This window comes from Microbulbifer harenosus, assembly GCF_005771435.1.
GTDB classification, from domain to species: Bacteria; Pseudomonadota; Gammaproteobacteria; order Pseudomonadales; family Cellvibrionaceae; genus Microbulbifer; species Microbulbifer harenosus.
In genome coordinates this window covers 1-55,527 of record NZ_VANI01000009.1, presented here as the reverse complement: position 1 = coordinate 55,527, position 55,527 = coordinate 1, and the positions used below count along the sequence as shown (strand labels likewise).

At 57.7% G+C, this 55,527-nt stretch carries 56 protein-coding genes and 6 tRNA genes (1 of these 62 only partly in view); 26 read left to right on the top strand and 36 right to left on the bottom strand.

Features of this window, described 5'->3' with window-relative positions; genetic code table 11:
- The 4 genes in view from FDY93_RS08260 to FDY93_RS08245 are tightly spaced (at most 39 nt apart) and all read left to right on the top strand, a layout consistent with a single transcriptional unit that may run on beyond the window.
- On the top strand, positions 1-439 hold the 3' portion of the coding sequence (locus tag FDY93_RS08260; protein ID WP_171018937.1) for a LemA family protein. The gene continues 209 nt to the left of window position 1, outside the view; only the last 439 of its 648 coding nucleotides appear in the window; its start codon lies beyond the left edge, outside the window; it ends in the stop codon at positions 437-439.
- A 39-nt stretch (positions 440-478) separates the two neighbouring features.
- The gene (locus FDY93_RS19855; RefSeq protein WP_138235275.1) at positions 479-1,219 is read left to right on the top strand and encodes a TPM domain-containing protein; all 741 of its coding nucleotides are present in this window, start codon (positions 479-481) and stop codon (positions 1,217-1,219) included.
- A 34-nt stretch (positions 1,220-1,253) separates the two neighbouring features.
- Positions 1,254-1,862 (top strand): TPM domain-containing protein, encoded by a 609-nt coding sequence (locus FDY93_RS08250; RefSeq protein WP_171018936.1) that lies wholly within the window; start codon positions 1,254-1,256, stop codon positions 1,860-1,862.
- 38 nt (positions 1,863-1,900) lie between these two features.
- The gene (locus FDY93_RS08245; protein WP_138235273.1) at positions 1,901-2,773 is read left to right on the top strand and encodes a PDZ domain-containing protein; all 873 of its coding nucleotides are present in this window, start codon (positions 1,901-1,903) and stop codon (positions 2,771-2,773) included.
- An 81-nt stretch (positions 2,774-2,854) separates the two neighbouring features.
- On the opposite strand, the gene lysS is transcribed toward FDY93_RS08245, so the two are convergent.
- Positions 2,855-4,348, bottom strand: coding sequence for a lysine--tRNA ligase (lysS, locus tag FDY93_RS08240; RefSeq protein ID WP_138235272.1), 1,494 nt, complete (start codon positions 4,346-4,348; stop codon positions 2,855-2,857).
- Positions 4,349-4,583: 235 nt separating this feature from the next.
- Positions 4,584-5,679 (bottom strand): peptide chain release factor 2 gene (gene prfB, locus FDY93_RS08235; RefSeq protein ID WP_138235271.1). Its coding sequence is split into 2 segments (ribosomal slippage): positions 4,584-5,606 and positions 5,608-5,679, totalling 1,095 coding nucleotides; the frame shifts between segments, so codons are not numbered across the junction.
- A gap of 202 nt (positions 5,680-5,881) precedes the next feature.
- Between prfB and FDY93_RS08230 the strand changes: the two genes are divergently transcribed.
- On the top strand, positions 5,882-7,060 hold the full coding sequence (locus FDY93_RS08230) for a pectinesterase family protein (protein WP_138235270.1): 1,179 nt from the start codon (positions 5,882-5,884) through the stop codon (positions 7,058-7,060).
- A 5-nt stretch (positions 7,061-7,065) separates the two neighbouring features.
- Here the strand turns inward: FDY93_RS08230 and FDY93_RS08225 are convergent, their stop codons facing one another.
- Positions 7,066-7,455 (bottom strand): MerR family transcriptional regulator, encoded by a 390-nt coding sequence (locus FDY93_RS08225; protein ID WP_138235269.1) that lies wholly within the window; start codon positions 7,453-7,455, stop codon positions 7,066-7,068.
- A 304-nt stretch (positions 7,456-7,759) separates the two neighbouring features.
- On the opposite strand from FDY93_RS08225, the gene FDY93_RS08220 reads away from it, so the two are divergent.
- Together FDY93_RS08220 and FDY93_RS08215 are read left to right on the top strand one after the other, a co-directional pair.
- Positions 7,760-8,935, top strand: a complete 1,176-nt coding sequence (locus FDY93_RS08220) for an efflux RND transporter periplasmic adaptor subunit (protein WP_138235268.1) — start codon at positions 7,760-7,762, stop codon at positions 8,933-8,935.
- A gap of 12 nt (positions 8,936-8,947) precedes the next feature.
- Complete coding sequence (locus FDY93_RS08215; protein WP_138235267.1) at positions 8,948-12,103, top strand: efflux RND transporter permease subunit; 3,156 nt, start codon at positions 8,948-8,950, stop codon at positions 12,101-12,103.
- 470 nt (positions 12,104-12,573) lie between these two features.
- On the opposite strand, the gene FDY93_RS08210 is transcribed toward FDY93_RS08215, so the two are convergent.
- Both FDY93_RS08210 and FDY93_RS08205 read right to left on the bottom strand, forming a co-directional pair.
- Positions 12,574-12,661, bottom strand: a tRNA-Ser gene (locus FDY93_RS08210).
- A 196-nt stretch (positions 12,662-12,857) separates the two neighbouring features.
- Positions 12,858-13,430 (bottom strand): nitroreductase family protein, encoded by a 573-nt coding sequence (locus FDY93_RS08205; RefSeq protein WP_138235266.1) that lies wholly within the window; start codon positions 13,428-13,430, stop codon positions 12,858-12,860.
- A 326-nt stretch (positions 13,431-13,756) separates the two neighbouring features.
- Between FDY93_RS08205 and FDY93_RS08200 the strand changes: the two genes are divergently transcribed.
- A complete protein-coding gene (locus tag FDY93_RS08200) occupies positions 13,757-15,151 on the top strand; it encodes an adenylate/guanylate cyclase domain-containing protein (RefSeq protein ID WP_138235265.1) in 1,395 nt (464 codons plus the stop codon).
- A gap of 95 nt (positions 15,152-15,246) precedes the next feature.
- Here FDY93_RS08200 and queF read toward each other — a convergent pair whose 3' ends face one another.
- The 9 genes from queF to msrB form a co-directional block, all read right to left on the bottom strand.
- A complete protein-coding gene (gene queF / locus FDY93_RS08195; RefSeq protein WP_138235264.1) occupies positions 15,247-16,077 on the bottom strand; it encodes an NADPH-dependent 7-cyano-7-deazaguanine reductase QueF in 831 nt (276 codons plus the stop codon).
- Positions 16,078-16,164: 87 nt separating this feature from the next.
- On the bottom strand, positions 16,165-16,938 hold the full coding sequence (locus FDY93_RS08190) for an ABC transporter permease (protein ID WP_138235263.1): 774 nt from the start codon (positions 16,936-16,938) through the stop codon (positions 16,165-16,167).
- Entirely contained in the window at positions 16,935-17,885 is a 951-nt protein-coding gene (locus tag FDY93_RS08185; protein WP_138235262.1) for an ABC transporter ATP-binding protein, read from the bottom strand. Before FDY93_RS08185 ends, FDY93_RS08190 begins: the two co-directional genes overlap by 4 nt.
- Before the next feature lie 137 nt (positions 17,886-18,022).
- Positions 18,023-18,098: transfer RNA gene (locus FDY93_RS08180), tRNA-Gly, on the bottom strand.
- A gap of 40 nt (positions 18,099-18,138) precedes the next feature.
- A tRNA-Glu gene (locus FDY93_RS08175) sits at positions 18,139-18,214 on the bottom strand.
- A gap of 114 nt (positions 18,215-18,328) precedes the next feature.
- A tRNA-Gly gene (locus FDY93_RS08170) sits at positions 18,329-18,404 on the bottom strand.
- Position 18,405: 1 nt separating this feature from the next.
- Positions 18,406-18,481, bottom strand: a tRNA-Glu gene (locus FDY93_RS08165).
- A gap of 248 nt (positions 18,482-18,729) precedes the next feature.
- Positions 18,730-19,491: a DUF1499 domain-containing protein gene (locus tag FDY93_RS08160; RefSeq protein ID WP_138235261.1), complete on the bottom strand. Its 762-nt coding sequence runs from the start codon at positions 19,489-19,491 to the stop codon at positions 18,730-18,732.
- 47 nt (positions 19,492-19,538) lie between these two features.
- On the bottom strand, positions 19,539-19,946 hold the full coding sequence (gene msrB / locus FDY93_RS08155; protein ID WP_138235260.1) for a peptide-methionine (R)-S-oxide reductase MsrB: 408 nt from the start codon (positions 19,944-19,946) through the stop codon (positions 19,539-19,541).
- 263 nt (positions 19,947-20,209) lie between these two features.
- Here msrB and FDY93_RS08150 point away from each other — a divergent pair, with 263 nt between their 5' ends.
- Both FDY93_RS08150 and FDY93_RS08145 read left to right on the top strand, forming a co-directional pair.
- On the top strand, positions 20,210-21,424 hold the full coding sequence (locus FDY93_RS08150) for a pyridoxal phosphate-dependent aminotransferase (protein WP_138235259.1): 1,215 nt from the start codon (positions 20,210-20,212) through the stop codon (positions 21,422-21,424).
- A 17-nt stretch (positions 21,425-21,441) separates the two neighbouring features.
- Positions 21,442-21,837, top strand: a complete 396-nt coding sequence (locus FDY93_RS08145; protein ID WP_138235258.1) for a hypothetical protein — start codon at positions 21,442-21,444, stop codon at positions 21,835-21,837.
- 187 nt (positions 21,838-22,024) lie between these two features.
- On the opposite strand, the gene FDY93_RS08140 is transcribed toward FDY93_RS08145, so the two are convergent.
- Genes FDY93_RS08140 through FDY93_RS08120 form a run of 5 tightly spaced genes read right to left on the bottom strand, consistent with a single transcriptional unit; the run spans position 22,025 to position 26,777 of the window.
- Positions 22,025-22,960 (bottom strand): class I SAM-dependent methyltransferase, encoded by a 936-nt coding sequence (locus FDY93_RS08140; protein ID WP_138235499.1) that lies wholly within the window; start codon positions 22,958-22,960, stop codon positions 22,025-22,027.
- A gap of 3 nt (positions 22,961-22,963) precedes the next feature.
- On the bottom strand, positions 22,964-24,157 hold the full coding sequence (locus FDY93_RS08135) for an ATP-NAD kinase family protein (RefSeq protein ID WP_138235257.1): 1,194 nt from the start codon (positions 24,155-24,157) through the stop codon (positions 22,964-22,966).
- 15 nt (positions 24,158-24,172) lie between these two features.
- Positions 24,173-25,303, bottom strand: a complete 1,131-nt coding sequence (locus FDY93_RS08130) for a 4-phosphoerythronate dehydrogenase (protein ID WP_138235256.1) — start codon at positions 25,301-25,303, stop codon at positions 24,173-24,175.
- The gene (locus FDY93_RS08125; protein WP_138235255.1) at positions 25,300-26,241 is read right to left on the bottom strand and encodes a 5'-3' exonuclease; all 942 of its coding nucleotides are present in this window, start codon (positions 26,239-26,241) and stop codon (positions 25,300-25,302) included. The genes FDY93_RS08130 and FDY93_RS08125 overlap by 4 nt, the downstream gene beginning before the upstream one ends.
- Positions 26,238-26,777, bottom strand: a complete 540-nt coding sequence (locus FDY93_RS08120; RefSeq protein WP_246068509.1) for an elongation factor P hydroxylase — start codon at positions 26,775-26,777, stop codon at positions 26,238-26,240. Before FDY93_RS08120 ends, FDY93_RS08125 begins: the two co-directional genes overlap by 4 nt.
- Before the next feature lie 569 nt (positions 26,778-27,346).
- On the opposite strand from FDY93_RS08120, the gene FDY93_RS08115 reads away from it, so the two are divergent.
- Positions 27,347-28,033 (top strand): hypothetical protein, encoded by a 687-nt coding sequence (locus FDY93_RS08115; RefSeq protein WP_138235253.1) that lies wholly within the window; start codon positions 27,347-27,349, stop codon positions 28,031-28,033.
- A gap of 68 nt (positions 28,034-28,101) precedes the next feature.
- Here the strand turns inward: FDY93_RS08115 and tusA are convergent, their stop codons facing one another.
- Complete coding sequence (gene tusA / locus FDY93_RS08110; protein WP_138235252.1) at positions 28,102-28,335, bottom strand: sulfurtransferase TusA; 234 nt, start codon at positions 28,333-28,335, stop codon at positions 28,102-28,104.
- Positions 28,336-28,492: 157 nt separating this feature from the next.
- On the opposite strand from tusA, the gene FDY93_RS08105 reads away from it, so the two are divergent.
- Complete coding sequence (locus FDY93_RS08105) at positions 28,493-28,777, top strand: antibiotic biosynthesis monooxygenase family protein (protein WP_138235251.1); 285 nt, start codon at positions 28,493-28,495, stop codon at positions 28,775-28,777.
- On the opposite strand, the gene FDY93_RS08100 is transcribed toward FDY93_RS08105, so the two are convergent.
- The 3 genes from FDY93_RS08100 to FDY93_RS08090 all read right to left on the bottom strand — a co-directional run bounded on the left by FDY93_RS08100 (position 28,755) and on the right by FDY93_RS08090 (position 30,708).
- On the bottom strand, positions 28,755-29,411 hold the full coding sequence (locus FDY93_RS08100) for an alpha/beta fold hydrolase (protein WP_138235250.1): 657 nt from the start codon (positions 29,409-29,411) through the stop codon (positions 28,755-28,757). The genes FDY93_RS08105 and FDY93_RS08100 overlap by 23 nt on opposite strands.
- Complete coding sequence (locus FDY93_RS08095) at positions 29,411-29,641, bottom strand: YheU family protein (protein ID WP_138235249.1); 231 nt, start codon at positions 29,639-29,641, stop codon at positions 29,411-29,413. Before FDY93_RS08095 ends, FDY93_RS08100 begins: the two co-directional genes overlap by 1 nt.
- Positions 29,642-29,889: 248 nt before the next feature.
- Entirely contained in the window at positions 29,890-30,708 is an 819-nt protein-coding gene (locus FDY93_RS08090) for a class I SAM-dependent methyltransferase (RefSeq protein ID WP_138235248.1), read from the bottom strand.
- Positions 30,709-30,918: 210 nt separating this feature from the next.
- Here FDY93_RS08090 and FDY93_RS08085 point away from each other — a divergent pair, with 210 nt between their 5' ends.
- The 4 genes from FDY93_RS08085 (at position 30,919) to mnmC (ending at position 34,646) form a co-directional block, all read left to right on the top strand.
- Complete coding sequence (locus tag FDY93_RS08085) at positions 30,919-31,449, top strand: glycine cleavage system transcriptional repressor (protein WP_138235247.1); 531 nt, start codon at positions 30,919-30,921, stop codon at positions 31,447-31,449.
- Positions 31,450-31,553: 104 nt separating this feature from the next.
- Positions 31,554-32,018: a tRNA (uridine(34)/cytosine(34)/5-carboxymethylaminomethyluridine(34)-2'-O)-methyltransferase TrmL gene (gene trmL, locus FDY93_RS08080; RefSeq protein ID WP_138235246.1), complete on the top strand. Its 465-nt coding sequence runs from the start codon at positions 31,554-31,556 to the stop codon at positions 32,016-32,018.
- A gap of 52 nt (positions 32,019-32,070) precedes the next feature.
- Positions 32,071-32,592 carry a flavodoxin FldB gene (gene fldB / locus FDY93_RS08075; RefSeq protein WP_138235245.1) on the top strand — a complete coding sequence of 174 codons (522 nt, stop codon included), beginning with the start codon at positions 32,071-32,073 and terminating at the stop codon, positions 32,590-32,592.
- Positions 32,593-32,600: 8 nt separating this feature from the next.
- The gene (mnmC, locus tag FDY93_RS08070) at positions 32,601-34,646 is read left to right on the top strand and encodes a bifunctional tRNA (5-methylaminomethyl-2-thiouridine)(34)-methyltransferase MnmC2/FAD-dependent 5-carboxymethylaminomethyl-2-thiouridine(34) oxidoreductase MnmC1 (protein WP_138235244.1); all 2,046 of its coding nucleotides are present in this window, start codon (positions 32,601-32,603) and stop codon (positions 34,644-34,646) included.
- Between the two features lie 62 nt (positions 34,647-34,708).
- Here mnmC and FDY93_RS08065 read toward each other — a convergent pair whose 3' ends face one another.
- On the bottom strand, positions 34,709-35,335 hold the full coding sequence (locus tag FDY93_RS08065; protein WP_138235243.1) for a DUF502 domain-containing protein: 627 nt from the start codon (positions 35,333-35,335) through the stop codon (positions 34,709-34,711).
- Between the two features lie 51 nt (positions 35,336-35,386).
- Here FDY93_RS08065 and FDY93_RS08060 point away from each other — a divergent pair, with 51 nt between their 5' ends.
- Positions 35,387-36,169, top strand: a complete 783-nt coding sequence (locus FDY93_RS08060) for a glutaminyl-peptide cyclotransferase (protein ID WP_138235242.1) — start codon at positions 35,387-35,389, stop codon at positions 36,167-36,169.
- 43 nt (positions 36,170-36,212) lie between these two features.
- On the opposite strand, the gene FDY93_RS08055 is transcribed toward FDY93_RS08060, so the two are convergent.
- Positions 36,213-36,701 carry a hypothetical protein gene (locus tag FDY93_RS08055; RefSeq protein ID WP_138235241.1) on the bottom strand — a complete coding sequence of 163 codons (489 nt, stop codon included), beginning with the start codon at positions 36,699-36,701 and terminating at the stop codon, positions 36,213-36,215.
- A gap of 162 nt (positions 36,702-36,863) precedes the next feature.
- Here FDY93_RS08055 and recQ point away from each other — a divergent pair, with 162 nt between their 5' ends.
- Entirely contained in the window at positions 36,864-38,732 is a 1,869-nt protein-coding gene (gene recQ, locus FDY93_RS08050; RefSeq protein WP_138235240.1) for a DNA helicase RecQ, read from the top strand.
- A 158-nt stretch (positions 38,733-38,890) separates the two neighbouring features.
- The gene (locus tag FDY93_RS08045) at positions 38,891-39,874 is read left to right on the top strand and encodes a calcium/sodium antiporter (RefSeq protein WP_138235239.1); all 984 of its coding nucleotides are present in this window, start codon (positions 38,891-38,893) and stop codon (positions 39,872-39,874) included.
- Between the two features lie 12 nt (positions 39,875-39,886).
- Here FDY93_RS08045 and FDY93_RS08040 read toward each other — a convergent pair whose 3' ends face one another.
- The 8 genes from FDY93_RS08040 to FDY93_RS08005 form a co-directional block, all read right to left on the bottom strand.
- Positions 39,887-40,204, bottom strand: a complete 318-nt coding sequence (locus FDY93_RS08040; protein ID WP_138235238.1) for a chaperone modulator CbpM — start codon at positions 40,202-40,204, stop codon at positions 39,887-39,889.
- A gap of 12 nt (positions 40,205-40,216) precedes the next feature.
- Positions 40,217-41,167: a DnaJ C-terminal domain-containing protein gene (locus FDY93_RS08035; protein ID WP_138235237.1), complete on the bottom strand. Its 951-nt coding sequence runs from the start codon at positions 41,165-41,167 to the stop codon at positions 40,217-40,219.
- Positions 41,168-41,288: 121 nt separating this feature from the next.
- On the bottom strand, positions 41,289-42,041 hold the full coding sequence (locus tag FDY93_RS08030) for an OmpW/AlkL family protein (protein WP_171018935.1): 753 nt from the start codon (positions 42,039-42,041) through the stop codon (positions 41,289-41,291).
- 482 nt (positions 42,042-42,523) lie between these two features.
- Entirely contained in the window at positions 42,524-42,829 is a 306-nt protein-coding gene (locus FDY93_RS08025; protein ID WP_138235235.1) for a BolA family protein, read from the bottom strand.
- A gap of 18 nt (positions 42,830-42,847) precedes the next feature.
- Positions 42,848-43,636 (bottom strand): co-chaperone DjlA, encoded by a 789-nt coding sequence (gene djlA / locus FDY93_RS08020; RefSeq protein ID WP_138235498.1) that lies wholly within the window; start codon positions 43,634-43,636, stop codon positions 42,848-42,850.
- A gap of 174 nt (positions 43,637-43,810) precedes the next feature.
- Positions 43,811-45,124 carry a sodium ion-translocating decarboxylase subunit beta gene (locus FDY93_RS08015; RefSeq protein WP_138235234.1) on the bottom strand — a complete coding sequence of 438 codons (1,314 nt, stop codon included), beginning with the start codon at positions 45,122-45,124 and terminating at the stop codon, positions 43,811-43,813.
- 11 nt (positions 45,125-45,135) lie between these two features.
- A complete protein-coding gene (gene oadA / locus FDY93_RS08010; protein ID WP_138235233.1) occupies positions 45,136-46,926 on the bottom strand; it encodes a sodium-extruding oxaloacetate decarboxylase subunit alpha in 1,791 nt (596 codons plus the stop codon).
- Positions 46,927-47,054: 128 nt separating this feature from the next.
- Positions 47,055-47,303 carry an OadG family protein gene (locus FDY93_RS08005; RefSeq protein WP_240914181.1) on the bottom strand — a complete coding sequence of 83 codons (249 nt, stop codon included), beginning with the start codon at positions 47,301-47,303 and terminating at the stop codon, positions 47,055-47,057.
- A 338-nt stretch (positions 47,304-47,641) separates the two neighbouring features.
- Between FDY93_RS08005 and FDY93_RS08000 the strand changes: the two genes are divergently transcribed.
- From FDY93_RS08000 to FDY93_RS07970, 7 genes are all read left to right on the top strand, one after another.
- Entirely contained in the window at positions 47,642-48,619 is a 978-nt protein-coding gene (locus FDY93_RS08000) for a tRNA dihydrouridine synthase (protein ID WP_138235496.1), read from the top strand.
- A 161-nt stretch (positions 48,620-48,780) separates the two neighbouring features.
- Positions 48,781-50,616 carry an NAD-dependent DNA ligase LigA gene (gene ligA / locus FDY93_RS07995; protein WP_171018934.1) on the top strand — a complete coding sequence of 612 codons (1,836 nt, stop codon included), beginning with the start codon at positions 48,781-48,783 and terminating at the stop codon, positions 50,614-50,616.
- Positions 50,613-50,831, top strand: coding sequence for a BRCT domain-containing protein (locus tag FDY93_RS07990; RefSeq protein ID WP_138235231.1), 219 nt, complete (start codon positions 50,613-50,615; stop codon positions 50,829-50,831). Before ligA ends, FDY93_RS07990 begins: the two co-directional genes overlap by 4 nt.
- Before the next feature lie 40 nt (positions 50,832-50,871).
- Positions 50,872-52,665 (top strand): DNA polymerase/3'-5' exonuclease PolX, encoded by a 1,794-nt coding sequence (gene polX, locus FDY93_RS07985; RefSeq protein ID WP_220446138.1) that lies wholly within the window; start codon positions 50,872-50,874, stop codon positions 52,663-52,665.
- A 594-nt stretch (positions 52,666-53,259) separates the two neighbouring features.
- Positions 53,260-53,336, top strand: a tRNA-Arg gene (locus FDY93_RS07980).
- 328 nt (positions 53,337-53,664) lie between these two features.
- Entirely contained in the window at positions 53,665-53,910 is a 246-nt protein-coding gene (locus tag FDY93_RS07975) for a type II toxin-antitoxin system CcdA family antitoxin (RefSeq protein WP_138235230.1), read from the top strand.
- The gene (locus FDY93_RS07970; protein ID WP_138235229.1) at positions 53,910-54,227 is read left to right on the top strand and encodes a CcdB family protein; all 318 of its coding nucleotides are present in this window, start codon (positions 53,910-53,912) and stop codon (positions 54,225-54,227) included. The genes FDY93_RS07975 and FDY93_RS07970 overlap by 1 nt, the downstream gene beginning before the upstream one ends.
- 40 nt (positions 54,228-54,267) lie before the next feature.
- On the opposite strand, the gene FDY93_RS07965 is transcribed toward FDY93_RS07970, so the two are convergent.
- The 3 genes from FDY93_RS07965 to FDY93_RS07955 form a co-directional block, all read right to left on the bottom strand.
- Entirely contained in the window at positions 54,268-54,537 is a 270-nt protein-coding gene (locus FDY93_RS07965; RefSeq protein ID WP_138235228.1) for a hypothetical protein, read from the bottom strand.
- 2 nt (positions 54,538-54,539) lie between these two features.
- Positions 54,540-54,842, bottom strand: a complete 303-nt coding sequence (locus tag FDY93_RS07960; RefSeq protein WP_138235227.1) for a hypothetical protein — start codon at positions 54,840-54,842, stop codon at positions 54,540-54,542.
- A gap of 126 nt (positions 54,843-54,968) precedes the next feature.
- Entirely contained in the window at positions 54,969-55,418 is a 450-nt protein-coding gene (locus FDY93_RS07955; RefSeq protein ID WP_138235226.1) for a hypothetical protein, read from the bottom strand.
- Positions 55,419-55,527 lie beyond the last annotated feature (109 nt).

The window sequence follows — 55,527 nt, the reverse complement described above, 5'->3', positions numbered from 1 at the left end:
CCTGGTGAAAACAGTGAAGGCCTACGCCGCGCACGAACGCGAGACCCTGGAAGCGGTCACGGAAGCGCGCGCCAAGGTCAATTCCATGCAGGTGGATTCCGGCATCATCAACGATCCCGCCAAACTGCAACAGTTCGAGGCGGCCCAGGCCCAGCTCAGCAGTGCGCTCTCCCGCCTGATGGTGGTGGTAGAGCGCTACCCGGACCTCAAGGCCAACCAGAACTTTCTCGCCCTGCAGTCCCAACTGGAAGGCACCGAAAACCGCATCAGTGTCGCCCGCCGGGATTATATCGCCGCGGTGGAACGCTACAACCGCGAGATTCGCACCTTCCCCGGCCGCATTTGGCACCGCATTCTGTACAGCGACTTGCCCATTCGCGACACCTTTGAGGCCACCACGGAAAATGCCGACAAGGCACCCGACGTCGACTTCCAGTAGATCATCGCCATTGACTGAACTGTGCGAGCGGAGCCCTGAATGACGATCCGGCGGATCGCCCTGTTGTTTCTCCTGCTCCCGACCCTGTTGTGGGTCGGGAGCTCTGCTGCCGAGGTGAAATTTCCTTCGCTCAGCGGGCGGGTGGTGGATAACGCCAACCTTCTAAGCCAGAGCACCCGTTACCAGCTCACTGAACTGCTGCAACAGCATGAAAAGGAAACCAGCAACCAGATCGTGGTGGTGACACTGCCGGACCTACAGGGGCTCACTATCGAAGAGTATGGCTACCAGCTGGGGCGGCACTGGAAAATCGGCCAGAAAGGCAAGGACAATGGCGTATTGCTGATGGTGGCTCCGGGCGAACGGGCTGTGCGTATTGACGTGGGTTACGGTCTTGAAGGCGCACTGACCGATGCACTTTCCGCCAATATCATTCACACCAAGATTCTGCCTTACTTTCGTCAGGGCAATTTCGACGCCGGCGTCGTAAATGGCACCGAATCCATTATTGCCGCGATCAAAAACGAGTATGTTCCAGAGCCAACGGAATCCAAGCGCGACCGCCAGCTGGCGCTGCTGGTGGGCATTTTCCTGCTGTTTATCATGCTGCAGATTTTCGGCGCTTCCGTGCTCGGCTCACCGGCCAGTAGCGGTACCTTTCGCCGCGGCCGCTACGGCGGCTATTACGGCGGTGGCGGTTTTGGCGGTGGTTACAGTGGCGGAGGGTTCGGCGGCGGGGGCGGCAGTTTCGGTGGTGGCGGCGCTTCCGGTGGCTGGTAAACAAGCACTGAGCGGCGAATAACGGACAATCAACATGCTGAATGCAGGCGAAAAGCGCAAAGTCGCAGAGACCATCAAGGAAGTGGAATCCCGCACTGATGCCGAGCTGGTAACGGTGCTGGCGCGCCGCGCCGATAACTACCTGTATATTTCCACATTATGGGCGGCGTTTCTCGCCCTATTGCTGGCACCACTGATGCAGTTCCTGCCCTGGTGGATTGAATACCAGCAGGCATTCACCCTGCAGTGGATCCTGTTTATTGCCCTTGCGCTCCTGTTCCGCTGGCGGCCTCTGACCATGGTACTGGTCCCGAAAAAAGTGAAGTACTGGCGCGCCTCCAACCTCGCCCGCCGCCAGTTTCTCGAGCACGAATTACACAGCACTGAAAACCGCCTGGGCCTGCTGATTTTTGTCTCCCAGGACGAGCACTATGTGGAAATCCTCGCCGACCGCGGCCTGGCGGAGCAGATCACCAATGAAAGCTGGCAGGAAATCGTGGAAAACTTTATTCGCGAAGTAAAGAGAGGGAAAACCGGCGAGGCCTTCATCCACTGTGTGGAAAAGTGCGGTCTATTGCTGGAAGAAGCCGCACCTGCCACAGTGGTCAAGAACGAGCTTCCGAACCATCTAGTCCTTCTATAATTGGCTCACCCCCTACGCTGAAGTCGATTGGTGACCCCATGAATCTGCACAGACATGCCATTCCACTGGCGGTTTCCCTGCTCCTCGCAGGGGCCGCAGCGGCCTACTGGGGCAGTTCCGACACCCCTGTTGCGTCGACCATTCGCGAACTGCTGATCTCCGATAGCGCGGGGGCGGCAGCACCGGGCGGCGATCTGGCGAAGCGAGTGCAACAGCTGGAAAAAAACCTGGAGCAAACCCTCAGAATTCAGGGTCAACTTCTGGAACTGGTGAACGATCTCAGCGACCGCCTGGATCCCGAGTCTGCACTGGGCGACGTGCGCCACGCGGCCCTGGGCTCCCCGCCGGAGCCCGAAGCAGCCACCCCACAGCAGCGCTCCCGCCCCCACCAGAATGCCAACCGCTTCGAGCGCATGCGGGAAAACCAGATCAAGCATTTTACCGATGCTGGATTCAGCTACGAACGTGCGGCGTTTATCGTCGACAAGCAGGAGCGAATTCAGTACGAGCAGATGCAGTTCAGTTACGAGTACCATCACCTGCAGGACAAACGCTCCACGCGCGCCAAGGAATTGCAGGAAAAACTGCAGACTTACAGCAATCCCCGCCGAGTATTCGAGCAGGAACTTAACCGAGAGGAATACGAGCAGTATCTGACAGCCACCGGCGGGCGCACGGAATTCGAGATCGGTGCCATCCTGGAATCCGCTCCGGCCCATGACGCGGGACTGCGCGCCGGTGACAAGATCATCCGCTACAACAACCAGCGGGTTTTTCATATGGGCGACCTGCGCTCACAGGTCTATCAGGTGGCGCCGGGCACGTCGGTGGCAGTGGAAATCCAGCGCCAGGGCAGCTCCGCACCGGAAACCATTTACCTGCCGGCGGGGCCACTGGGCATTCGCCACTGATCACCAAAAGAACATTATTCGAGTCAATAAAAAAGGGCGATGGCCGCAGAAGCCATCGCCCTTTTTCGCACCCGTTAAAGCTTATTCGACGGATGTCTCCGGACGCATATGCGGGAACAGCAGCACGTCGCGGATGGACGGAGAGTTGGTTAGGAACATCACCAGGCGGTCGATGCCGATACCCTCACCAGCGGTGGGTGGCAGACCGTATTCCAGTGCGCGCACATAGTCGGCGTCGTAGTGCATGGCCTCGTCATCGCCGGCGTCCTTCTCGGCCACCTGCGCCATAAAGCGCTCGGCCTGGTCTTCCGCGTCGTTCAGCTCGGAGAAGCCGTTGGCAATTTCACGGCCACCGATGAAGAACTCGAAGCGGTCGGTCACAAACGGGTTGTCGTCGTTGCGGCGCGCCAGCGGAGATACTTCGGTCGGGTACTCGGTGATGAAGGTCGGCTGGTCGAGCAGATGCTCTACAGTGGCCTCGAAAATTTCGATCTGCACCTTGCCGAGACCCCAGGTGTCTTTGACCTGGATATCCAGTTTCTCCGCAACCTTGCGCGCACCTTCCATATTGTCGATGTCGGCGGCGCTCAGTTCCGGGTTGTACTTGAGGATGGAGTCAAACACGCTGATGCGCGCGAACGGCTTGGCGAAGTCGTAGCTCTTGCCCTGGTACTCGACGGTGGTGCTGCCGATGACATCGGTGCAGATACCGCGCAGCAGGGCTTCGGTGTGATCCATCATGTCGCGGTAGTCTGCGTACGCCTGGTAGAACTCGAGCATGGTGAACTCGGGGTTGTGGCGGGTGGACAGACCTTCGTTGCGGAAGTTGCGGTTGATTTCGTACACGCGCTCAAAGCCGCCGACCACGAGGCGCTTCAGGTACAGCTCGGGCGCGATGCGCAGGTACATGTCAATGTCGAGCGCATTGTGATGGGTCACGAACGGGCGCGCAGCGGCGCCGCCGGGGATGACCTGCAACATGGGGGTTTCCACTTCCATGAAGTGGTTTTTGTTCAGGTACTGGCGGATGTAGTCGATGATCTGGACGCGCAGCTGGAAGACTTTGCGGGATTCCGGGGTGGCGATAAGGTCGACGTAGCGCTGGCGGTAGCGCATTTCCTGGTCGGCGATGCCGTGGAATTTCTCCGGCAGCGGGCGCAGGGCTTTGGTGAGCAGGCTGTACTCTTCGCAGTTGACGTAGAGGTCGCCTTTGCCGGATTTATGCAGTTGGCCTTTGACGCCGACGATGTCGCCGATGTCCCAGGTGCCCCAGCGTTCTTTGATGTTGGCCTGGGCTTCTTTGTCGGCGTACAGCTGGATGCGGTCGGAGACGTCCTGGATGACGAGGAAGGGGCCGCGCTTGGCGAGGATACGACCGGCAACGCAGGCTGTATTGCCTTCGGCTTCCAGTTCTTCCTTGGTTTTTTCACCAAACTCTTTCTGCAGGTCGGCGGCGAGGTGCTCGCGGCGAAAGCTGTTCGGGAAGGCATTGCCCTTCTCGCGCATGGCGCTGAGTTTGGCGCGACGCTCGGCGATCAGTTTGTTTTCGTCTTGCTGAGTTGGTGTGTTGCTCATGATCTATCACGTCTTTTGGAAATAAGTGTTGAGCTTCGTAGCTCATTGGAGCTTTGTTTGGGCACCGTGGCGGCTGAGCACCTGGTATCCCTTTTCGAAACCGCTGTGAATACATCCCTGTACGCTGCGTCGGCAACATCCCTGTTGCCGACGCTTTCGAAAAGGGATACCAGGCACTCTGCCTTCAATTCAAAGTAATTTGCTTCGTACGTCGAATGCGATCACTTCTACTTAATTACAGTCCGGCCTTCAGGCTCGCCTCAATAAACTGATCCAAGTCTCCATCCAGCACTGCCTGACAGTTGCTGGTCTGGACACCGGTGCGCAGGTCTTTGATGCGCGAGTCGTCCAGTACGTAGGAGCGAATCTGGCTGCCCCAGCCGATATCGGATTTGCTTTCTTCCAGTGCCTGTTTTTCGGCGTTGCGCTTCTGCATTTCCTGTTCGTAGAGGCGCGCCCGCAGCATTTTCCAGGCTTTGTCGCGGTTCTGGTGCTGGGAGCGTTCGCTCTGGCAGGCAACGACGATACCGCTGGCAATGTGGGTCAGTCGCACGGCGGAGTCGGTTTTGTTCACGTGCTGGCCGCCGGCACCGGAGGCGCGGTAGGTGTCTTCACGCACCTGGGATTTGTCCACTTCGATCTCGATGTTGTCGTCGATCTCGGGGGAGACGAACACGGAGGTGAAGGAGGTGTGGCGACGGTTGCCGGAGTCGAACGGGGATTTCCGCACCAGGCGGTGTACGCCGGTTTCGGTGCGCAGCCAGCCGTAGGCGTATTCGCCCTGGAAGTGGATGGTGGCACTTTTGATGCCGGCGACGTCACCCGCGGAGGCTTCCTCGAGGGTGGTTTTAAAGCCGTGGGCTTCGCCCCAGCGCAGGTACATGCGCAGCAGCATTTCGGCCCAGTCCTGGGCTTCGGTGCCGCCGGAGCCGGCCTGGATATCCAGGTAGGCGTTGTTGGGGTCGGTTTCGCCGGAGAACATGCGGCGGAATTCGAGGGTTTCGAGTTGCTGCTCGAGGTTGCCGAGTTCGCTGGCCACTTCGGCCACGGAGTCTTCATCGCCCTCTTCCACGGCCATATCGAGCAGTTCGCGGCAGTCGCTGAGGCCACCGTCGAGGTCTTCGATGGTTTTGACGACGGCTTCCAATGAGGAGCGCTCGCGGCCCAGTTCCTGGGCGCGGTCGGGGTCATCCCAGACGCTGGGTTCGGCCAGTTCGAGTTCGACTTCGGTCAGGCGTTCTTTCTTGCCAGCGTAGTCAAAGATACCCCCTGAGAACGTCGGTGCGCTCTGTGAGGTCTTTCATCTGGTTGAGAAGCGGGTTGATTTCCATAGAGCAGTCGGCTTCGGTCGGTTAAAGCGGGCGCGCATTCTACCTCAGGCAGCCTCGCAAAATAAGGGGCGCGGCACCCTTGCAGGTCCATTCCGGCACAATTCGGGGCACCGGGATGGGTTGAGCCCTCCCGAGGGCGGACGCTAGAATGGTCTGACCAATAAAAAACTGACCTTACCAATAATTAGACGGAGCTGTACCAATGGTGATAGACAACGCCTCGCGCGCATCGAGTTTGAGCAACCCGATCCGCCACACCTTATACAATCCTCTCACCAGGGCTGGTTTCTGGCTGCTGGCCTTGTTTGCCGTCGCCTCCTGCGCCCAGACCAGTGACCAGCGCAAGTATGACGCAGTGGTCGGTACTGCGACACCGACAACCGAAGGCGCTCCCGCCTTCCCCACCATTGCCGAGGCGCTGGCAGCGGCGCCGGAGAATGGAGCAAAACCTTATCGCATCTACCTGCCCGAGGGCATTTATAGCGAGAAGCTGCTGGTCAGCAAACCGAACATTCATCTGATTGGCGCCGGGCGCGACAGCACTATCATCAGCCACGGGGATTACGCCGGCATGCCGGCGGAGCCCGGCTCCGAAGCCAAAATGGGTACCTTTGCCACCGCAACTCTCACCGTGGAAGCGACGGATTTCCGCGCGGAAAACCTCACCATCGAGAATAGCTTCGACTTCCTGTCTACCGACGCCCTCCCCGATGACCACACCGACAAGATCAATGGTACCCAGGCGGTGGCACTGGAAACCGGGCTCAACAGCGATCGCTCCGCCTTCCGCAATGTGCGTCTTCTCGGTTACCAGGACACCCTGTTCGTACAGGCGGGCCGCAGCTATTTTGTGGACAGCGTGGTCGAGGGCAATGTGGATTTCATTTTCGGGGCCGGCCAGGCGCTGTTTGAGAACAGCGATATCGTCACCCGCCCCCGTGGCACCGAGCGTCAGAACGTCGGCTATGTCACCGCACCGAGCACGGATATCAGCAACGAGTTCGGGCTGGTGTTTCTCAATTGCCGCCTGCTGAAGGCGGAAGGGGTGCCCGCCAACTCCACTCCGCTCGGCCGCCCCTGGCACCCCACTACCGACTTCCCCGATGGCCGTTACGCGGACCCGGATGCCATCGGCGCGGCGGTGTTTATTCGCTCCTTTATGGACGACCACATCACCACCGACGGCTGGGGTTCCATGCGCGGTACCAGTCGCGACGGGACCAAGTCCACAGTGTTCACACCGGAGAACTCGCGCTTCTTTGAATTCGAAAGCTACGGTCCCGGTGTTGCAACCAGTGACAAGCGCCGTCAGCTGAATGAAGACCAGGCTGCCGCCTACACCCGCGAGCGGATTCTCGCCGGGTGGGCGCCGAACTTCTAAGCAACCTATACTCGATTCGCAAGCTGCGACAGGATGGCGCACTCCGGTGAGTCATCCCCCGCACAGCTGTCCGCCAGGCCCCGCAACGTCTTCTTCATTATTTTCAACGTCTGCAGCTGCTGCTCGATCTGTTGCAGTTTTTCTTCCACCAATTGCTTCGCATCGTGACTTTGCCGCGCCGGGTCCCGGTGCAATGCGAGCAACTGCCGCACCTCCTCCACAGCAAACCCGCAGGCCCGCGCGCGCTGGATGAACTGCAAGGTTTCCACGTCATCGCGGGAGTACTCCCGATAGCCATTGGGCCCGCGTGCCGGTTGTAACAGGTTGATGGTTTCGTAGTAGCGCAACGCCTTGGATGAAAGCCCCGCCCGCTGCGCTGCCTGTGAAATATTCATCACTCGCCTCTCTTCTCTTCCGACCAGTTATGGTGGTATAGCCTCAAGGTTACTGCAAGGGGAAGGTCAAGCCCGGCAATGCCGTCCATACGGTGTCGGCCCTTCCTTCGCAATTTTTTTTTGCCTCTACTGCATCCAGAATCCTCTCCCGTCCAGTCCATTCACCATACAGCCAGGACGTTCGCCGCCAATTCCGTTCGTCCCGGCTACTAACCAATAGCTAACAAATGGACTTCGTGCTCCCATGGAAACTCCAAACCGGCAGTCCCCACTGGCGAACCCGCAAACAGGCAAAATAAGACATATGAAGAAAAAAATCCTGAAAGCCGCTGCACCCGTACTGGTACTGGCAGCAGGCTTCGGCGCTGTGCAATGGATGTCCGCTGCAAAACCGCAGCCGGAAAAGAAAGAAGAAGAGCAGCGCCTGGTTTCCCTGGTGTATTCCGAGGCTCGGGAAGAATCCGTGGCTCTCAGTGTTACCACCCAGGGCGAAGTACGCCCACACACTGAGATCGATCTCACGCCGCAGATTTCCGGGCGTATTGTTGCCATCGCCGACAGCTTTGCCGAGGGCGCCGGATTCGAGGCTGGCGAAACCCTGATCCGACTGGACGACGCGGATTACCAGCTGCAGGTGGCACAGGCAAAAGCGCGCGTAGCCCAGGCAGAGGTCCTGCTATTGCAGGCCGAGGCCAATGCCACCATCAAGCGCCAGCAATGGCTGGAGCTCAACCCCAACAGAGAGCCCACACCGTTACAGGTGAACAAGCCGCAGGTGATCGAGGCCCAGGCCAATCTGCGCGCCGCACAGGCGGAACTCGCCGATGCGGAGCTGAATCTCTCGCGCACGAAAATCCGCCTGCCCTACCGCGGTCGCGTTGTCAGCCGCGACGTGGGCGTGGGCCAATACGTCACCGCCAGCACGTCGCTGGGCCGTATCTTCGCCACCGACCGGGTAGAAGTACGCCTGCCCCTCACCGACAGCCAGATGCTGGAGCTGGATCTGCCCATGGGCTTTGTAGCAGGCCCGAAGAACCCAGGCCCGGAAGTCACCCTCTCCGCCCTTGTCGGCACTCACGAACAACAGTGGCATGGCCGCATCGTGCGCACCCAGGCGGCCGTGGACCAGCAGACCCGCCTGATCTACGCGGTAGCGGAAGTAGAGGATCCCTACGGCAAGGGGGCGAGCAACGGTGTGCCACTCGCGGTGGGACTGTTCGTTACCGCGGAAGCGGAGTCCACTCTGCAGCGCCAGGCCGTGGTGGTACCGAGAGAAGCACTGCGCAGTGCCGACAAGGTGTTTGTGGTTGATGACAATAACCGCCTGAACATCCGCACTGTAGACGTACTCTCCACCTCGGAAAATCGCGTGGTACTTGCCTCCGGCGTCGTCGACGGCGAGCGCGTGGTGACCTCCACCGTAGCCAATGCGGTGGACGGTATGGAAGTTCAACCTATTACCCATCTGGCACGCCGTTAAGGGAGCCCATCCATGAACAGTTTGATTGCCTGGTGGGCGCGCAACAGCGTGGCCGCCAATTTGGCCATGGTCGGCATTCTGGTGGCCGGTGTACTTGGCTTTTTCAGTATGGAACGGGAAATGGACCCGCAGGTCCGCTTCCCCGGCCTTGAAATCCGGGTGTCCTGGCCCGGCGCCGCGCCGCAGGAAGTGGAGGAACAGATCGTCTCCCGTGTCGAGGAAGCCGTAAGCGACCTCGACAATATCGACTGGGTCCGTTCTACATCCTCCGAGGGCATGGGCGAGGTGTATATCCTCGCGGAAACCTCCGTGGACTTTTCCCGCTTCATGAACGACGTGAAGATCCGTGTGGACGGCATCTCGTCGTTCCCCCGCGATATTGAACCACCGCAGGTACACCAATGGGTGAATCGCGAAGAATTCATCCGCGTGGCACTACACGGCAATGTGGGCGAGCGTGAACTGAAACGGCTGGCGGAACAGCTGCGCCGCGAAGTGGCTACCTTGCCCGCTATTTCCGTGGTGGAGCTGTTCGGCACGCGCATGGAAGAAGTGTCGATCGAAGTGAGCGAGCAGGCCCTGCGCCGCTATGGCATGACTTTCCAGGACCTGGCGGATGCGATCCGCAACAGCTCCATCAATCAGTCCGCTGGCACCGTGCGCACCGAGGTGGGCAGCTACCAGCTGAAAGTACGCAACCAGGCGGACAGCGAACAGGATTTCGCCAACATCATCGTGCGCCAGACCGCCGACGGCGGCACCATCCGCGTGGGTGATGTGGCCAAAGTGGTGGATGGCTTCGAAGACAACGAGATCCTCGCCACTCTGAATGGTGAGCCGGCGGTACTGCTGCAGGTCATGAGCACCGAGACCATGGACATCGTCACCGCATCCGACTCCATCCGCAAATGGATCAAGGATCGCAGTGAAACCCTGCCCGCAGGCGTAAAACTCACACTCTGGACCGACAACGCCGAAGACTTCAAGGGCCGCATGGAAACCATCGGCAGCTCTGCCTTCCAGGGATTGTTGCTGGTACTGCTGGTGCTGGTGTTCAGCCTGCGCCCGAAAGTGGCCTTCTGGGTATCCATCGGTATCGGCACCGCCTACGCGGGCGCCTTTGTGCTGCTGCCCAGCGTGGGGGTATCCCTGAACATGCTGTCTACCTTCGCATTCCTGCTGGTGCTCGGTATCGTCGTGGACGACGCCATCGTGGTCGGCGAGAGCATCCACACCGAGTCCGAAAACCCGGAGCACCAACACCCCGGTGGCAGTCTCAATGCGGCGACACTCGGTACGCAACTGGTGGCAAAACCGGTAATTTTCGCGGTGCTCACTACCATCCTCGCGTTCCTGCCGTGGATTTTCATCAGTGGTTCCACCAGCGAATTTACCCGGCATATCACCTGGGTAGTAATCCTTGCGCTGCTGTTCTCGCTGATCGAGGCACTCTTTATTCTGCCGGCACACCTCAACAACCTGAAACCGCAGACCAACCCGGGCCGCTTTGGCCGCGTACAGAATCGCATCGCCGACGGCATCGTGCACTTTGCGCAGACCCACTACCGCCGCATCGGCAGCTGGGCTGTGGAGCGCCGCTACCTTACTGTCAGCATTTTTATTGCGGTCATGATGATCGGCTTCGGTGCATTCGGCAGCGGCTGGGTGAAAAAAGGGTTTATGCCGGATATCGAATCCGACCAGATCATCGTCAACGTGGTGATGCCCGAGGGCGCTCCCTACAGCCGCGCGCTGGAGGTCCTGGCACAATTACAGGATGCGGAAAAGCGCCTTGAGGAAGAAGTTAACCAGAGTGCCATTGAACAAGGCAAATCCGGTGAAAATGCCCTCATCGAGAACTGGTATACCCGTTCCCGCCGCGACAGTGTGATGGCCATCGTGCAGCTGGCACCGCCGGAAACCCGCTCCATGACCGCAAAGGACGCCGCCCTGCGCCTGCGCGAACTGCTTGGCGACGTACCGGATGCAAAAGAAGTCTCGGTGCAATACTCGCTGAACAACAACGGTCCAGGCTTTGAACTCTCCATTCGCCACCCGGATCTGGATGTACTGCGCGAGGCAACAGCGGACCTGGAATCCAAACTGCGAACCTATGAAAGCCTCTACGATGTGCGCAACAACCTTGAAGGTGCATCGGAAGAAATCCGCATCGACCTCAAGCCCGGTGCCACCAAACTTGGCCTGACACTGGCGGAAGTAAATCGTCAGGTTCGGCAGGCTTATTACGGGGAAGAAGTGCAGCGCCTGCCCCGCGCCGGCCAGGACGTGAAAGTCATGGTGCGCTACCCGCTGGAATCCCGCCGCTCCATTGAGAGTCTAAAGGACTTCCGCGTGCGTACTACCGACGGCCGCGAAGTACCGCTGCTGGCGGTGGCCGACCTCGAATACGCGCCTGGCATCAAACGCATTCAGCGCTGGAACGGCAACCGAGCCGCACGCGTGATGGCAGACCTCAAAGACGACGTGCGCGGCGACATCATGAAAGATCTGGAAGAGAACTTCTTCCCGGATTGGGAAAAGCGCTACCCGGGCATTGTGCGCGGCGCCGTCGGCCAGGCCGAGGGAGAGAAACGCTTTATCCAGGAAGTACTCGGCCTCTACGTCATGGCCTTCTTCGCGATGTACAGCCTGCTGGCAGTCGCTTTCCGCAGCTACTTCCAGCCGATCCTGATCCTGGTGGCCATTCCCTTTGCCTTTATTGGCGCTATTCTGGGGCACGGTGTCATGGGCATGACCATGGCCATCTTCAGTTACTTCGGTATCGCCGCGGCAGCGGGTGTGGTGGTGAATGACAACCTGGTATTGATGGACCAGTGCAACCGCCTGCGGGAAAAAGGTGTGGAACCACTGAAAGCCATCGTCGAGGCCGGCGTATCCCGCTTCCGCCCCATTCTGCTCACCACTGTCACTACCATTGTCGGCCTGCTGCCGATGATGCTGGAGCGCAGCATCCAGGCCGCGTTCCTGCAGCCGATTGTGATTGCACTGGCGTTCGGGGTGTTCGTGGCCTTCTTTGTGACGCTGCTGTTGGTGCCGGCCATGTATGGGGTCGGGGTGGATATCAGCGCGTTTTTTGGAAGACTCAAGCTGAGGCTGTTTGCCCGGGGCGGGGATGCTGCTCAGGGGAATGTGGTGGCTGCGGACTGATGAGCTGGTGGCGGCCACTCCAACTGGGTTGGAGTGGCCGCCTTTCACAAGCTGGCTATCTGAAATATCTCCTCAATTCCTGCCTGTCGGTGCCCCATCCCTGAGCGCACAGTAAATTACCCGCACAAGAAACCCAAACGGGATCAGCCCAAGCAGAAATAATTCACCAAGATTCAGGAAAAATTTGGAAAACCCGACAAATTCGTAGCCGAAGATTGAGATGGGATCGCTACGGCAGTGCAATATGGAATCAAAACACGCTCAGGCGTGTTTTGATTCTGCGGGCTCGCCTACGCCTCGGTCTCAACTCGCATTGCGAGTTGATCGAACCCGCGAGGGAGGGATTAGCTTCGCTGCGCTCGCTGGTCTCCGGCGCTATGCGCCTCCGGCTCGAACGGGGTTCTCATCCAAATCTCCCTCACCGCCACATACGAAAAAGCCCGGCTTATAGCCGGGCTTTTTTTCGTATGTGGCGGTGAGGGAGGGATTCGAACCCTCGATACCTTTCGATATACACACTTTCCAGGCGTGCTCCTTCGACCACTCGGACACCTCACCAAATTGTATGCGTTGTCACGGTTTGTTTAGCGAGCTTACCGTCCGCACGCTTGCGGGCTCGTCGGCGTTTTGCCTTGCTAATCAGTAACATAGCTCCCCGATCAGCGAGCGCGAACTTTACAGAAAGGCGGCGGTGGGTGCAAGTGCATTTCGAAAAAAATCCTGCCAGCCGCCTCTCTGTGTGCGCCCTGTGGACTTATTCGCCCTGCCAGTCGGCAAAGAAATCGCTCACGGCAAGTTCCGGTGCGGGGCGCGGGGCTTTTTGCGGGGTGCCCATGTAGATGAAGCCGCTGATCTCTTCGTTGTCGGCGAGGCCGAGGGCACGGGCGACCTGGCGGTTCTCGGCAAGCTCACCGGTGCGCCAATAGGCGCCGACGCCTTCGGCAAAAGCGGCGGTGAGCATGGCCTGCACGGCGCCAGCCGTGGACATGCGCTGCTCATTGAGCGGAACTTTGGGGTGTTCCTGCAGACGGGTGACGGCAACGAGAAGCAGGGGCGCCCGCAGGGGCATGGCGAGGAAGCGCTCACGTTGGGCGTCGCTCAGCGGTTCGCCCGCGGTCGCGCTGCTCTCACTGGCGCTTAAGTAGATCTCCCCAAGGCGCTTGCGGGCCTCCCCTTCTATTACAAGGAAGCGCCAGGGACGCAGGTTTCCGTGGTCTGCGGCGCGTAGAGCGGCGCGGAAAATATTGTTGCGCTGCGCGCGACTAGGGGCCGGGTCTGTCAGTGCGCCGATTGATACGCGGTTGTGCAGCGCTTCCAGTGCGTCCATGGTTGCCTCCTGAATCTGGTTACCATTGGCACCGAGACACTGAGTATCGGGCCATGAAAAGTGCGAGATTCTACCCCATGGCGGAGAGATTCCGATGCCAGACGAACATCTAATATTAGGAACTTGTCCCGATTGCCCGTCGCTTTCCCGTGTTCATGAGGGTAAACTTTGCGCCTGTCCGTGACCCATCCCTCGAAATTGCTACCAAAGCGCTGAATTTAACGTCGAGAGATAAACTGAGCCGAGCCTGCAGAGCTGGCCAGTCAGAGAAAAAACAACAGGCTCCGGACGTCCCAGACCAAGCTATCAGATAAGATCCAGCGTTCATGCAGAATCCGCCAGAAGAAACCAGCGGCCACCAGACGGAGTCCCGGTATCCGCTCTATTTCCGCGCCCTGATCTGTTTTGCGGCATCGGGTACCCTTCTGAACAGCATCAACTGGTCCTCCGTCTTTACCCAGAACACCCTGATGCAGCTGGCCATGGCCGCCCTGCTGCTAGGCTACATCCCCATCGCCTACCAGATCGGACGGCGCAGCGACCCGGACAGCAGCGCGGAAGTGCGCCGCTGGCTCGCCTTCAGCGACGCATTGCTGATCGGCATGGCGATGGCGATGTCCAACTTCAGCCTTCTGCCCTGCCTGCTGTTCCTCACCATGATCCAGTTCAATGCCCTGACCGAGGGCGGCGGGCGCTGCTGGTTTGAGCACAACACGGCGATGCTGCTGGGTGTGGCCATCGGCTACCTGATCCACCGGCCGGCACTGGTGGTGAATGCGGATCTGAATATCAGTGCCGCGAGCCTGATCGGGGTATTTACCTACTTCTGTTGCTACGCCTTCTATACACACAAGCAGATCTCGCGCCTGAAGGCGGATAACCAGCAACTGCACAAGGAACAGCGCACGGCCAACCTGGCCAGCTACAAGCTCTCCCGCTACTTGTCCAAACGCCTGTGGCGCTCGGTAACCAGCGGCAAAGAAAAAGATATCGTGACCGAACGCAAGCTGCTGACCGTGTTCTTTTCCGATATCAAGGATTTCAGCCAGCTGAGCGAGGAGATGGAGGCGGAAACCCTTACCCGCCTGCTGAACAATTACCTGACCGAGATGTCCCGAATCGTCGCCCACTACGGTGGCACCATCGACAAATTCATCGGCGACGCCGTGATGGTGGTGTTCGGAGACGATCAGAGCAAAGGCCCCAAATCCGACGCACTGCGCTGCGTGGCCATGGCACTGGCGATGCGCAAACGGGTGCGGGAAATGATGCAGGAATGGTACGACCAGGGAATTTCCCACCCCCTGCAGATCCGCATCGGCATCAACACCGGTTACTGCACCGTGGGGGTATTCGGCACCGCGGATTACCAGACCTATACGGTGATGGGCACCCACGTGAACCTGGCCGCACGACTGGAAAGCGCGGCGGAGCCGGGCGAAATTTTGATCAGCCACGAAACCTGGGCAATGATCAAACAGACGGTGATGTGCCGAGACAAAGGCCACGTGAGCGTAAAGGGATTCAGCACCCCGGTTAAGGTGTACTCGGTAACTGATTTGCGCAAAAACCTTGGCGGCCAGCTGAGCTATCTGGAAGAGCATGCACCGGGCTTCGCCATGCACCTGGATCTGGACAAGATCCGCAACTACGACAAGGACAAGGTACTGCAAGCGCTGCAGAAGGCGCAGGAGCGCCTGAAGAGCAAAGTGATTATCTGATTTCGTGGGCGGACTTCGACGCCCACACCTCCCTTACTTTTCTCCCTTACTTTTCTCCCTTACTTTTCTCCCTTACTTTCCCATTCCATCCCGTGTCATTGCCGCGCGAAGCGCCCTGGAAAAGCGATTTCGCCGGTTGAGGTGCGCAGCGGATTGATGTCCAGACCGCCGCGGCGGGTATAGCGGGCGCACACGGTGAGCGTTTCAAACTCTGCCAGATTCTGCAGGTCGCAGTAGATGCGCTCTACACAGTGCTCGTGAAAATCCTGGTGCTCACGGAAAGAAATGATGTAGGCGAGCAGCGCAGCCCGGTCCAGCGCTGGGCCGCGGTACTCGATCGTAACGGTGGCCCAATCGGGTTGGCCGGTTACCGGGCAATTGCTGCGCAACAGGTGGCTGTAAAGGACTTCTTCCACCGCTTTACCACCCTCCTCCAGCTTCAACAACGCAGCGTCGGGCTGGTAAGTGCGGGCTTCGATATCCAGCCCATCCAGACAGAACCCCACGGGCTTGTGCACGTCGAGCGCGGTGTCTTCCACATCGAACAGGGTCACCGCCACATCGCTGCCGGCGGCCGCGCTCAGATCCTTTTCCAGCGTCGCCTGAACCGCTTCCCGCGAGGGGAACTCGCTCTGGTTGAAGGAGTTCAGATACAGCTTGAAGGATTTCGATTCAATCATCGCCGGGCTCGATGCTGCGAAGCGGAACCGGGCAACGGCCACCTGTGGCACACCTTTTGGGTTCAGCCACGAAAGCTCAAATCCCCACCACTCATCCGCGCCGGTAAATGGCAGCACCTGCCCTTCCAGCCCCAACTGTGCACGCGACACCGAGCGCGGAATGGGGTGCAGTAGCTTGGGATTGTAGCTCGATTCGTAGCGGGTCTCCTGACCCAGGGGAAGGTTTTGCCAGTCTTCTCGGTTCATGTTTCTGCTCGATCAATTTGTTCGCCTGCAAGCAGGCTCCTACAAAGTGCACTGTAGGAGCCTGCCTTGCAGGCGAACCAAATCCAATTAATGACGCAAACGCTTGCCGTGTTTCATCAGATGCAGCGCCCAGCCGGAAAGCAAAGTGATAAACACCAGCACGCCGGCAAAGGCCCAGCCCACATGGATATCGGAAACGCCGAGCACGCCGTAGCGGAAGGCGTTAACCATATACAGGATCGGGTTCAGCTTCGACAACCCCTGCCAGAATGGCGATAGCAGCTCGATGGAATAAAACACTCCACCCAAATAGGTCAACGGTGTGAGCACAAACGTGGGAATGATGGAAATATCGTCGAAGCTGTTGGCAAAAATCGCGTTGATAAATCCAGCAAGGGAAAATAGCACCGACGTCAGGAACACAATCAGGATCGTCACCCCGATATGCTGCACACTCAACGATGTGAAGATCAGCGCGATCAAGGTCACAATAAAGCCGACGATCAGACCGCGGGCCACACCGCCCAGCACATAACCGGCCATTACCACCCAGTTGGGTGTCGGTGAGACCAGCAGTTCCTCGACATTGCGCTGGAACTTGGCACTGTAAAACGACGAAACCACATTGGCGTAGGAGTTGGTGATCACCGCCATCATGATCAGCCCCGGCACCACGAACTCCATATAAGAGAAGCCGCCCATGTCACCGATACGGCTGCCGATCAGCGCGCCGAAGATGACGAAGTACAGGGACATGGTGATGACCGGTGGCACCAGCGTCTGCGGCCAGATGCGGGTAAAGCGCCGCACTTCGCGGCGGAGTATGGTGGAGAAGGAGGTCCAGATCAGTTGCGGGCTCATGACTTCACCTCCTTGTTTGCGGCTTCCTGCATTTTGTTTTGTGCCAGCAGGGAAACAAACAACTCCTCAAGGCGATTGGCGCGGTTGCGCATGCTGGTCACGGAAATATTCTGTGCACTCAAATGCGCGAACAGGTCGGACAGGGACTGCCCCTTCTCTACGGTCACCTCCAGGCTATGCTCGTCCAGACGGCGACCTTCAAAGTCACCAAAGTCCAGCGTCGCACTCAGGATCTCGCGGCTGTCGAGAATGAACACCTCTTTATTCAGGGTCTTGATCAGGGATTTGATCGAAGTGTTCTCGATAATATCGCCCTTATCGATAATGGCGATATTCCGGCACAGGCTCTCCGCCTCTTCCAGATAGTGGGTGGTGAGAATGATGGTGGTGCCCTGGGCGTTAATCTCCTGCAGGAACTCCCACATGGAACGGCGCAGTTCGATATCCACACCTGCGGTGGGTTCATCGAGAATCAGCAGGCGCGGCTCGTGGATCAGCGCGCGGGCAATCATCAGCCGCCGCTTCATACCGCCGGACAGCATACGCGCCTGGGCGTTGCGCTTGTCCCACAGGCCCAGCTTGCGCAGATATTTTTCCGTGCGCTCTTCGGCCAGCGCGCGCGGCATGCCGTAAAAGCCACCCTGGGTGCAGACAATATCGTACACCTTTTCAAACTGGCTGAAATTGAACTCCTGCGGCACCACGCCGAGCATTTGCTTGGCCGCGGGAAAATCCCGGTCGATGTCGATGCCGAAGATCGACACCTCGCCACCAGTCTTACGCACCAGTGAACAAAGAATGCCAATAGTGGTGGACTTGCCGGCGCCGTTGGGGCCCAGCAGGGCGAAGAAATCTCCAGGCTGCACTTCAAAGCTGATGCCCTTGAGCGCCTGGAAGCCGTTGTCGTAGGTTTTTTCGAGGTTCTTGATGGAGAGCGCAGCGGTCATGGTGCCTCCTTAAATGGGTGGCGTTATTCAACGCCCTTGGTCTGCAGATTGCAACGGCGGGACGCTACTTCCGTGCTCTGACAGCACGACCCGGTCCATTGGCAAAAAAAAAGCCGCTCATTGAGCGGCTTTGAAATTGGAGCGGGAAACCGGGTTCGAACCGGCGACCTCAACCTTGGCAAGGTTGCGCTCTACCAACTGAGCTATTCCCGCTTTTTTTGTCATCGAAACTGCTTGCGCAGCCCCGATAAAATGGCATCCCCAAGGGGAGTCGAACCCCTGTTACCGCCGTGAAAGGGCGGTGTCCTAGGCCTCTAGACGATGGGGACAGAAACTTCGCCTTGACTTGGTACTCAAAGCAGCCGGCCTGTCAGACCGGGGTGACAAAACAGAACCTGTCCCGTCAGCTCATACGCCCCTAGAGTGGACGACTGAGCAAAATTTGGAGCGGGAAACCGGGTTCGAACCGGCGACCTCAACCTTGGCAAGGTTGCGCTCTACCAACTGAGCTATTCCCGCGTGGCATCCCCAAGGGGAGTCGAACCCCTGTTACCGCCGTGAAAGGGCGGTGTCCTAGGCCTCTAGACGATGGGGACCCAGAAACCTTCTTGGCATTCCTCACTGCGTTTCGGCAAGTGCGTACTGCGTCGAAGTGGGGCGCATTCTATGGAGACCCCCGGGGGCTGTCAACACTTGGATGAAAAAAAATTTAAGAATTTTTCCTTTGCATACAGGCACTTACCGGACCCCCGCCACAAAGCGCGACAAACGGCAGGCAGCTACCGGATGAAGATCAACGCGCCAGGGAATAAACGATAAGTACCGGGAGAATCAGCACCTCTCTTCAGCGCCCTTCTGCACGGCTCGTCATCTCCTTCAGGAAAGTGCGAATACGCTGGCCATTACTGCCAAAATCCGCCGCCCTGCTGCGGGAAGCGGACCGGATGTCCACTGTTACGCCCTGCCCCTCCTTTTTCACCCGCACCACCACATCCTCGGTAAAGCCGAGCACCGGGGTGCGCGCCACCGCTTCAAGACGCCCTTTGTTGGGGCTTTTCGCCACCACCCGCCAGCCGAGTTCTTCCGCCACGGAGGCGGCGAGTTCCGTGGCCTCGGCCACGGTCATATTAAGCAGCAGCGGCTGAATATCTTCATAGAGGGGCGAATTGCGCTGTTGACTGGCCACCGCGTCACCCGCGTAATCCGCGCGGTTATCGCCCGGACCGCGCAAAGACAGGACTGCCTCGAACGCCGGCGGGTTCTTCAGGTCAGTGGAGATATCATGGATGGGAGGTGCGCGGAAGTTGTGTTCCCCCACTGTGAACAGCGGAATCGCCACCGGTATCGCGCCCAGAATCGTGGCCCAGAGAGCCGCGCTGCGGGCTTCGGGGTGACGTTTGACCAGCCCCCAGATAAATACCAGTATCGACGCCAGCGCAACGGCGACTGCCGCCAATCCGGCATACTTGAACACCTCAAAGGCGGTCAGGTAGTGCAACAACCCGAGCCGCACCGCCGCCACCGCCAGGGCAATGATGGCAAGCAGCGTCCACTGAACGCGGTACAGCCACCGGCTCCAGTGGCGTTTTCGGGCGGATCGGATCATGGATACCCTCTGGTCAGTGCCTTGCAGTCACATTTTTCGGCTTGCACTCAGTCAGCGCCCTCCTCCCGCCCGGGGTCGAGTTTTACCGATAGTGAATTAACACAATAGCGCAACCCAGTGTCGGTCGGTCCGTCGGGAAACACGTGTCCCAGGTGACAGCCGCAATTGGCACACAGGATCTCGGTACGCTGCATACCGAAGCTGTGATCCGGGCGCTCCTCAATCGCACCGCCGCTGGCCTCTGCGTCAAAGCTGGGCCATCCACAACCGGACTCGAACTTGGATTCCGAGTCAAATAACGCCTCACCACAACAGCGACAGCGGTACTGGCCGTCCTCGAAGGTAGCCCAATATTCACCGGAAAATGGCCGCTCGGTACCGCCCTCCCGGCAAACCCGAAACTCTTCAGGAGTCAGGCGCTCGCGCCAGTAGTTATCGTCTTTCTCTTTTGACATACTGTGGTTCCTTTTTCGCCTGATAAGTCAGTATCCAGCGGCACTACCCTGCCCGGCCCAACGCTTAGCAGCAGCACCACGATTATCCACGGTGCCAGATCCGCCCCGCTACCGATAGCAAGCCTACAAGAAAGCCGGATGCAGGTTGGAAAAATTTGCCCACAAGATGGCCTCCCGCAGGCTCTCTTTCAAAAACATCAGTTGGAGACTCTAAACCAGTTGAAGGCTCTCTATCAGTTGAGGACTCTACGAAGTACACAGCAATGAAGGATATTCACAAGTCGGAAAAACTCCACGGCGTCTGCTACGAAATCCGCGGTCCGGTCATGGAGCAGGCATCGCGCATGGAGGAAGAAGGCCACCGGATCATGAAGCTGAACATCGGCAATCCGGCACCATTCGGTTTTAATGCGCCAGACGAAATTCTGCAGGACGTGATCTACAACCTGTCCCAGGCACAGGGCTATGTGGAATCCAAGGGGCTGTTCGCGGCGCGTAAGGCCATCATGCACGAGTGCCAGATCCTCGGTGTGCCGGGCGTCGATATCGACGATATCTATTTGGGCAATGGCGTGTCCGAGCTGATTTCCATGTCCACCCAGGCACTGCTGAATAACGGCGACGAAATGCTGTTGCCGATGCCTAACTACCCGCTGTGGATGGCCGCTACCAATCTGACCGGTGCCAAGCCGGTGCTCTACCGCTGCGATGAGCAGGCGGGCTGGCTGCCGGATATTGACGATATCAAATCCAAGATCACTCCCCGCACCCGCGGTATTGTGGTGATCAACCCGAACAACCCCACTGGCGCGGTGTACCCGAAGGCCCTGCTGGAGCAAATTGTAGAGGTTGCGCAGCAACATAATCTGGTCATTTTTGCCGACGAGATTTATAGCAAGATCCTGTATGACGACGCTGAGTTCACCCCGATGGGCACTCTGGCCCACGATGTGCTGTGCCTGACTTTCAACGGCCTCTCCAAGTCTTACCGCCTGGCTGGTTTCCGCTCCGGCTGGATGATCGTGAGTGGCGCCAAGCAGCGCGCGCGCGGGTTTATTGAGGGCATGGATATCCTGTCGTCCATGCGCCTGTGCGGCAACGTACCGGCAATGTTCGCGGTGCAGACCGCCTTAGGCGGCTACCAGAGTATCAAGGATCTGGTGCTACCCGGTGGCCGCCTGCGCGAACAGCGGGATTTGGCGTGGCAGATGCTGAACGATATTCCCGGCGTCAGCTGCGTGAAGCCCCAGGGGGCGATTTATATGTTCCCGCGCATTGATCTGGACCGTCACAAGATTGAGAACGACGAGAAGTTCGTGCTCGATTTTCTGCGCCAGGAAAAAATCCTGCTGGTGCAGGGCAGTGCTTTCCACTGGGATGCGCCGGACCATCTGCGGATTGTGTTCCTGCCGCGGGTGGATGATCTTTCCCATGCGATTGAGCGTTTGGGCAGTTTCCTTGAGCGTTACACTGGTTAATAAGCTGTAAGCGATCAATGTTGGACGATCTGCATATTCACGATTTTTACCGCGATGCGGGGCGGATTCTGTTGGCACTGTTCCAGCAGTTTCCGGCCCCGGCCACGATCTATGTGGAAGACATCGCCGGTCCCGACACCCCGGACGAATTCGGCCTTCACTCGCCCCGCCATCTCGCCTGCCTGGGTGCGATGACCTGGCTCAAGCAGTGCGGTTATATCCATTTTTTGCAGTTGGTGCGCCAGGAAGCGATCGAGGATGCGACATTGTCTCACCGGAGTTTTCTGGTGCTGGTGAGTCGCGGGGAGGATGGGATCAGCAACGCTGAGAAGCTGGATCAAGTTGTGCGCGGAGGATCTTCGCCTCAGCTCGAGGAGTTGATGGTGGGGCTGATGGCTCAACTTCAGAGCTAGATTCCAGTGGAACTTCGTAGTCGCCTTATGTGGCGGCAAAGCACCGGGTACGGGTTTTCAGGACCGGGCTAGGCGCCCCCCTTAAATACATCCCTGTACGCTTCGTCGGCAACATCCCTGTTGCCGACGATCCTGAAAACCCGTACCCGGCACTCCACCTTCGATTCAAGAACATGGCTTCGTAGCGCTAAGCGCTTCGACAATACCTCACATGCAGCATCTTTAGCGCCGCATCCGGATCACTATCCGGAAAGTCAGGATTCTGCGGTAACCGTTCAATTACCGCATAGCCTGGATTTGCAGAGCTGATTAGTGCACGGAATTCAGCCTCACTGATCCGGGGCGAGTTCACCACCAGCAGCAAATCCGCTTCATCCGCCAGGCAGGCCGGCAACAGCTTTAGCATCCGAGCGTAATTCTCTCCCACATCGAAACTGCCTTTCTGAAATGTGGGCGGATCCACAACCGCAAGTTGGAAAGGCCCCCGACGGTCATAACTGCGGAAATCCCGCAGTGCATCCTTCGCCAGAAAACTGATGCCCTTCAACGGCAACCCATTCGCACGGTGATTGGCCTCCCCACGTCTAAGCACACCCTTGTTGAGGTCCACATTAAGCACCCCTAACTCACCGGCAGCGCGCGCCACCACCGAAAATGCGCAGGTGAATGCAAACAAGTTGAGCAATTTCAGGTTCTCGACCTGCCCCGCCTTCTCCTGCACCTGCTGCTCCAGCCAGCGGCGTCCGGGTTCGATGTCGAGAAAGAAACCAACATTCTGGCGATCAAAAGTCAGTGGAATCTCAAGATCGCCACGCCTCGCTACCGGTGATTCCACCGGCGTGCCGGCCTGCCACACGATGGGCGCACCGCGTTCATAGCGCCGCTGCACCGCAACACCGGTGTAACCAAATGGCTCCGCCAGCGCCCACAGCGATGCTACCAGCGCGTCTTCACCGTCATAGGCATCAAACAGCGTTACCAGTATTGCAGGGCGATAACTGTCTACACAAATGCTCTCGAAGCCCGTATAACAGCGCCCACGACCGTGAAACAGGCGGCGGCTGTCCGACTTTTTTTCTTCCAGTTTGCCGCGCACAACCCGCAACAAAGATTCCCAATCCATCATTTACTCGCTTGTGCTCTGTGCTGCCGGAACTTCACCGCTGCCATCGCCAGACAGCGGGTAAAGGATTTCATCGCGGTAGCCGGTAATCACCCGCACAAAGCCGCTCCAGGCTTCATCCAGTGATGGCTCGCCGCTGTCGATCAGCAATGGGCGCCCGCCCAGTTCGGTGATTTTGGTTTTGGTGGCAATCACTATCAGATTCTCTCGCCCCACTGCGCGCAATACCTTCGGGCTCAATTGCTGATTGCCGCGGCCGATGAGATGGCCCTGGCCGCCGATGGCAGTAAGAATGATTCTGACCGGGAGATCGGGTTGCGTTGCACGGTGTGAGGCGATGGCCTCCTCGATCTGTGGCGCACTCACGTCGGCAGCCAGCAGATTGCCGTCGCACCACAGGTCCACCCCCAACAAGGTGCCGTCCTCCCCCAGTTCGGAAAGCACCGCGAGCGTGGTGGAGCCGGGGCCGACGATGTAGAGCGTCTCCGGGTCGAGATGATGGATTTCCTCCACCACTTGCGCGGCGATATCGGCCACCGCCAGTTCTTCTACCTCACGCCCGGCGTTTTTTACTGCCTGCAGGAAATGCCCCTCTTCCGGCACCAGCAACTCACCGTAGTAACGTGTGCTGACACGTCCCTCGCGGAAGGAGTTCTCGTCGATATCGCGCACTTCCCGCTGGTGCAGATCCACCAGTTCCCCCGCCATCAGCCGTCGCAATACCTCGCCCCCCGCTCTGGGAGAAATAGCAAAACACGCGGAGTGCATTTTGACTCCGGCAGGAATGCCGAGTACCGGGAAGCTGTCGCCAAGGGCGTTGACCATATTGCGGGCCGTGCCATCGCCACCGGCGAAAACGATCAGGTCGGCACCGGCGTCGCGGATGGTGCGCGCGGCGGCCTCGCTGTCTTCCGGTGTCGAGCGCGCATGCCGTGCGGCCCCCACAACGACTACCTGGAAACCCAGTTCACGGGCGAGGTTTTCGCCCATATCGCCGGCGAAGGTCACTAGCTCAAGTTGTGGGCTGAAAGGTTTTAGCGCTTCCAGCGCGATGGCCACGCGCTTGTGCGACTGGGGCTGGATGCCCGCTGCCAATGCGCGCTCGACGGTATCGGCTCCATCGCTGCCCTTCAGGCCGGCGGGACCGCCGATGCCGGCCCATGGGTTGATGACAAGTCCGAGTTTTTTCAGTTTCACGGTTCGACCTGATCGTTAGTTGAGCCCGAGAATAGCCAGCTGCTTGCGCGCGGCATCATCCAGGCCTGGTGCCTGTACCTTGAAATGGGAAAGCTCAAGGCGCTGTGGGTAGTGCTTGCGCAGCAGGTCGAAGGACCTCACCATGGGTTGCTCGCCGGCTGCGGCGTCCCGCAGTCGGCGGTCATCCTCTCTCGGGTCGTAGATGTTGAGCAGCAGCTCACGAATGGCGGCAAAGCCGGACTGCTCGCTGACAACCGGCAGCTTCGTTTTCGCATCGGTGCCCGGCTGCGCCACTTCCGGCCATCCCAGCACGCGGTTGAGCGCATCGCGAATCATACGGGTGCCGGCGAGTTTGCCATCGTGGCTGTAACCGGCGATATGCGGGCTGCCGAGATCCACCTTTGCCAGCAGGTCGGTGCGGATATCCGGTTCGTTTTCCCAAACATCCAGCACGGTGGTGATGTCGGGCTTACCCCGGAGACGCTCAAGCAGTGCCGCATTGTCGATGACAGCGCCGCGCCCGGCACTGATCAACACGGTACCAGGTCTGATCGCAGCGAGAGCCGCGGTGTCAATCATGTGCAGGCTCGGATGCGGACCGTCTTTTACCAGCGGCGCGTGCAGGCAGACAATGTCCTGCTGCAATACAGATTTCAGATCGCTGCTGTCGGGATTTTCGGTTAGCCAGGGATCGTAAACCTTGCACGGGACCTGAAGTGCGTGGAGCTTTTTCTGCAACAGACCACCCACATTGCCACAACCGACGATACCGAAACTGCGCCCGCGCCAGTCAACGTTCAGCGCAGCAAGCGCACAGAATACGTATTCGACCACCGAATTGGCATTGCAACCGGGTGCGGCACTCCAGGCAATTCCCTGTGCCTCCAGCCACGCAGTATCCAGATGGTCGGTACCGATGGTGCAACTGCCCACGAAGCGCACCGGGGTGCCCTCCAGCAAAGACTGGTTCACTTCGGTGACCGAGCGCACCAGCAACACATCGGCGTCTTTCAGCTGCGTCTGCGACATAGTGCGTCCGGGGATTCTGGTAATTGCGCCCAGATTTCCGAACCAGGTTTCCAACCCCGGGATATTCTCATCGGCGACGATGTTGAGCTGCGGATTTGCATTCCCGTTGCTTTTCATGAAATTACGGACTCCATATGTTCGCGCGCTGAATTTGCATCATCGGAATGCGCGCGGTTGTCCAGCGTGCGGCGGATTTTGTTGGCGAGACCGCCAATGCCGAATTCCTCCGCGAGCGCGATGGCAAACTCCGGCTCCACGGCTTTGCGAGCCAGGCTATCAACCTCAATCGCGAGAGGAACCTCATATTCCAGCTGCGCCAGTTGCCGTGCCATGCGGATCTGTCGGGAATGGCTGGTAATTTTTTCTGCGATGGATTTCGCCCCGCGCAGTTTGAGACTGGCGATCTGCGCCACATTGGCGATCAGGGCTTCCACGTCGGCAAACGCCGCCAGCAAACGCGCTGCGGTCTTGGCTCCGATCCCGGGCACACCGGGAATATCGTCGATGTTGTCGCCCACCAGCGCGAGATAGTCGGGTATCTGCCGTGGCTCCACGCCAAATTTCTGCCGGATACTCTCCCGGTCCAGAATCTCGTTTGCGGCGAAATCCCACAGGCTGGCGGCGCCACAGTCCAGCAGCTGCCCCAGATCCTTGTCGCGGGTGAGTACCACCGGCGCACGGTCGTCCGCCGCGCACATTCGGGTCAATGTCGCCAGAATATCGTCCGCCTCAAAGCGTTCGCTGGCAAAACTTGCGATCCCCAGCGCTTCCGCCATCTCACGGCAGGCCGCCAGCTGATATGCCAGGGCCTCATCCGGCAGTGCGCGGCTGCTCTTGTAATCCGGATAAATGTCGTTGCGGAAGCAGTTGCCGAGGGACTCATCAAAGGCACAGGCGATGTGTCCGGGATCGCGGGACAAGACATCCAACAGGAAGTTACTGAATCCATACACCGCCTCGGTACTGTAACCGGAGCGGCTTACCCAGTTGGGAGGTAGGGCAAAATAGTAGCGGAAGATATAGACCGAGGCGTCGATCAGATAAGTCTCACTCACCCGAGATCCTCCAAACGATAGTGTTCCGCTAAAAACGGTTCCGGCTGCGCACAGGCGCGGGCGAGCGCGCCGGCAAACTGGCGGGCCCTGGAGGGCAGGCCGTCGCGGCAGTAGTTCTGCACCTGCTGCCAGATATCGCGTTTGAATACCGCACTGGGGCCGAGCCCGGCATCGAGATTGTCGGCGCTGACGCGGAACTTTAAACCACAGGCGCGGGCAAAGACCCACTCCAGCGCCTGGGGTTTCACTTCTACCCGCTCAAACTCCGCCTGCTGTGCGCTGGAGCGGCCGTCCGGTGCATACCAGTATCCATAGTCAGGCAGTTTCCGGCGCGACTCGCCTGCCACACACCAGTGTGCTGCTTCATGCAGGGCGCTGGCGGGATAATCGCGGGTGAATTCCACCTGATGCCAGCTGGCGCCGTTTTCCGAGGCTGGACGGTAATAAGGCTCTTCAAAGCCGCCCATGAGGCGGGTATTCAACCCGTCCGGCGACGAAAAACAGGTATCGAACACGCTGACTATACGTTCAGTCACCGATTTCTCCGCTGCCTGGTGCGCGGTCGCCCCCTCCGGATGGTACGAAACTTGCTGGTCTTGGATATCTGCCGGGCAAAGGTGTGACAACTGTGGCTCCTGAACCTGTGCCATGAACCGGTGCCAGAAACAGTCGGCACCTCATATTGTGAATTGGCGCGGACTATAACAGCGAGCGCGGGGGGATCAAGGCCATGCCCCCATAGGCGAAATACCCAGATCAGTGACGATTCAGCCAATCGGCGCCATCACCTGTGTTTTCGGTGCTGAAAGGCGGGAAAACGAGATAAAGAACCTGCATCCGCCGGTTGTATTTCCACGAATCAGAATATACCTTTGAATACAGGGATACCGGAAACCTGCTGCCGCTCAAAGCGATCATAATGAGGGCTATGGGTGGTTGTTTTCGGTTGCGGTACCGGCTTCCCAGGGAGGCAATAAAGGCGCCTCCGGAGTCAGGATTCAGCGATTGGTCGCCCGACCTTCGCTCGCTATCTCTGCGCCGGTTGCACTTGATAAGCAGTACAAGACCTTCCCGCCCTACTACCGGCCCTGCAAGGAGGTGCACTATGACCGACCACCGCAACAGCAACGTGGTTGACCTCTTCACCGGCAAGCCTATCGAAACTTCAGAGAGCCGGCGGTTTATTCGCCTATCTCCGGAACTGGATGGCTTGGAAATGCTCTACTCCAACAATTCCAGTGGAACTGATCTCTACAGTCTGAAAATCCTTTGCTGGGGCCTGCGTGCTAACGGCGAGGTCGTCGGACTGGTTCCCTGGTTGAACTCCATCACCGCCTGCCCGGATATCCAGGATCCCCTGGACGGCCGGTTTGAGGGCTACTACGACCCGGGTATCGAGGAAATTTTCCATGAGCCCCCCATCCACAAGATCGTCGAGCTGGAGACTGCGGCGGAATACTTCGAATTTGAAAGCAACCAAGCGGACGAGGTTGTACAGGAGATCCCCGACACCATCGGTACCCACGCGGTATTCATGGATACGGACCGGGAGAACCTGACTCTTTCCGAAGTCGTGAGCTGGCGGCTGTTTGCCAGCGGCGAAATCCACGGCATGCTGATTGATCACAGCAGTGTGGAGACTACACCGGTTCTTCCCGGGGACGATTGCCTGTACTCGGCCCAGGAATCGGAATGTTTCCGCTATTTCTTCCAACACCACATCGCCAACAAGATCAAATCCGAGGACCCGGAGGCCCTGGCCGCGATCGCGGCGCTTGTCACTTCGCCCTAGACACTTCCCACAAATCCAGAAAAGACAAGGGCGACCAGTGGTCGCCCTTGTTGTTTCCGGACAAATAATCATTCCTCAGATTTTCTGATCCAGTACACAAACTCATCGTTCTCCTCCCGGTGTTGCACCAGCTCATAACCGAGAAACTGACAGAATTTAGGCACATCGCGCTGGGTGGAAGGGTCAGTGGCAAACATCTGCAACACCTCACCCGCCGCGACCTTGCGCACCGCAGAGTGAAGCATCATGACCGGTTCCGGGCACAGCAGGCCGCGGGCATCAAGGGTATGGTGTGATTTCATGGGGCTATTGTCGGAGATTTGCCATGGCGCGTCATCCACAAAGACTGACCGGACAGAATAGAGCCGCCAGACGCCTCACCGGTCGCTGTTGGGAAAGACTAGACTGCAGGTTGAGGTGTCACCAGAAGTGCACACCGGCTGAGGATCACAAACACCGATGATTTACGTACTGATTGAACGGGAAATAGCCGAAGATCTGGAAGCGACCTACGAGGAGGCCGCACGGCGACTGCTGACCAATGCCTACCAGACCGATGGCTTTGTCGACGGTCATACCTACACCGAACTCGACAACCCCCGCCGCCGCTTCACCCTGTCCCAGTGGAAATCTGTCTTGCACTGGCAACAGTGGTACAGCAGCGAACAACGCCGCGAACAGATGGCCCAACTCACTCCCATGCTCGCGCACGAGGAGCGCATCACGATATTGCAGCGCGCATAAACGCGGCGGCCCCATCCGCGGCAGCCCGCCAGTGTTGCAGCTGGGTGAAACCGCTGGCTTTGCGCGGCTTGAAATCGTGGTCACCGTCTTCCAGCCACAACACCTCAATCGCGGAGGACAGCGCATAGCCACCCACCTCAGCACGATCCCCCAACCTGTCCCGGGTTCCCTGCACCATCAATGCGGGACAATCGAGGCTTTCGAGATGCCCGGTGCGCAAGCTCTCCGGCTTTCCCGGCGGATGGAACGGATACCCCAGGCAAACCACCCCATCCACCCTTCCCGCCCGATGATTTTCCGCCGCCAGCATACTCGCCACCCGGCCGCCCATGGACTTGCCACCGATAAATAACCGCTCTCCTGGGAAAACCGCACGGAAACGCTCGATCTGAGCCTGAAAATCCGCGAGCAATACATCCAGTTTGTTCGGCGGCCGCCTCTTGCCGGCTTCCCGCCGCTCCGCCATATACGGAAACTCAAACCGGATCACCCCCACGCCCCGCTCTGCCAGCAACGCCGCCAAAGCCTGCATAAAATCACTATCCATCGGCGCGCCAGCGCCGTGTGCAAACAGAAACCAGTTTTCGGGAGCGTCCCGCGGTCGGTCCACCAGCCAGCCATCCAATTCGGCCATCAGTAATCACCATCCCTCGGAATATCTTCCGCCAGAATCAGATTCACCGACTCCTCACCGGGCTCAAACCAGATGACCACGGTCTTTTTCTCCAGCTGACGGCGCAGGCTGGCCACCTTGTTTTCCAGGCTCACCTCCTGCTCACCGTAATCGGTGCCGTCGCGAGTGGCATATTCCTCCAGCAGGTTTTGCAGGGTTTCGGGGTCTAATTGGTTATGGGGAATGATCATTTCACTCTCACTACGCGTGAATTGTATTTAACGCTTACAAAGCACATGACTCGAACTGAAGGACAGGTGGCGGGATTCGTTTTCGAAAGCGTCGCAAACAGGGATGTTTGCGACGCAGCGTACAGGGATGTATTTAAGGGGGGCGCCTAGCCCGGTTTCGAAAACGAATACCCGGTGCCTGTCCGCCGCGGAATGGCAAAAAAAGCCCCGGATTGTCCGGGGCATTTTATCTAGGTAATCAGCAATTATCAGGACTTCGGCTTGCGGAACCGCAATGTCATACGGTCACTTTCCCCGATCGCCAGGTATTTGTCCTTATCCTCATCCCCCAGACGCAGGGACGGAGGCAGAGTCCAGACACCTTTCGGGTGATCCGCGGAATCCTTCGGGTTCGCATTGATCTCACTGGACTCCTCCAGCACAAACCCCGCGTTTTTCGCCAGCTCAATCACATAATCCTGAGTCACATAACCGCTCTTTTTCATATCTTCAAGGCTGGTACCCGGCTTCGCCCGGTGCTCCACCACACCCAGCACACCACCCGGCTTCAGCGCCGCGTAAAACGCCTTGAATGCCGCCTGCTCATTATTGCCGCCCATCCAGTTGTGCACATTGCGGAAGGTCACCACCGCATCCGCTGAACCCGCCGGCGCAATATCACTACCACCACCCGGCACGAACTCCGTCAATTTCACCGCACCGTAGGTATCCTTGTCCGCCGCCATTTTCTCTTCAAACTTGGCCAGGGAATTTTTGAAATACCCCACCTCCGTTGCTTTCGGGAAATGCGCCGCATACAGCGTACCCTTGTCCTTCAACATCGGCGCCAGAATCTCAGTGTACCAGCCGCCACCCGGCCAGATTTCCACCACCGTCATCTCCGGCTTCACCTGAAAAAAGGCCAGCGTTTCCGCCGGGTGGCGGTACTTGTCCCGCGCTACATTCGCCGGTGTGCGCTGATCCCCCTTGATAGCGCCCTGAAGGGTATCGGCCTGAACCGCGCCTGCAAACGATACCGCACAGGCCAGACCGGCCAACCAGTGTGCAACTTTCCTCGGATTTAACATCGGGCTTCTCCTTTTGAGAGCTTGCTTGGAATTATTTTCCTCGATTGGGGATTCAACACTCCCGATCTCCTCTTGTAAAGCCTCAGACCGCCCCCGGGGTTCCATAGCGAGAACTTTGCCCACCGGGCGCCATACTGGCTACAATTCAGCTCAGCCAGCAGGTATCGCAGCCAGGTACCTCAATCCAGCAGTGCCAATAAGGACATCCCCATGCAGCAACACCTCGTCATCTCCATTATCAGCGACGACAAACCCGGCGTAGTGGAAATGCTCTCCGCCGCCGTGGCGGAAAATGGCGGCAACTGGGAAGACAGCCGCATGGCCCACTTTGCAGGCAAGTTTGCCGGCATATTGCGGGTCAGCGTGGCCGCCGAAGACGGTCCGCGTCTCAAGGAGGCGCTGATGAGCCTCGCCGGCGCCGACTTTAAGCTGCAGGTAGAAGACGCCCTTGCGGTAGCCTCCGACAGCCGACAGACCCTGCAGCTCAAACTCGTGGGCAATGACCGCCCCGGGATCGTCAAGGAAATCTCCCGCGCCCTCGCTGCCCGCAAGATCAATGTGGAAACCCTCGACACCCGTTACGGCAGCACCCCCTGGAGCGGCGAGCCCCTGTTCACCGCCGAGTGTACGATTAGCGTGGCGGAAGATGTCAGCCTCGACGGTCTCTACGACGAACTGGATGAAATTGCCGACGAACTCGGAGTCGAGATCGACTGCGAAGAGACCTCCTCCGCGCTATAATCCCCGCCCTTCGCGGCCCGGTTGTTCATAAATCGACCTGGGCCGCCTGTCTGCCCCCACAACGGGGTATTAATGGTCAAACCCGATCAGCCCAAGTTGTCGCCATGTTCAAAATCGTGCTCTACCAACCGGAAATTGCTCCCAACACCGGCAATATCATCCGCCTGTGCGCCAATACCGGTGCCGAACTGCATCTGATCGAACCCCTCGGTTTCGCCATGGACGACAAACGCCTGCGCCGTGCCGGGCTCGACTACGCCGAGTACAGCCGCGTCGTGCGCCACGGGGACTGGCGGACCTTTGTAGAGTCCGAGCGGCCGGCGCGGGTGCTGGCCCTATCCACCAAAGGCTCCCGGGCCCATTCGGAAATCGAGTTTCACGACGGCGACGCCATCGTCTTCGGCCCTGAAACTCGCGGCCTGCCCGCGGAATTCCTGGCCATGGCCGGCAGCGAGCACACCTTGCGCATCCCTATGTGCGCCAACAGCCGCAGCATCAATCTGTCCAATGCGGCGGCGATTGTGATTTACGAGGCCTGGCGGCAGCTGGGTTATCAAGGCGCGGTATAAGCGCTTGATACTTTTTCAATACGATTAACTCCCCCGGAATTCTGACCGAACCATGCGCGCACCCATCGGACTTTTTTACGGCTCCAGTACCTGTTACACCGAAATGGCAGCGGAGAAAATCCGCGATCGCATCGGCGAGGAGTGGATCGACATCCACAATGTCGCAGACGACGATGTCACCCAGATGCGGGAGTACGACTTCCTGATTCTCGGCATCCCCACCTGGGATTACGGTGAACTGCAGGAAGACTGGGAAAACTGCTGGGACCAGCTGGCAACCCTGGATCTCGCTGGCAAAACCGTCGCCCTCTACGGACTCGGCGATCAGGCGGGCTATCCCCAGTGGTATCAGGACGCACTCGGCTACCTGCACGCCCAGGTCCTTGCCCTCGGCGCCAAAGCCGTGGGCTACTGGCCGGCAGAAGGTTACGAATTCGAAGAGTCCAAAGGACTGACACCGGACGGCAGCCAGTTTGTCGGTCTGGCCCTCGATGAGGAGAACGAATTCGAGAAAAGCGATGAGCGCCTCGACCAGTGGTGCGCGCAGATCATGCGCGAATTCGGCCTGCGCTGACCGCCTCCATGTCTGAACAGCAACACACTCCGGTTATACTGGCGCAGCTCGAATGGAAAGAAGACGGCCAGCCTGTTTCACCGGCCTTCGACGACATCTACTTCTCTACCGCCTCGGGTCTGGAAGAAACCCGCCACGTATTCCTGAAGCACAACCACCTCAGTGAGCGCTGGGCGAACCTCGCCGACAACGCCACCTTCAGCATCGGTGAAACCGGCTTCGGCACCGGTCTCAATTTTCTCGCCGCCTGGCAACTGTGGCGGCAGACCGCGCCCGCAACGGCACAGTTGCATTTTGTCAGTGTGGAAAAGTTCCCCCTTGCCCCTCACGACCTTCGCCGCGCCCTAGCGCTGTGGCCGGAATTGCGCGAGCTCAGCGAACAACTAATCGCGCAATACCCAACGTATCTCGCGAGCGGCGTACACCGGCTGAATTTTGCCGGCAATGTACACCTGACCCTGATCATCGACGAGGCGAGCCGAGGCTTCGAGCGTATACAACTGGATGATCCGCACAGGGACAGCTTGGTCAACGCCTGGTTTCTGGACGGATTCGCCCCGGCGAAAAACCCGGAGATGTGGAGCGACGACCTGTTTCGGGCCATCGCACAGCTCAGCGCTCAGGAGAGCACACTCGCCACCTTTACCTGCGCCGGCATCGTCAAGAGGGGATTGAAAGCCGTCGGCTTTGCGCTGGAAAAAGTACCGGGTTTCGGGCGCAAGCGGGAAATGCTGCGCGGGCGCTTCAGTGCGGCAACACCGGCCGAACAAGGGCCGCACCGCACCACCCCCTGGCACCTGCCCGTCACAAACACCGAGCCCCCAGCCACCATCGCTGTTATCGGCGCGGGCATCGCCGGAGCAACCGCCGCGCGCGCGCTGGCGGACCGCAATTTCCAGGTCGCGGTGTTCGAACAGGGCAATGAACCCGGCAGCGGCGCCTCTGGCAATGACCAGGGCATCCTGTACGCAAAGCTCTCCCCAAAACCCGGCCCCAACGGCGACTTCAACCTACTGGCCCTGCAATTCGCCCAGCGCTTCTACCGGTCGCACTGCCCCGACGCGATCCATTTCGACGGCCTGCTGCAACTGGCAGAAACGGAAAAGGAGCAACAGCTGCAACAGCAGGTCATCGACCACCTGGAGCTGGACAGCAATTCCCTGCTCGCGCAACCGGTATCCGCGCCGCAGGCAAGCGAACTCGCCGGTGTCGATCTCAATATACCGGGGCTCTACTTCCCGGAAGCCGGCTGGCTGCGTCCGAAACAGGTCTGCAGCACCCTGCTGAATCATCCGAATATCCAATTCCATCCGGAAACACCCGTACTCGGTATTCAGCAGACCGCAGCGCGGTGGGAACTGGAAACAGAAAATCGCGGGAAAAAGACATCGCATCAGTTTGATGCCATCATCCTGTGCAGCGCCAACTTCAATCGCCAGTTCCCCAACACCGCCCCCCTGCCACTGCAGCCAATACGCGGCCAGGTTTCTTTCGCCCGGGCGACACCAGTATCACAAGCCCTGAACATTGCCCTCTGCGGCGAAGGCTACATCGCCCCCGCAGCGCCGGTTTCAGAACCTGACAAAACACCACAACACAGCTTCGGCGCCACCTTCAAACTGAAGCAAACGGATTTGGAAATACGCGAAGAAGAACACCAGGAAAACCTGGCAACACTCGCTTCCCTGTTACCGCAAATCGCCGAATCACTCAGCCACCAGCAACTGCGCGGGAGAACCGCCCTCCGCGCCGCCACCCCGGACTACCTGCCGATGGCAGGCCCGGTCGCCGAATGGGCTCAGCTGGAAAATACCTACGGCGCGCTGCGCAAAAACCGCAAGCAACGGATCGACCGCCGCACTCCATACCAGCAAAACCTGTATGTGCTGGCGGGACTGGGATCACGAGGATTTACCTATGCACCGCTCGCCGCGGAGGTGTTGGCCGCGTGGATCAGTAAAGAAGTGATGCCGGTATCAGAAGATCTTGTGAAAGCACTACATCCAATGCGCTTCGCAATAAGAAATCTTGGAAAAAACAAAGCGCCGCACTGAACAGTGCGCAAAACGTGACGCGAAGGGGAAGTGCTGGGTATCCTTCCTAGAACCACAATTAATCAAGAATCCTGGGTAGCAGGAACCCGTAACAACGCCCCACTACCAGACCCACAAGACACAATAGACTTCATAGCCGCCTCCACCGTCACATGGGGCAGAATCTCCACACACTCCGGAGGCAAGTGGTACACAAAACCCGAAGTCGGTACCGGCGCCGTCGGCACATACACCGTGAAATCTCCGTTCGGATGCTGGGATGTCACAATCGCCGTCACCGAAAGCGGATTATCCGCACCGTGAATCCGCGCCCGCGCCACCGGCCCAGATAACACCCCCTCCGTACCCGCACCACCAATAAACTGCAGTACCACATCCTTGATCGTGCTGTACCCCGGTGCCAACCTGCCAAGCCAGTGATCCAGGTGCCGGTGCGCCCAGCGCCCTACACTGGTTTTCACCAACAGACCGATCAAAAAACACAAACCGAGAATCAGCCCTAGGACGATCAGGCGGGCAAAGTTATCCTTGAACTCCGTATGTGCCTGCATCCACTCCGTGGCCGGCGCCACCAACTCGCTGATCTGGCCGAACAGCCACTGAAACAACAGGATGAAAATGGCAATGGGCAACACCACCGCCAGACCACCCAACAGCGTCAAAGTGACAAAGGCTTTTACTCTGGTCATAAACTACTGCACTGAACAATAACGGTTAAACAGGAATACGTTCGGCCAACCATGAAATCCTACATTCCCGAACTGCTGTCGCTGCTACTCCTGACGGTCGCCGTGCCGACCGCCGCGGCATCAACGCCACCGCAACTCGACTATCAGCTGCTCGACAGCAAAAAACGCCCGGCGGATCACTTTACCCAGGGACTGTACTACGACGGCGAGCGCTGGCTGGAAAGCAGTGGACTCTATGGCCGCTCATGGCTAGCGGAGTATACCGACCCCGGCGCCAGTCCCGTAAGACGCAAGTGGCTGGCAAGTGACCGTTTTGCGGAGGGGATCGCCGTTTTCGGTGAACGGCTCTACCTGCTCACCTACCGCGCAGGCGAGGTGCAGATATACCGGCGGGGGGACTTTTCACTGGAAAAGACGCTGAACTACAAAGGCGAGGGTTGGGGGCTCACCAGCGATGGCAAACAGCTGATCATGAGCAATGGCAGCGACAGCCTCGTGTTTCGCGATCCGGACACCTTCGCCGTCACCCGAACACTCAGGGTCACCGGTGGCGGAGAGCGCTGGACACGGTTAAACGAGCTGGAATATGCCAACGGACTGATCTGGGCCAATATCTGGCAGGACCCAAGGGTTATCGCTATTGACCCACAAAACGGTGAGGTGAAGGGCGTGCTGGACCTGGAAAAACTGCGCCAGGACAGCGTCCGCAACCAATGGAATGTAGATGCCGTCGCCAACGGCATTGCCTGGGACCAGAATCGCAAAGGACTGTGGGTGACGGGAAAATTCTGGCCGAAACTCTACCTGATCCGCCCGCATGGGCTCGGGTTCTAATGCCGCACCGATCCCGCCCTAGGGCAATCAGTTCCGGCACCGATCAATTGCGATAATAGTCGATCACCGTAAGAAAACCGCCGCTGCGAATGGATTCCAGCGCCGTACCCTGCAGCTGTAGCCGGTAACCACGCTGCTGGCGCTCTAAAGTCACACCATCTGCCCCTTCCGCACCGTCAAACAGCATGGCGTGCTCGCCGCTGGCCCCCCGCCACTGCACCCCTTCCACATTGCGCATCCCCGGCAACTCAATAGTGACCGTCTGCAGATCTGCGGGTAACTCACGCACTTCCATCCGGGCGATACCGCTGGAAGTGGCCAGTGAATAATTGAGCTGATGAGCGGGCGCAGGTTTCCACCCGAGATGAGTATCCGCCACGGCGGACTGGGCCAGGTTGCGGGGGTTGATGGCGCTGGGGCCGCTTGTAGTGCAGCCAGCAAGCCAGGACAGAGCACAGGCCATCAGAGTGCCGATCAACACGGAGGAAGTTGTAGCTGGCTGCTCAGCTGACGTCGTTGTCATTGCGCGCATAGCATTGTCCCTGTCTATGTCTGCGGTGGTGGGATTATAGACCAAGCTCACACTACTTGAAGCAAACAGGCGCCAGTAAAGGACAAGAGAGCGCCAACAATTGGACATCTGAGGCCCGAACCGGTTCACACCCGGCACCGGGCAAACGGTATACTGCCGCCCATGACAGAATCACACCCGGCTCCGGCCACATCCAACTCCGCGGGCAACCCCCACTTTATCCTCGAGCACACGTTCGGCTACACCGGATTCCGCGGTGATCAGGAAGCGATCATCAACACCCTGGTAGCCGGTGATGATGCACTGGTGCTGATGCCCACCGGTGGTGGAAAATCCCTGTGTTACCAGATTCCGGCGCTGGCGCGCCCCGGCTGTGGGATTGTGATTTCGCCGCTGATTGCGCTGATGCAGGATCAGGTGGAGGCTTTGCGGGCCGCCGGTGTGGCCGCGGCCTTCCTGAACTCGTCGCTCGGTTACGACGAGGCCCAGCAAATCGAAGGCCGGCTACTGCGCGGCGAGCTGGAACTGCTCTACCTGGCCCCGGAGCGGCTGTTACAGCCCCGCACCCTGGATCTGCTGGCGCGCGCAAAAATCTCCCTCTTCGCCATCGACGAGGCCCACTGCGTGAGCCAGTGGGGGCACGATTTCCGCGCCGACTATCTGCAGCTTTCCTGCCTGCATCAACGTTTTCCCGAGGTGCCTCGGGTCGCCCTCACGGCCACCGCAGACCAACGCACCCGTCGGGAAATTGCCCAACGGCTGGACTTGGCGAATGCGCGCCACTTTGTCAGCAGCTTCGACCGCCCGAATATCCAGTACCGCATCGCGCCCAAAAACAATCCCAAGCGCCAACTGCTGCAGTTCCTGAACAACGAGCAGCAGGGCCACGCCGGCGTGGTCTACTGCCTATCCCGCAGCAAGGTAGAATCCACCGCGGACTGGCTACAACAGCAGGGATTCAACGCCCTGCCCTACCACGCGGGTCTGCCTGCCCATGTCCGCGCCGAGCACCAGCGCCGCTTCTTGCGGGAGGAAGGCGTGATCATGGTGGCCACCATCGCTTTCGGCATGGGGATCGACAAGCCGGATGTGCGCTTCGTCGCCCATCTAGACCTGCCCAAAAGCATCGAAGCCTATTACCAGGAGACCGGGCGCGCTGGGCGCGATGGCGAGCCCGCCATCGCGCTACTGCTATACGGCCTCGAAGACGTAGTGAAACTGAGCCAGATGGGTGCCACCTCAGAATGCAGCGAAGAACACAAACGCCAGGAGCGCCAGCGGCTCGATGCCATGCTGGGGCTGTGCGAAATCACCAGCTGCCGGCGCCGCGCCCTCCTGCGCTATTTCGAAGAGGAACTGGCGGCGGACTGCGGCAACTGCGACACCTGCCTGGAAACGCCCGCCACTTGGGATGCGAGCGAGGCCGCACGTAAGTTGATGTCCGCTGTCTACCGGACCGGCCAGCGCTTTGGTGCGGCTCATGTGATCGACGTGCTGCGGGGGGCTGATACCGAAAAAGTCCGCCAGTTTGGTCACGACCGGAACTCCACCTATGGCATAGGTGCCGACATGAGCGCCAATGAGTGGCGCGCCATCGCCCGTCAGTTGGTGGTGCGAGGCTATTTGCGGGTCAACGCTGAAGCGTTCAACGCACTGCAATTGACCGAGCAATGCCGGCCGGTACTGCGCGGCGAGGAAACCCTGCTGCTACGCACCTTGCCGAAATCCGCTCCCGCCAAAGCCTCCGGGCGCGATGTCAGTGCCGGCGCCCCCCGCGCGGAAATTTCCGCGGAAGATCAACCGCTGTGGGACGCACTGCGCGCTCTGCGCAAATCCCTGGCGGAGGAACGCGGCGTGCCTCCGTACGTGGTTTTCCACGACGCCACCCTGCGGGAAATGCTCAGCGCCCGCCCCCGCAATCGCGACGAGATGCTGGCAATATCTGGTATCGGCGACAGCAAGTTGACGAAATTCGGGGAGCCGTTTCTGGCGCTGTTGCAGGAGTTTGAACCCGCTTGCACAGACGTCTGAGAGTGCCCGATCTCCACAGGTAACGTTCGCGGACGTTGCGCTGCAGGGGATGGGCAGTTGTTCAATCTCTCCTGCAAGGCGACGGCAGAGCCGTTACAATCGCCTCCGCAATCGCCACGGCCGTGGCTAAACTCAATCCCTCCAGATTAAGGATGCCCATGATTCTTCCCTTGCTCGCCATCGTTGCCGGATTTGCTCTGTTGGTATGGAGCGCGGATCGCTTTGTGGAAGGCGCCGCCGCAACAGCCAGGCATCTCGGCATGCCGCCGCTATTGATCGGTATGGTAATTGTGGGATTCGGTACATCGGCGCCGGAAATGGTGGTATCGGCCATGGCGGCAATGGATGGCAGCCCGGGGCTCGCGCTGGGTAACGCCTACGGCTCCAATATCGCCAATACCGGCCTGATTCTGGGTGCCACCGCGATGCTGATTCCGCTTACGGTAAACAGCAAAATCATCAACAAAGAACTGCCGTTGCTTCTGGCGATCACTTGTGTCACCGCCGTGTTCTTCTGGAACGGGGCTCTCAGCCGCACAGAGTCGCTTATTCTGCTGGCAGGCTTTTTTGGCCTGATCGGCTGGTCAATATTCTCGGCACTGCGCGGCAAGGGCGATATCGTTGAAAGTGAAATTGAAAAGGAGCTGGCAGAACACGACATGCCCCTGGGCAGGGCCCTGTTCTGGGTCGCGGTAGGCCTTACCCTGTTGATTCTGAGTTCGCGCCTGCTGGTGTGGGGCGCCGTCACCATTGCCCAGCAACTGGGCGTCAGCGATCTGGTCATTGGCCTCACCATCGTCGCGCTCGGTACGTCACTTCCCGAGCTTGCCGCTACCGTGGTCGCCGCTCGCAAGGGAGAACACGATATCGCCATCGGCAACGTCGTTGGGTCAAACATGTTCAACCTGCTAGCGGTGGTGGGAATCGCCGGTGTCATCGCACCGATGCCGAATATTCCGCCCGAGTTGCTTACCCGCGACTGGCCAGTGGTTATCGGTATGACCTTGGCGCTGTTCGTGTTTGGCTATGGATTTGGCAAGCGGCACGGCCGCATCAACCGCGTTGAGGGCGCCCTGCTGCTCGCAGGCTATATAGCCTACACGACCTATCTGGTGGTCGAGATCACTAACAAGGCGGCGTGAAGGCCGCCGCTATCAATGCCGCTCCAAGCGGCGAATTCGCGCGCGCAGCTGCTCGATCTCCTCGAGCAGCTCCAGCGCCAGCGCGGCGCCAGCGTGGTTGACGCCGAGGTCCTGCTCCAATCGCACCATACGGTGCACTTTGCGCACGCACACGCCACTGAAATACAGTGTTCCGGAAACCTGCTGCGCCTCTACCACCCCCTCATCCATCAGCGCCGTTACCTGTTCCGCTGTCAATGCGCAGGCCTGACATAGTTCGCGCAACGTGACCCGGCTGTTTTCATCCAGAAGTACCGCCGTCAATTCGTTCGTGTCAAATTGATTGCCCATTGCAGAGATCCTTTAGCTGGCACCGGTACGAGGGTCGAACCGGAACGAGTCGCGAAAATTTCGATAGGCTTCCCGCTCCTGCTCCGTATCGGCAGGTGGTGTCACAATATCAAGTACCACATACAGATCCCCAGGCTCTTTTGCCGGTAACCCCCGTCCTTTCAAACGCAACTTTCCCCCGCTTTTACTGTTGGGGGGCAGCGTGAGGTTAACGGTACCGCTGGGGGTTTGCACCGGAACCTTCTCACCGAGCGCCGCCTCCCAGGGCGACACCGGCAGGTTCAGATACACCGTCGTGCCCTCCACACTGAAACGGGGATGCGGGTTGAAAACGATCTCAAGATACAAGTCGCCCGGCTTGCCGTCGCCCATTCCCGGCTCGCCTTGCCCCGCCAAGCGGATCTGCTGTCCCTCGGTCACACCTTTCGGAATGGTAATATTGAGCTTGCGCTCCTTTACTACCGGGCGGCCATTGGGTCCCAGCTCAGAGTGCTTGAGCGTAATCTGTCGCTTGCTGCCGGCGTAACTGTCTTCGATGTCTATGGCAATACGCGCATGGGTATTTTCCCCCTGCGCGTGAAACCGCTGGCCTCCACCGTGAAAACTCCCACGACTGAAGCCACCGCGGCCAAACAAGCTTTCAAAAAAGTCGCTGAAGGCCGCTGGGTCCGCCTCGGTGTAGCCACCGCCGTGAAACTCGAACCCCTGATCCCAGTTGGGCGGTGGCCGGAAGTCCTGACCGCTATTCCAACTGCTGCCCAATTGATCGTAAGCAGCCCGCTTTTCCGGATCTTTCAGCACTTCGTAGGCTTCATTAACTTCTTTGAAGCGCTCCTCCGCAGCATCTTCCTTGCTGACATCCGGGTGATATTTACGGGCGAGCTTGCGGTAAGCACGCTTGATTTCATCTTGGGCGGCACTGCGCTCCACGCCAAGGATTTTGTAATAGTCGCGGTATTCCATACAGAAATGCTTACTACCCTGTCACACGCTCTAATTTTTCCGATGTATGAAAAAGGCACCCGCAGGTGCCTTTTCCGTTCGTCCTTGAACGCGACTCTTTGATACCCGATGAATTCAGGGATCAGAAAGAGTAGCCAACACCCAGATTAAACACCCAGGGGCTGTAGTCCACATCGGTAATCTCGTTGGTGAAACGAGCCGGCGGGAGCAACAGGTTGTCTGTGTAGGAAACGCGATAGTCAGTATCGGCATCGATGTACAGCACCGCAGCATTCACAAGAAATGCACTCTCGCGACCGAATTTGAAGTCCACACCGATTTGACCAGTGAACCCCCAGGAGTGGCTGAGGCCGTAATCAATATCGATGAGATCAAGCGAATTCAGATCATCCCTGAATCGGCGAGAAAAGCTTTCATCGCTGAAGTCGGTGTAGTTAACACCAATACCAACATAGGGTTGAACCATGCAGTCACGGCTCAGCGGATACCAGTTGAGGTAAGCATTGGCATAGCTCGCGTCAAAATCACCGACATCATAGTCACCAACATCAACGTAGACATCGTCATATCTGATGCGCTCTAGATCCAGATCGTGGTTGGTGGAACCGATATACATCAGTTCCACACCCCAATGCTCTACCGGCAACCAGGCCGCGGAAATATTCCATGTGGTATCGGCATCGATGTCGAAGTCTTCGTGGATAAAATCTTCAGTGAAGCGAAGATCATTATGACTGTCATCAGGGTCAATCCAGCTCGCACCAACACGAACAACAAAGTCACCATCACTCAACCAATCTGCAGAAGCCTGCTGGGCACTTACCATTGCAGCTACAGCGATTGCAAGCGGTGTCAGAACGCGTGTCATTTTCATTGAGAACTCCATCGTATTCGGCAAATTAAACAGCAATCAACCCAATCACTTGTCAGTCTAGACACGGGACGATATCGGTGTAGAAAAAACAGCCGAAAAAAATCTTTATCTTTGGAACTTTTGCACGATTGGGTCGCCGGCTTTCTCTTATTCGATGTAATACACGCCAGGCGTTAAAGACTTTGCCACAACCAGCAAGGAAAAAATCACGCCGATTTCGGTGTATTGGGTGCCAATTAGGGCCCGGCAGAACATTATTCGCGCCAAGAAACGCAGAGCAGCAACGTGTGGCAGGAAAAAATAGGAAAATTTCCGTCAGCCATTCAGACGACATTCAGGTCGCGAATTTGGACGTACCAAAAGAGTAAAGAAGTGTTGTTTTCAGGAAAAGGCGCGGAAATGAATCGCCCAGAGAAGGCGGGTAGCAGCGCAAACCAATCGCGAGCCGAAACGCCGGCCCGCATACACGGCTAGCGGCAGAATCAGCCCTTGCTGCCCCCCATACACTGCGGACTGGCGGGCGCCTGGCCGGCCCATTCGGCATCGGTATACAAATGCAGGGCCAGCGCGTGAATCGGTCCCGCCATTTCATCCGCAAGTACCGCGTAAACCTTCTGGTGCCGCTGCACCTTGCGCACATTGCAGAATGCGTCGCTCACCAGCACCACGCGGAAGTGCATTTCCGAACCGGCAGGCACATTGTGCCTGTGGCTTTCACACTCGACTTCAATATGCGAAGGGTTGAAAGCGTCACTCAGTTTCTGCTGAATCAGTTGCGCCAAAGACATATTAAGCTCCCATATCTGTTATGCCCGCTCAACCGCAGCTTGCCGCTTGCGCGCGGCAACAATAGTATCGTACGCCACGGTAACACTCTTCATCTGATCCTCTGCATGGCGCATGAATTCCTCCGGCAATCCCTTGGAGGCGATTTTGTCCGGATGGAATTCCGCTGCCTTGCGGCGATAGGCCAGCTTCAGCTCCCGATCATCCACCTCCGGACTACAGCCGAGCACATCGTAATGCGCCTGCAGCGAGTCACCTTGGGGGCCGTGCCCCTGACGCGCGAACTCGTTGAACATGGTGGTAAAAATGGAGGCATTCAGCCCGAGGGCTTCCGGAATCCGGCGCAGAATCTGTTCTTCCGCCGGGTGCAGCTCGCCATCGGCGAAGGCCACCGCAAACAAAAGTCGGTAAACCATCTCCCGCATTGCCTGATTGCGAATCAGCTGGCGGTATTGATTCGCGTAATCGTAAATGTTGAACTGGTCGTCTTTTGCATTCTGGAAAATCTTGATCGCCTGCTGACGATCTTCGGCACTGAGACGCAAGTTGGTGTTGATGAAATCATCAACCAGCTGGACCTCTGCCTTGGAAACCTGACCATCGGCCTTGGCCATTTTCGCCAGCATGGAGAACAGCGCGACGATAAATACCGTTTGCGCGCCATCGCGGTTCAGAGTAACGCCGGCATCGCTGAGCTTCTTCAGGCCGGAACCGAAAGAGCTGCCTACCCAGGCGCCCAGCGCCGCACCAATAGGGCCGCCAAACATCATGCCGATACCGGCGCCGATACCCGCACCCAACCAGGACATAACCACTCCTTCCGGCACCGACAGTGGCGCCATCATATAGTCAAAAAGGGCCGCCATCTTAACACGCCCGGCCGGATTCCCCGGAACCCTTGGCGACCAGCCGGTTCCCTTCACCGCATATGCATAAAAAACCCCGCCGCAGCGGGGTTGATTAACGAGCCCTGGAAGCCAGGGTCAGCCCGTCATGGCACGCACCATGGTGATCATCACACCCGCGGCTACCGCAGAGCCGATTACCCCGGCAACATTCGGCCCCATGGCATGCATCAACAGGAAGTTATGCGGGTTTGCCTCAAGGCCCAGCTTGTTGGAGACCCGTGCCGCCATTGGTACCGCGGAAACACCCGCAGAACCGATCAGCGGGTTGATCTTGTTCTTGCTGAAGGCGTTCAACAGTTTCGCCATCAGCACACCAGCTGCCGTGCCGATAGCAAAGGCAACGATACCGAGCGCCAGGATGCCAAGAGTCTTCGGGTCGAGAAACTTGTCCGCCGCCAGCTTCGATCCCACCGAAAGCCCCAGAAAAATCGTGGTGATATTGATCAACGCATTCTGTGCGGTGTCGGACAGGCGGTTCACCACCCCGCACTCACGCATCAGATTGCCAAAGCAAAACATGCCGAGCAGCGGTGCCGCATCCGGCAGAAACAGTGCTACCAGAATCAACAGCACCAGGGGAAACACGATTTTCTCGCGCTTGCTCACGTGGCGCAGCTGCACCATCTCGATCCGGCGCTCCTGCTCGGTAGTCAGTGCGCGCATGATCGGAGGCTGAATCAGTGGCACCAGCGCCATATAGGAGTAAGCAGCCACCGCAATGGCACCGAGCAAATCCGGCGCCAGCAGGCTGGAAACATAAATGGCAGTGGGGCCGTCGGCGCCGCCGATGATACCAATGGCCGCCGCGTCGGCGATGGAGAAATCCATGATACCGGCGGCAGACATGGCCACCGCACCCAGTACCGTCGCAAAAATACCGAACTGCGCCGCGGCACCGAGAAACAGGGTGCGCGGGTTTGCCAGCAGCGGACCGAAGTCCGTCATGGCGCCCACGCCCATGAAAATCACCAGCGGCGCAACACCGGAGGCAATGGCCACACTATAAAAGTTGTACAGCATGCCATTGGAGAAACCAGCGTCCGCAGCCACCTGCGCGGCGCGCTCCTGGGCCGCCGCCGGCGCAAGCTCGAGGGCAGCTTTCAGCCCGTCAACCGATTCAAACCCGGCGAGGCCCACAGCCTGCGCCAGTTGCGCCAGAACCCCGGCATCGCCGGCATAGATCGCCGCCTCCACCGCGGGGGCGGCCAGGTTGGCACCGGGAATATTCGCGAGAATGCCTCCAAACCCGATCGGCACCAGCAGCAGCGGCTCGAAATTCTTGCGAATGGCAAGAAACAGCAGGCCCAGCCCCACGAGGATCATAATGAACTGCCCTGAGGTCATCTGATAGACCCCGGACGAAAACCACAGACTTGTCAGATTGTCCACTTTCGCCCCCGTTACGCGATGGTCAGCAGGGCATCGCCCACGGCCACAGAATCACCCTCTTTAATACTGACGCCGGTCACGCTGCCAGCACGCGGCGCACTGATGGCTGTCTCCATCTTCATGGCTTCCAGGATCACAATACTCTGCCCTTCCGCCACCTGATCCCCAGGCTTTACCAGCACCTTGAAGATATTCCCCGCCAGCGGCGCTTTGACCGGTGTTCCACTACCTGCAGTCGCCGGTGCCGGCGCGCTGACACCCGCCGCAGTACCACCGCCGATGCGGACCATCCCAGTCAGATCCCCGCCGTCGCTCACGGTCACGGTGTAGCTCTGTCCTTCCACGGAAACGGTGTAGACACTCTCACCCTGATCGTTCTTGATCTCAGCGCCCTCTTTACCGGTGGGAACAGGCTCAAATGCCGACGGGTTACCGCGGTTTTTCAAGAATTTGAGACCGATCTGCGGGAACAGTGCGTAAGTCAGTACGTCGTCGATTTCGCCTTCGCCACTGGTGAGCGCGATGGAATCTTCCGCCGCCTTCTGTTGCAGCTCCGCCGCCAGTTTGTCCACTTCCGGCGACAGCAAGTCCGCCGGGCGGCAGGTGACGGGTTCGGCGCCGTCCAGCACACGATCCTGCAGTTCTTTGTTCATGTCTGCCGGGGTCGCTCCATACTCGCCCTTGAGGACGGCGGCCGTTTCTTTGGAGATAGACTTGTAGCGCTCTCCGGTGAGCACATTGAGTACCGCCTGGGTACCCACGATCTGGGAGGTCGGGGTTACCAGCGGGATAAAACCCAGGTCTTTGCGCACGCGTGGGATTTCCTCCAACACCTCATCGAGGCGATCGCCCGCGCCCTGCTCACGCAGCTGGTTTTCCATATTGGTCAGCATGCCACCGGGTACCTGGGCCACTAGGATGCGGGAATCCACTCCGCGCAGGGAGCCTTCGAACTTCGCGTACTTCTTGCGCACTTCGCGGAAATAAGCCGCAATTTCTTCCAGCAGCTTGATATCGAGACCGGTATCGCGCTCGGTGCCCTCGAGAATCGCCACCACCGCCTCCGTGGGACTGTGGCCATAGGTCATGGACATGGAGGAAATCGCCGTGTCGATATTGTCGATGCCCGCTTCCACGCACTTCAGCGCGGTGGCGGTGGACAGGCCAGTAGTGGCATGACACTGCATGTGGATCGGGATATCCACCGCGGCCTTGAGCCGGGTCACCAGCTCAAAGCCCTCGTAGGGACGCAGCAGGCCAGCCATATCCTTGATCGCAATGGAATCCGCACCCATGTCCTCGATCTGGCGGCCGAGGTCCACCCACATATCCATCGTGTGTACCGGACTCACGGTGTACGAGATAGTGCCCTGCGCGTGCTTACCCTGCTTTTTCACCGCGGCCAGCGCCGTCTGCAGGTTGCGCATGTCGTTCATGGCATCGAACACGCGGAAGACGTCCACGCCATTGGTAGCCGCGCGCTCGACGAATTTTTCCACTACATCGTCCGCGTAGTGGCGGTAGCCGAGGATGTTCTGGCCGCGAAACAGCATCTGCTGCGGGGTGTTCGGCATGGCTTTTTTCAGCTCGCGGATACGCTCCCATGGGTCTTCGCCGAGGTAGCGGATGCACGCATCGAAGGTGGCGCCGCCCCATGACTCAAGAGACCAAAAACCGACCTTATCCAGCTTCTCCGCAATCGGCAGCATGTCATCCAGCCGCAGGCGGGTTGCGAACAGCGACTGGTGGGCGTCGCGAAGGACTACATCTGTAATCCCCAGGGGCTTTTTAACCTCAGTCATGGGTCGTCTCTCTTGGAAAATTGATCTTTGAATCTGAAAATTTGCGTGGACACCCGAAGCACTGGCGAAGAGCTACGGGTCGTCTTGCATTCTGTGGTGTATTCGCCCCGGCAATGTATCGGCAGATATCAGCGGCGCTTGTTGCGGTGTTGCCTGATCGCGGTCTCGATGACTTTTCTGAGGTGCGAATCGCTGGCGGGGTCAGCAACGGATGCCCCGCTCGTCGGCGTGGCCACCGGCTCTGGCTCAGGAAAGAAGCGCGTCATTACGCGAGACATGATGCTGGTGCAGATCACGAGCAGTAGTAGAAACGTGAACACGATGCCCATGCCGAACAGCGTGATATCAAGACCTTGCTGCAACAGTGATTGCTCCACCTTCCCCTCGCTTCTTTGCTCGTAAATAGGTTTGTTATTGCTTTGCTGTGAATCAAGCGGGCCACATTATCAATACAAGATCCCTTAAAAATCAAACACTTATTAGTTACAGAAGCAACCAAGATCCAGAACAAAGCCGGTGTTTTCGCTCATTTTCACTACCAGATTCGACCAACTCATCAAAGGCTCAGGAATGGCATCCGACTGCCGAAAAATTGCGCATATGGATCACTGATTACGTACAATACGCGCCCGAGCCATCTTCCTTGCAAGCCGTAACCCTGCACATGCGCGACCAGCAAACTTATTCCACACCCCACAGCGAAGCTTCTTATGCACTGAAAATCTACCAGGCACCAATGGAAGGCGTCATCGACCACCATGTGCGCGAGCTGCTCTCCGCCATCGGCGGCATTGATGTGTGCGTTACGGAATTCGTGCGGGTTACCCATACCAAGTTGCCACGCAAGGTGTTCACCCGCTTCTGCCCCGAACTGGAACAGGGAGCGGCAACCCCGAGCGGCACTCCCGTGAAGTTGCAACTGCTGGGCGGCAACCCCGAATCCATGGCCTGTAATGCCGCCCGTGCCGTAGAGGCCGGCGCGCGCGCCATCGACCTGAACTTTGGCTGCCCGGCCAAGTCTGTCAACAATAGCGACGGCGGCGCCTGCCTGTTGCAGTCGCCATCGCGGGTAGAAGGCATTGTTGCAGCGGTGCGCAAGGCTGTCCCCGTGGACGTCCCGGTGTCAGCAAAAATCCGCCTTGGCTACGAAGACCGCCGCAGTTACCTCGACAATGCCCGCGCCGCAGAAGCCGGCGGCGCCTCGGAACTCGCCGTGCACGCCCGCTCGAAGGTGGATGGCTATCGCCCACCCGCCTACTGGGAGTACATCGGTGAAATCCGCCAGCACATCGACATTCCAGTCATTGCCAACGGCGATCTGTGGACCGTGCAGGATTTTCTGCGCTGCCGCGACGTGACCGGCTGCAATGCCTTCATGTTCGGCCGCAGCCTGCTGGCGCGTCCGGATATCGGCCTGCAGATCCGAGCTTATTGTAGCAACCAACCCTATGAGCCTATGAGCTGGTCAAAGATTGTTGCGCTGCTGTACCGCTATTACGAGACCACCCGTTCAGATTATCCTGGGAAATATCTCGGCAACCGCATCAAGCAATGGCTGGCATATCTGAAACTCAGCTATCCCCAGGCCGCGCATTTTTTTGAGGAAATCAAGCGGCTGCGCGAACCGGAACTGCTTGAACAGGCCTTTGCCCGCCAGCTGGGTAACAGCCCACGAGAAATTGAAGCTGCCTGATTCCGTCCGTACCACATCCCGGCCAAACCCGACGCCTGTTGCCGCGCCGAGGGTTTGCACTTCCTTCTATACTCCCCCCTGGTCAATAACCTAATCCCACGGCGGCAGTAGATTAGGCTCGTATGTTTCGCGCAATCTCGCGTCGATTTCTGAATACGCCTATGAACTTCAAAAAAAATCCGACCACCGATTTTCAACCTGTCGGCGAACTCAGCCAAAGGCAGGCCGAAAAGCAGGTGCGTGCATTGCGCGAAGGAATCAATTACCACGACCTTCGCTACTATGTGCAAGATGATCCGGAAATTGCCGACTCGGTATACGACAGGCTGTTCCAACGGCTACAGGATCTGGAAAATGCCTTTCCGGATTTGAAAGCTCCGGATTCACCAACCCAACGCGTCGGCGCTGAGCCGGTACCCACTCTGGAAAAAGTGGAACACCGGGCACCTCTTCAGAGCCTGCAGGCCACACTCGAAGCTACCGCCGTACAGCGGTTTATGAAGAACGCGCGAGAGAAAGCGGGCAAGAACACAATCAACTTTGTGGTAGAGCCGAAGTTTGACGGGTTATCGGTAGAGGTGGTTTATGATAGTGGCCGCTTCCGTTATGGTGCCACCAGGGGCAATGGCAATACCGGAGAAGACATTTCCCACAACCTGAAGACCATCCGGACACTACCACTAACCCTCCAGCATCGCAACAAGGCACCAGATACCCTCTCGGTCCGCGGAGAAGTTTTCATACCCAAACAGGGCTTTACCACACTGAACCGCCAACGGGTCGAGTATGGAGAGGAACCGTTTGCCAATCCGCGCAATGCGGCGGCCGGGCTTATGCGTCAGTACCAGTCGCGCCGGGTTGCAGGAAAACCCTTATGTATCATTTTTTATGAAATCCTGGCGATGGATGAAGAGATGCCGGCCACGCATCAGCAGGTGCTGACACAACTCGGCGACTGGGGCCTCAAAACCAGCCCACTGAACAAAACGGCCACCACCTTCAAGGACGTCGAGCACTTCCACCGTCGACTGAACGAGGAGCGCGACGACCTCGACTTCGAGATTGATGGCATCGTGATCAAAGTAGACGACCACGCACTGCGCGACACCCTCGGCAGTCGCAATCGCAGCCCACGCTGGGCACAGGCATGGAAATTCGAACCGCGCCATGAGATCACCAAGATCCAAGATATTACGGTGCAGGTAGGCCGCACCGGAATACTAACCCCTGTCGCCCTGCTGCAGCCCGTGGATGTGGGGGGTGTCACAGTCAGTCGCGCCACTTTGCACAACGAGCACGAGGTCCACGAAAAAGACGTTCGCGTCGGTGATTATGTGCGTGTTATCCGCGCCGGTGACGTTATCCCTGAAGTGGAAGAACGTATCAAAAAACCGGGTAGAAAGCGTTGCGCGCCGTTCAAGATGCCGCACCGCTGCCCGGTATGTAGCGCCAAAGTCGCCCGAGACGGAGCCTATCACGTATGCACAGCCGGCCTCTCCTGCGAGGCCCAACTCAGCGGCCGCATTAAACATTACGCGAGCCGCAATGCAATGGATATTGATCACCTGGGCGAAAAGGCCGCTGAGCAATTGGTAACACGCGAATTGGTGGCTGACATTGCCGATCTTTACACCCTGAAGGAAGAGGATCTGCGACAGCTGCAGGGATTCGCCGAGCGTTCAGCAGCGCAGTTGCGAAACGCTATCCACGCAGCCAAAAATCCGCGCCTGGATCACTTCCTGTATGCACTGGGCATTCCCCATGTGGGAAGGCGGGCAGCACAGCTGCTCGCCGGCGAATTCCGCACACTGAAAAGGCTCGCGCACGCACCCCTCAAGAAAATTGAAGGGATATCGGGTATCGGCAGCGAGACGGCCAGTGCCACAAAAAATTTCTTTGCAGATAAACGTAATCGTGACGTTCTGGAACGTCTGCGAAAAATGGGCATACACGTGCAACCGATGCCAAAAAAACACGGCAGCCTCTCCATGGAGTGACGTTTGTATTCAGTGGCGCATTGGAAAATTTTACCCGCGATGAAGCCAAGGAAGAAGTTGAGGCGATGGGTGCCCGCACCACCTCCAGCATTACTGGCGAAACCGATTACCTGGTAGTTGGCAAAAACCCGGGAAGCAAACTGCAGGAAGCCAGAGCACAGGGAGTGAAATGCATTGACGAACACGCGTTCAAGGAGTTTCTCGAGGGCAGCTAATCTCTATGAGTTGACGTGAGAGCATTCTGTGGAGGCCGTCGTGCAATCACGCATTCACCACCCAACTATTCTGAAGCCATCAGCCCTGGCCATTCCCAGTGACGAGACCTCTACCATGCCTATTCACAACCGTGAGATCGCTACCAAACTCAACCGGCTCGCCAACCTGCTTGAAATAGAGGGCGCAAATTCCTTTCGTGTGCGCGCATACCGCAAAGCAGCCAGCACGGTACGCGGCTATCCGCGTAGTATGTCCGACATGCTGGACGACGGTGAGAACCTGAGCAAGCTGCCCAACATCGGTGACGATCTCGCAGAAAAAATACAGACCATGGTAATGACCGGAGAGCTGCCATTGCTGCAAGAAGTAGAGGACCGTACACCTCCAGCGTTGAGCGAACTGATGAAAATAGAAGGTTTGGGACCAAAGCGCGTACGCAAACTGTACGAAGAGCTCGACATCCAGTCACTGAATGACCTTGAAGAGGCAATCAAGGCAGGGAAAGTCCAGAAAATTTCGGGTTTTGGCAACAAAAGCGCAGAAAAAATCAAGCTACGCCTGGAGAAATACTCTGGCAATGAACAGCGTACCCGGCTCATCGATGCCGAGGAGATTGCGGCCCCCCTACTCGACTATCTGAAAGACGCCAAAGGTATTGGAAATATCATCATCGCAGGAAGCTATCGTCGCCGCAAAGAAACTGTCGGCGACCTGGACATACTTATCACAGCAAAGGACAGTTCCCCAGTGATGAATCATTTCATCAGGTACGACGATGTGGAAGAAGTCGTGTCCAAGGGCGAAACACGCTCTACGGTTTACCTGCGCTCAGGAATGCAGGTAGACGTACGTGTTGTCCCGGAAGAAAGCTACGGCGCAGCAAAGATCTATTTTACCGGTTCCAAAGCCCACAACATCGCCTTGCGTAAATTAGGCACCAAGAAGGGCTATAAAATCAATGAATATGGTGTATTCGAAGATAATGAACGCATTGCCGGTGAAACAGAAGAATCAGTATACGAATGTATCGACCGGAAATATATCGAACCTGAACTGCGAGAAAATCGCGGTGAACTGGATGCCGCCGCTGACGGCTCCCTACCCAGGCTAATTACCTTGAGCGACATTCGCGGTAACCTCCACACTCACACCAAGGCGAGCGATGGCCATCATTCATTGAAGGAAATGGCCAAGGCCGCGGAAAAACTGGGCTATGAATATCTCGCCATTACCGAGCACTCCAGGAGCCTTTCCATCGCCAGCGGCCTGGATAGAGATCAATTATCCAGACATCTGGATGAAATCGACGAGCTGAACGCGCAACTTGAAAATATCGTTCTGCTCAAGTCCAGCGAGGTGGACATTCTGGAAGATGGTCGCCTCGACTACCCCGATGACATTCTCAAAAAACTCGACTTCACAGTCTGTGCTATCCACCAGAAATTCGATCTCTCCCGCAAGAAACAGACAGAGCGCATATTGCGCGCAATGGACAACCCCTACTTTCATGTTCTCGCACATCCCAGCGGTCGTCTAATCAATGAGCGAGATCCCTATGATACAAACCTGGAAAAAATCCTTGAGGCCGCCAAAGAGCGTGGTTGCTTTATTGAACTCAATGCGCAACCTCAGCGACTTGACCTGACAGACGAAGGCTGCAAGATGGCAAAGGATATGGGCGTAAGGATCTCCATTGCATCTGATGCCCACAGCACGTCAGACCTTAAGCATATGCGCTGTGGTATCGACCAGGCACGTCGCGGCTGGCTGGAAGTAAAAGACGTAATCAACTGTCTGCCGCGCAATCAGTTGCTGGAACTGTTTAAAAGATAATTTATGCTGGAAACAGCCACTGTTGAATACTTCCTGTGCAATTTTTTTGCGCTCCATATTCACCACCTGCTACCTAAGTTCGCGCTCCGGTGCCCGCTGCCCGTCGGCACGACACCCAGGTGCGTGCTGTTAGAATTCAACACCGAAAACTACCGCCAGGTCTACCGCCTCCGAACTCGGTATTGTGTGCATTGCTCAAAAATAATGCACAGAAAGACGCCCTGCCCAACTCTGCGCACATTCTCATCGAGAAACAGGTAGTCATTCCCACGAACGGCCCCGAGTGAAGCCCCTCCTCTCTCCGAACGCGCCCTTTAGCCCGTGCGAGCCACAAGAGCCCCCGCGCAGGGCCTCGTGGTTTGCCGGTCAGCACGCCGCAGGATTCCACCATCCCTTATCATAGCGGTCGTCAAAAAATGCTTGCAAAGCACCGCCGGCCAAGGCAATATGCGCGCCCTATCGAGTTGAAGCAGCCGACTTCGGCAGTCCCAAAAGCTCGGTAACCTGCGGATTTTTAAAGAGTTTTTACAAAAAATCTTTAAAAAATAGTTGACGAAGCCAAAGCAGATCACTATAGTTCGCAACCACAACGACGCACTCGTAGCTCAGCTGGATAGAGTACTCGGCTACGAACCGAGCGGTCGGAGGTTCGAATCCTCCCGAGTGCGCCAAATAGAGAAGCCCGATCCGAAAGGATCGGGCTTTTTTGTTTGAAGCACCTTTTCCCCCTCAAGACAGCAGACAACTTCCAGCTTTGATCGGCTGTCCAGCCTCCTCACACCCCCAAATATAGGGCTACGCACCATCCTTCCGACTAATATCAGCCGATCAGTCACAGACATAGATACAGACCCGCAGCTAACCCGGTTATGAGTCAAGCTAGTAGCCAAGCCTTGTTAAATGCTATCGGGCTCCGGGCTACATTACTGGTTGAAAACCATGGAAATTCGACCTACCATTCGGATGCGCATAGATATGCGCATTGCCGGGAGCCCCAACATGAATCCTCTTTTTGACGCAAATGCCCCCAAAAAGGCAACAAATCTCAGCATAAATAGTGACTTATTGGTCAAATCTAGATCAATGCATATCAATTTGTCTGCCACTTTAGAGCAAGCCTTGAGCCAAGAGCTAGCCAAGCGTGAGGCTCAAAAGTGGAAAGACGAACACAAGGCGGCAATAAAGGCCTACAACGAGTTTGTGGAAGAACATGGCTGCTTCGGCGACGAGTTTAGAACTTTTTGATGTCTCAATTTGACGTATACAAAAATCCCAGCAAAAACACCCAGCAAGCCTTCCCCTTTATCCTGGATATTCAGCACGAACATATTTCAGATATAGGCACAAGGATCGTGCTTCCACTCGGCCGTTTAAAATATTTTCGAAACGAGAATTTAGGCAAGCTAACGCCGATAATCGAGTATGACGGCGAGGAGCTTCTAATACTTACCCCACAAATCGCTTCAATGCCGACTAGCAAATTGAAAAATCCCGTTGGTACTCTCGAACACATTCGAGCGGAAATTTTAGCCGCTCTAGATTTTGCCATTATTGGTATTTAACGCTGTGCTCAGCGGCGGCTTACTTTATGCGCTGCGGCCATTACTGCTTTCCAAATAGCCTGGAAATGAACCCTCCCCTACTTTTCCTATTGGATGGCTCAGCTAAGTTTGCTAAAGCCGGAACAAGCCACTTTGAGCCACGCTCATTGAAATCAATACTTATTGTAATATCACCCGAATCCCACTGAGCAATTTCAAGCACCGTTCCAACACCAAACAAAGGATGCTCCAGAACTTTTCCCGGCTGGACCATTCCTACGTTTGGAATTTCAGTTTCAGGTATTGATTTGGACTCTTTTCTTTTAGCCATACTTACCTCGACTGCAAACTTTTTGGGGGTAACTCGGGCACATACGCCGCCGGCAGGGGCAGCTTACCTTGTGCGCGTTTTGCGCGAAAATGGGAGCGCAGCGACCCGCGCAAAACGTGCACAAGGTAAGCTGTCCCGCGGAGGGCCGAAAAAATTGAATTGGCCTTAAAAAACATTAGGACCGCAACAATTCCTGTTAGCAAAATTCCAATGAAAAACAGCTTTCTTGAGGCAAACTTGGCTCTTTCCACCCCTGCTTCTTTCAGCGCAACCCACTGCTTTAGAATTTTTTCTTCTTCGTTCACTATTGATTCGCTTAACGCCGCAATCAGCCGCGGCCAAGTTTGTGCGCTTTTTGCGCGAAAATGGGAGCGGAGCGACCGCGCAAAAAGTGCGCAAAGTTGGCCGTCGGCTGCATTGCTTTGTTAAGGCTAGTCACTGCTAGAACCAATGAATACCCAGCGCTGCCCCTTTGATTGTATATCACAAGCAAAATCCCAAAATACAGGATAAGCCGGATGACCTTTCTTAAACTCAAACTTTGCAACCGACTCTGCTTGCTCAATATTTATTCGTGTAAATACATTACTCAGTAATTTGGCTATTTCTGCTTTTTTTGACTCTAATTCCAACGGACCTGCACTTTTGTCTCCATCATAAAAAACCATTTCCATAATTTCGGAGACGACTTTCTGTGGGGACGAAGACACTACATCGGATATTCTACAATTCTCCGAGATCAATTTTCTCAGGATCTCCTCCAATGGCACATCGGGATTGGTAGGACCATAGAGGTTGAACCAAACTTCGTAGTTGATCCCGTATAGTAGATCTTCAATTCGTTTGAACTCTTCTAACCTTGTATCGCGCACGATCTTCATGGGTAACTCGGTGCCTTAACGCCGCGCTCAGCCGCGGCTAACCTTGTGCGCTTTATGCGCGATAATGGGAGCGACAGCGACCAGCGCATAAAGTGCACATGGTTAGCCG

Bases quoted from the DNA above. Each gene is read 5' to 3' on its own strand.
- FDY93_RS19855 (WP_138235275.1), top strand. From the start codon at position 479: ATGACGATCCGGCGGATCGCCCTGTTGTTTCTCCTGCTCCCGACCCTG.
- FDY93_RS08250 (WP_171018936.1), top strand. From the start codon at position 1,254: ATGCTGAATGCAGGCGAAAAGCGCAAAGTCGCAGAGACCATCAAGGAA.
- FDY93_RS08245 (WP_138235273.1), top strand. From the start codon at position 1,901: ATGAATCTGCACAGACATGCCATTCCACTGGCGGTTTCCCTGCTCCTC.
- lysS (WP_138235272.1), bottom strand. From the start codon at position 4,348: ATGAGCAACACACCAACTCAGCAAGACGAAAACAAACTGATCGCCGAG.
- FDY93_RS08230 (WP_138235270.1), top strand. From the start codon at position 5,882: ATGGTGATAGACAACGCCTCGCGCGCATCGAGTTTGAGCAACCCGATC.
- FDY93_RS08225 (WP_138235269.1), bottom strand. From the start codon at position 7,455: ATGAATATTTCACAGGCAGCGCAGCGGGCGGGGCTTTCATCCAAGGCG.
- FDY93_RS08220 (WP_138235268.1), top strand. From the start codon at position 7,760: ATGAAGAAAAAAATCCTGAAAGCCGCTGCACCCGTACTGGTACTGGCA.
- FDY93_RS08215 (WP_138235267.1), top strand. From the start codon at position 8,948: ATGAACAGTTTGATTGCCTGGTGGGCGCGCAACAGCGTGGCCGCCAAT.
- FDY93_RS08205 (WP_138235266.1), bottom strand. From the start codon at position 13,430: ATGGACGCACTGGAAGCGCTGCACAACCGCGTATCAATCGGCGCACTG.
- FDY93_RS08200 (WP_138235265.1), top strand. From the start codon at position 13,757: ATGCAGAATCCGCCAGAAGAAACCAGCGGCCACCAGACGGAGTCCCGG.
- queF (WP_138235264.1), bottom strand. From the start codon at position 16,077: ATGAACCGAGAAGACTGGCAAAACCTTCCCCTGGGTCAGGAGACCCGC.
- FDY93_RS08190 (WP_138235263.1), bottom strand. From the start codon at position 16,938: ATGAGCCCGCAACTGATCTGGACCTCCTTCTCCACCATACTCCGCCGC.
- FDY93_RS08185 (WP_138235262.1), bottom strand. From the start codon at position 17,885: ATGACCGCTGCGCTCTCCATCAAGAACCTCGAAAAAACCTACGACAAC.
- FDY93_RS08160 (WP_138235261.1), bottom strand. From the start codon at position 19,491: ATGATCCGATCCGCCCGAAAACGCCACTGGAGCCGGTGGCTGTACCGC.
- msrB (WP_138235260.1), bottom strand. From the start codon at position 19,946: ATGTCAAAAGAGAAAGACGATAACTACTGGCGCGAGCGCCTGACTCCT.
- FDY93_RS08150 (WP_138235259.1), top strand. From the start codon at position 20,210: ATGAAGGATATTCACAAGTCGGAAAAACTCCACGGCGTCTGCTACGAA.
- FDY93_RS08145 (WP_138235258.1), top strand. From the start codon at position 21,442: ATGTTGGACGATCTGCATATTCACGATTTTTACCGCGATGCGGGGCGG.
- FDY93_RS08140 (WP_138235499.1), bottom strand. From the start codon at position 22,960: ATGGATTGGGAATCTTTGTTGCGGGTTGTGCGCGGCAAACTGGAAGAA.
- FDY93_RS08130 (WP_138235256.1), bottom strand. From the start codon at position 25,303: ATGAAAAGCAACGGGAATGCAAATCCGCAGCTCAACATCGTCGCCGAT.
- FDY93_RS08115 (WP_138235253.1), top strand. From the start codon at position 27,347: ATGACCGACCACCGCAACAGCAACGTGGTTGACCTCTTCACCGGCAAG.
- tusA (WP_138235252.1), bottom strand. From the start codon at position 28,335: ATGAAATCACACCATACCCTTGATGCCCGCGGCCTGCTGTGCCCGGAA.
- FDY93_RS08105 (WP_138235251.1), top strand. From the start codon at position 28,493: ATGATTTACGTACTGATTGAACGGGAAATAGCCGAAGATCTGGAAGCG.
- FDY93_RS08100 (WP_138235250.1), bottom strand. From the start codon at position 29,411: ATGGCCGAATTGGATGGCTGGCTGGTGGACCGACCGCGGGACGCTCCC.
- FDY93_RS08095 (WP_138235249.1), bottom strand. From the start codon at position 29,641: ATGATCATTCCCCATAACCAATTAGACCCCGAAACCCTGCAAAACCTG.
- FDY93_RS08090 (WP_138235248.1), bottom strand. From the start codon at position 30,708: ATGTTAAATCCGAGGAAAGTTGCACACTGGTTGGCCGGTCTGGCCTGT.
- FDY93_RS08085 (WP_138235247.1), top strand. From the start codon at position 30,919: ATGCAGCAACACCTCGTCATCTCCATTATCAGCGACGACAAACCCGGC.
- trmL (WP_138235246.1), top strand. From the start codon at position 31,554: ATGTTCAAAATCGTGCTCTACCAACCGGAAATTGCTCCCAACACCGGC.
- fldB (WP_138235245.1), top strand. From the start codon at position 32,071: ATGCGCGCACCCATCGGACTTTTTTACGGCTCCAGTACCTGTTACACC.
- mnmC (WP_138235244.1), top strand. From the start codon at position 32,601: ATGTCTGAACAGCAACACACTCCGGTTATACTGGCGCAGCTCGAATGG.
- FDY93_RS08065 (WP_138235243.1), bottom strand. From the start codon at position 35,335: ATGACCAGAGTAAAAGCCTTTGTCACTTTGACGCTGTTGGGTGGTCTG.
- FDY93_RS08060 (WP_138235242.1), top strand. From the start codon at position 35,387: ATGAAATCCTACATTCCCGAACTGCTGTCGCTGCTACTCCTGACGGTC.
- FDY93_RS08055 (WP_138235241.1), bottom strand. From the start codon at position 36,701: ATGCGCGCAATGACAACGACGTCAGCTGAGCAGCCAGCTACAACTTCC.
- recQ (WP_138235240.1), top strand. From the start codon at position 36,864: ATGACAGAATCACACCCGGCTCCGGCCACATCCAACTCCGCGGGCAAC.
- FDY93_RS08045 (WP_138235239.1), top strand. From the start codon at position 38,891: ATGATTCTTCCCTTGCTCGCCATCGTTGCCGGATTTGCTCTGTTGGTA.
- FDY93_RS08040 (WP_138235238.1), bottom strand. From the start codon at position 40,204: ATGGGCAATCAATTTGACACGAACGAATTGACGGCGGTACTTCTGGAT.
- FDY93_RS08035 (WP_138235237.1), bottom strand. From the start codon at position 41,167: ATGGAATACCGCGACTATTACAAAATCCTTGGCGTGGAGCGCAGTGCC.
- FDY93_RS08030 (WP_171018935.1), bottom strand. From the start codon at position 42,041: ATGAAAATGACACGCGTTCTGACACCGCTTGCAATCGCTGTAGCTGCA.
- FDY93_RS08025 (WP_138235235.1), bottom strand. From the start codon at position 42,829: ATGTCTTTGGCGCAACTGATTCAGCAGAAACTGAGTGACGCTTTCAAC.
- djlA (WP_138235498.1), bottom strand. From the start codon at position 43,636: ATGTCCTGGTTGGGTGCGGGTATCGGCGCCGGTATCGGCATGATGTTT.
- oadA (WP_138235233.1), bottom strand. From the start codon at position 46,926: ATGACTGAGGTTAAAAAGCCCCTGGGGATTACAGATGTAGTCCTTCGC.
- ligA (WP_171018934.1), top strand. From the start codon at position 48,781: ATGAACTTCAAAAAAAATCCGACCACCGATTTTCAACCTGTCGGCGAA.
- FDY93_RS07975 (WP_138235230.1), top strand. From the start codon at position 53,665: ATGAATCCTCTTTTTGACGCAAATGCCCCCAAAAAGGCAACAAATCTC.
- FDY93_RS07970 (WP_138235229.1), top strand. From the start codon at position 53,910: ATGTCTCAATTTGACGTATACAAAAATCCCAGCAAAAACACCCAGCAA.
- FDY93_RS07965 (WP_138235228.1), bottom strand. From the start codon at position 54,537: ATGGCTAAAAGAAAAGAGTCCAAATCAATACCTGAAACTGAAATTCCA.
- FDY93_RS07955 (WP_138235226.1), bottom strand. From the start codon at position 55,418: ATGAAGATCGTGCGCGATACAAGGTTAGAAGAGTTCAAACGAATTGAA.